The sequence below is a fragment of the Streptomyces sp. NPDC045998 genome, assembly GCF_056430285.1.
In genome coordinates this window covers 1-52,061 of sequence record NZ_JBWKLJ010000014.1, presented here as the reverse complement: position 1 = coordinate 52,061, position 52,061 = coordinate 1, and the positions used below count along the sequence as shown (strand labels likewise).

74 protein-coding genes and 1 pseudogene (1 of these 75 running past the window's edge) are annotated in these 52,061 nt (G+C 71.8%); 65 read left to right on the top strand and 10 right to left on the bottom strand.

What is annotated here, in order from left to right:
* The 33 genes from AC07FJ_RS31440 to AC07FJ_RS31280 all read left to right on the top strand — a co-directional run.
* On the top strand, positions 1 to 257 hold the 3' portion of the coding sequence (locus AC07FJ_RS31440) for a hypothetical protein (RefSeq protein ID WP_479052597.1). 28 nt of this gene lie to the left of the window's left edge; the window shows 257 of its 285 coding nt (coding positions 29–285); its start codon lies beyond the left edge, outside the window; its stop codon occupies positions 255 to 257.
* Positions 254 to 1,042, top strand: a complete 789-nt coding sequence (locus AC07FJ_RS31435; protein ID WP_479052596.1) for a DciA family protein — start codon at positions 254 to 256, stop codon at positions 1,040 to 1,042. The genes AC07FJ_RS31440 and AC07FJ_RS31435 overlap by 4 nt, the downstream gene beginning before the upstream one ends.
* A gap of 657 nt (positions 1,043 to 1,699) precedes the next feature.
* Positions 1,700 to 2,917 carry a ParB/RepB/Spo0J family partition protein gene (locus tag AC07FJ_RS31430; protein WP_479052595.1) on the top strand — a complete coding sequence of 406 codons (1,218 nt, stop codon included), beginning with the start codon at positions 1,700 to 1,702 and terminating at the stop codon, positions 2,915 to 2,917.
* Positions 2,918 to 3,256: 339 nt separating this feature from the next.
* On the top strand, positions 3,257 to 4,138 hold the full coding sequence (locus AC07FJ_RS31425; protein ID WP_479052594.1) for a ParA family protein: 882 nt from the start codon (positions 3,257 to 3,259) through the stop codon (positions 4,136 to 4,138).
* A 1,044-nt stretch (positions 4,139 to 5,182) separates the two neighbouring features.
* A complete protein-coding gene (locus AC07FJ_RS31420; RefSeq protein WP_479052593.1) occupies positions 5,183 to 5,752 on the top strand; it encodes a hypothetical protein in 570 nt (189 codons plus the stop codon).
* Between the two features lie 69 nt (positions 5,753 to 5,821).
* Positions 5,822 to 6,040 (top strand): hypothetical protein, encoded by a 219-nt coding sequence (locus tag AC07FJ_RS31415; RefSeq protein WP_479052592.1) that lies wholly within the window; start codon positions 5,822 to 5,824, stop codon positions 6,038 to 6,040.
* A 185-nt stretch (positions 6,041 to 6,225) separates the two neighbouring features.
* Positions 6,226 to 6,600, top strand: coding sequence for a hypothetical protein (locus tag AC07FJ_RS31410; RefSeq protein ID WP_479052591.1), 375 nt, complete (start codon positions 6,226 to 6,228; stop codon positions 6,598 to 6,600).
* A gap of 153 nt (positions 6,601 to 6,753) precedes the next feature.
* Positions 6,754 to 7,167 carry a DUF6197 family protein gene (locus tag AC07FJ_RS31405; protein ID WP_479052590.1) on the top strand — a complete coding sequence of 138 codons (414 nt, stop codon included), beginning with the start codon at positions 6,754 to 6,756 and terminating at the stop codon, positions 7,165 to 7,167.
* A 64-nt stretch (positions 7,168 to 7,231) separates the two neighbouring features.
* Positions 7,232 to 7,507: a hypothetical protein gene (locus AC07FJ_RS31400; protein ID WP_479052589.1), complete on the top strand. Its 276-nt coding sequence runs from the start codon at positions 7,232 to 7,234 to the stop codon at positions 7,505 to 7,507.
* Positions 7,508 to 7,527: 20 nt separating this feature from the next.
* Positions 7,528 to 7,761, top strand: coding sequence for a hypothetical protein (locus AC07FJ_RS31395; RefSeq protein ID WP_479052588.1), 234 nt, complete (start codon positions 7,528 to 7,530; stop codon positions 7,759 to 7,761).
* A 21-nt stretch (positions 7,762 to 7,782) separates the two neighbouring features.
* Positions 7,783 to 8,088, top strand: a complete 306-nt coding sequence (locus AC07FJ_RS31390; RefSeq protein WP_479052587.1) for a hypothetical protein — start codon at positions 7,783 to 7,785, stop codon at positions 8,086 to 8,088.
* Positions 8,085 to 8,648 (top strand): hypothetical protein, encoded by a 564-nt coding sequence (locus AC07FJ_RS31385; RefSeq protein ID WP_479052586.1) that lies wholly within the window; start codon positions 8,085 to 8,087, stop codon positions 8,646 to 8,648. Before AC07FJ_RS31390 ends, AC07FJ_RS31385 begins: the two co-directional genes overlap by 4 nt.
* Positions 8,645 to 9,307 (top strand): hypothetical protein, encoded by a 663-nt coding sequence (locus AC07FJ_RS31380; RefSeq protein WP_479052585.1) that lies wholly within the window; start codon positions 8,645 to 8,647, stop codon positions 9,305 to 9,307. Before AC07FJ_RS31385 ends, AC07FJ_RS31380 begins: the two co-directional genes overlap by 4 nt.
* Positions 9,304 to 9,996: an ASCH domain-containing protein gene (locus tag AC07FJ_RS31375; protein ID WP_479052584.1), complete on the top strand. Its 693-nt coding sequence runs from the start codon at positions 9,304 to 9,306 to the stop codon at positions 9,994 to 9,996. The genes AC07FJ_RS31380 and AC07FJ_RS31375 overlap by 4 nt, the downstream gene beginning before the upstream one ends.
* Positions 9,983 to 11,185, top strand: coding sequence for a DUF5131 family protein (locus tag AC07FJ_RS31370; RefSeq protein WP_479052583.1), 1,203 nt, complete (start codon positions 9,983 to 9,985; stop codon positions 11,183 to 11,185). Before AC07FJ_RS31375 ends, AC07FJ_RS31370 begins: the two co-directional genes overlap by 14 nt.
* Positions 11,185 to 11,631, top strand: coding sequence for a RusA family crossover junction endodeoxyribonuclease (locus AC07FJ_RS31365; protein WP_479052582.1), 447 nt, complete (start codon positions 11,185 to 11,187; stop codon positions 11,629 to 11,631). Before AC07FJ_RS31370 ends, AC07FJ_RS31365 begins: the two co-directional genes overlap by 1 nt.
* Positions 11,628 to 12,611 (top strand): hypothetical protein, encoded by a 984-nt coding sequence (locus tag AC07FJ_RS31360; RefSeq protein WP_479052581.1) that lies wholly within the window; start codon positions 11,628 to 11,630, stop codon positions 12,609 to 12,611. Before AC07FJ_RS31365 ends, AC07FJ_RS31360 begins: the two co-directional genes overlap by 4 nt.
* Before the next feature lie 161 nt (positions 12,612 to 12,772).
* Complete coding sequence (locus AC07FJ_RS31355) at positions 12,773 to 13,042, top strand: hypothetical protein (RefSeq protein ID WP_479052580.1); 270 nt, start codon at positions 12,773 to 12,775, stop codon at positions 13,040 to 13,042.
* An 88-nt stretch (positions 13,043 to 13,130) separates the two neighbouring features.
* A complete protein-coding gene (locus AC07FJ_RS31350) occupies positions 13,131 to 13,508 on the top strand; it encodes a hypothetical protein (RefSeq protein ID WP_479052579.1) in 378 nt (125 codons plus the stop codon).
* A 70-nt stretch (positions 13,509 to 13,578) separates the two neighbouring features.
* Positions 13,579 to 14,373, top strand: a complete 795-nt coding sequence (locus tag AC07FJ_RS31345) for a hypothetical protein (protein WP_479052578.1) — start codon at positions 13,579 to 13,581, stop codon at positions 14,371 to 14,373.
* A gap of 88 nt (positions 14,374 to 14,461) precedes the next feature.
* Positions 14,462 to 14,917: a hypothetical protein gene (locus AC07FJ_RS31340; RefSeq protein WP_479052577.1), complete on the top strand. Its 456-nt coding sequence runs from the start codon at positions 14,462 to 14,464 to the stop codon at positions 14,915 to 14,917.
* Positions 14,917 to 15,414 carry a hypothetical protein gene (locus AC07FJ_RS31335; RefSeq protein ID WP_479052576.1) on the top strand — a complete coding sequence of 166 codons (498 nt, stop codon included), beginning with the start codon at positions 14,917 to 14,919 and terminating at the stop codon, positions 15,412 to 15,414. Before AC07FJ_RS31340 ends, AC07FJ_RS31335 begins: the two co-directional genes overlap by 1 nt.
* A 74-nt stretch (positions 15,415 to 15,488) precedes the next feature.
* Positions 15,489 to 16,367, top strand: a complete 879-nt coding sequence (locus tag AC07FJ_RS31330; RefSeq protein ID WP_479052575.1) for a hypothetical protein — start codon at positions 15,489 to 15,491, stop codon at positions 16,365 to 16,367.
* Between the two features lie 217 nt (positions 16,368 to 16,584).
* Positions 16,585 to 16,929 (top strand): hypothetical protein, encoded by a 345-nt coding sequence (locus tag AC07FJ_RS31325; RefSeq protein WP_479052574.1) that lies wholly within the window; start codon positions 16,585 to 16,587, stop codon positions 16,927 to 16,929.
* A gap of 14 nt (positions 16,930 to 16,943) precedes the next feature.
* A complete protein-coding gene (locus tag AC07FJ_RS31320; protein ID WP_479052573.1) occupies positions 16,944 to 18,035 on the top strand; it encodes a hypothetical protein in 1,092 nt (363 codons plus the stop codon).
* The gene (locus AC07FJ_RS31315) at positions 18,032 to 18,409 is read left to right on the top strand and encodes a hypothetical protein (protein WP_479052572.1); all 378 of its coding nucleotides are present in this window, start codon (positions 18,032 to 18,034) and stop codon (positions 18,407 to 18,409) included. The genes AC07FJ_RS31320 and AC07FJ_RS31315 overlap by 4 nt, the downstream gene beginning before the upstream one ends.
* Before the next feature lie 33 nt (positions 18,410 to 18,442).
* Positions 18,443 to 19,177, top strand: a complete 735-nt coding sequence (locus AC07FJ_RS31310; RefSeq protein WP_479052571.1) for a hypothetical protein — start codon at positions 18,443 to 18,445, stop codon at positions 19,175 to 19,177.
* Positions 19,174 to 19,734: a DUF1643 domain-containing protein gene (locus AC07FJ_RS31305; protein WP_479052570.1), complete on the top strand. Its 561-nt coding sequence runs from the start codon at positions 19,174 to 19,176 to the stop codon at positions 19,732 to 19,734. The genes AC07FJ_RS31310 and AC07FJ_RS31305 overlap by 4 nt, the downstream gene beginning before the upstream one ends.
* A gap of 24 nt (positions 19,735 to 19,758) precedes the next feature.
* Entirely contained in the window at positions 19,759 to 20,562 is an 804-nt protein-coding gene (locus tag AC07FJ_RS31300) for a hypothetical protein (RefSeq protein ID WP_479052569.1), read from the top strand.
* Positions 20,559 to 21,227 carry a nuclease-related domain-containing protein gene (locus AC07FJ_RS31295; protein ID WP_479052568.1) on the top strand — a complete coding sequence of 223 codons (669 nt, stop codon included), beginning with the start codon at positions 20,559 to 20,561 and terminating at the stop codon, positions 21,225 to 21,227. Before AC07FJ_RS31300 ends, AC07FJ_RS31295 begins: the two co-directional genes overlap by 4 nt.
* A complete protein-coding gene (locus AC07FJ_RS31290; RefSeq protein ID WP_479052567.1) occupies positions 21,224 to 21,943 on the top strand; it encodes a hypothetical protein in 720 nt (239 codons plus the stop codon). The genes AC07FJ_RS31295 and AC07FJ_RS31290 overlap by 4 nt, the downstream gene beginning before the upstream one ends.
* Before the next feature lie 157 nt (positions 21,944 to 22,100).
* Positions 22,101 to 23,822, top strand: a complete 1,722-nt coding sequence (locus AC07FJ_RS31285) for a hypothetical protein (RefSeq protein WP_479052566.1) — start codon at positions 22,101 to 22,103, stop codon at positions 23,820 to 23,822.
* A 26-nt stretch (positions 23,823 to 23,848) separates the two neighbouring features.
* Positions 23,849 to 24,877: a DNA polymerase Y family protein gene (locus AC07FJ_RS31280; protein WP_479052565.1), complete on the top strand. Its 1,029-nt coding sequence runs from the start codon at positions 23,849 to 23,851 to the stop codon at positions 24,875 to 24,877.
* A gap of 70 nt (positions 24,878 to 24,947) precedes the next feature.
* Here the strand turns inward: AC07FJ_RS31280 and AC07FJ_RS31275 are convergent, their stop codons facing one another.
* Positions 24,948 to 25,199, bottom strand: coding sequence for a hypothetical protein (locus AC07FJ_RS31275; RefSeq protein WP_479052564.1), 252 nt, complete (start codon positions 25,197 to 25,199; stop codon positions 24,948 to 24,950).
* 205 nt (positions 25,200 to 25,404) lie between these two features.
* Here AC07FJ_RS31275 and AC07FJ_RS31270 point away from each other — a divergent pair, with 205 nt between their 5' ends.
* On the top strand, positions 25,405 to 25,905 hold the full coding sequence (locus tag AC07FJ_RS31270; protein ID WP_479052563.1) for an HAD domain-containing protein: 501 nt from the start codon (positions 25,405 to 25,407) through the stop codon (positions 25,903 to 25,905).
* Positions 25,906 to 26,136: 231 nt separating this feature from the next.
* Complete coding sequence (locus tag AC07FJ_RS31265) at positions 26,137 to 27,141, top strand: hypothetical protein (protein ID WP_479052562.1); 1,005 nt, start codon at positions 26,137 to 26,139, stop codon at positions 27,139 to 27,141.
* Between the two features lie 244 nt (positions 27,142 to 27,385).
* Here AC07FJ_RS31265 and AC07FJ_RS31260 read toward each other — a convergent pair whose 3' ends face one another.
* Positions 27,386 to 27,586, bottom strand: coding sequence for a hypothetical protein (locus AC07FJ_RS31260; RefSeq protein WP_479052561.1), 201 nt, complete (start codon positions 27,584 to 27,586; stop codon positions 27,386 to 27,388).
* 68 nt (positions 27,587 to 27,654) lie between these two features.
* Complete coding sequence (locus AC07FJ_RS31255) at positions 27,655 to 28,251, bottom strand: MarR family transcriptional regulator (protein WP_479052560.1); 597 nt, start codon at positions 28,249 to 28,251, stop codon at positions 27,655 to 27,657.
* A 230-nt stretch (positions 28,252 to 28,481) separates the two neighbouring features.
* Between AC07FJ_RS31255 and AC07FJ_RS31250 the strand changes: the two genes are divergently transcribed.
* The 6 genes from AC07FJ_RS31250 to AC07FJ_RS31225 are packed head-to-tail and all read left to right on the top strand — an operon-like array spanning position 28,482 to position 31,949.
* A complete protein-coding gene (locus tag AC07FJ_RS31250; protein ID WP_479052559.1) occupies positions 28,482 to 28,709 on the top strand; it encodes a hypothetical protein in 228 nt (75 codons plus the stop codon).
* Positions 28,700 to 29,077 carry a hypothetical protein gene (locus tag AC07FJ_RS31245; protein WP_479052558.1) on the top strand — a complete coding sequence of 126 codons (378 nt, stop codon included), beginning with the start codon at positions 28,700 to 28,702 and terminating at the stop codon, positions 29,075 to 29,077. The genes AC07FJ_RS31250 and AC07FJ_RS31245 overlap by 10 nt, the downstream gene beginning before the upstream one ends.
* Entirely contained in the window at positions 29,074 to 29,598 is a 525-nt protein-coding gene (locus AC07FJ_RS31240; protein ID WP_479052557.1) for a hypothetical protein, read from the top strand. Before AC07FJ_RS31245 ends, AC07FJ_RS31240 begins: the two co-directional genes overlap by 4 nt.
* 20 nt (positions 29,599 to 29,618) lie before the next feature.
* Positions 29,619 to 30,419, top strand: a complete 801-nt coding sequence (locus tag AC07FJ_RS31235) for a hypothetical protein (RefSeq protein WP_479052556.1) — start codon at positions 29,619 to 29,621, stop codon at positions 30,417 to 30,419.
* Positions 30,416 to 31,354, top strand: coding sequence for an adenine nucleotide alpha hydrolase family protein (locus AC07FJ_RS31230; protein WP_479052555.1), 939 nt, complete (start codon positions 30,416 to 30,418; stop codon positions 31,352 to 31,354). Before AC07FJ_RS31235 ends, AC07FJ_RS31230 begins: the two co-directional genes overlap by 4 nt.
* Entirely contained in the window at positions 31,338 to 31,949 is a 612-nt protein-coding gene (locus AC07FJ_RS31225) for a bifunctional DNA primase/polymerase (RefSeq protein ID WP_479052554.1), read from the top strand. The genes AC07FJ_RS31230 and AC07FJ_RS31225 overlap by 17 nt, the downstream gene beginning before the upstream one ends.
* A gap of 247 nt (positions 31,950 to 32,196) precedes the next feature.
* On the opposite strand, the gene AC07FJ_RS31220 is transcribed toward AC07FJ_RS31225, so the two are convergent.
* Positions 32,197 to 33,141 carry an ATP-dependent DNA ligase gene (locus AC07FJ_RS31220; protein WP_479052553.1) on the bottom strand — a complete coding sequence of 315 codons (945 nt, stop codon included), beginning with the start codon at positions 33,139 to 33,141 and terminating at the stop codon, positions 32,197 to 32,199.
* Positions 33,142 to 33,371: 230 nt separating this feature from the next.
* On the opposite strand from AC07FJ_RS31220, the gene AC07FJ_RS31215 reads away from it, so the two are divergent.
* The 8 genes from AC07FJ_RS31215 to AC07FJ_RS31180 all read left to right on the top strand — a co-directional run bounded on the left by AC07FJ_RS31215 (position 33,372) and on the right by AC07FJ_RS31180 (position 36,423).
* A complete protein-coding gene (locus AC07FJ_RS31215) occupies positions 33,372 to 33,668 on the top strand; it encodes a hypothetical protein (protein ID WP_479052552.1) in 297 nt (98 codons plus the stop codon).
* Between the two features lie 152 nt (positions 33,669 to 33,820).
* Positions 33,821 to 33,982, top strand: coding sequence for a hypothetical protein (locus AC07FJ_RS31210; protein ID WP_479052551.1), 162 nt, complete (start codon positions 33,821 to 33,823; stop codon positions 33,980 to 33,982).
* A 124-nt stretch (positions 33,983 to 34,106) separates the two neighbouring features.
* Positions 34,107 to 34,283, top strand: a complete 177-nt coding sequence (locus AC07FJ_RS31205; RefSeq protein WP_479052550.1) for a hypothetical protein — start codon at positions 34,107 to 34,109, stop codon at positions 34,281 to 34,283.
* Between the two features lie 39 nt (positions 34,284 to 34,322).
* A complete protein-coding gene (locus AC07FJ_RS31200; RefSeq protein WP_479052549.1) occupies positions 34,323 to 34,691 on the top strand; it encodes a hypothetical protein in 369 nt (122 codons plus the stop codon).
* A 46-nt stretch (positions 34,692 to 34,737) separates the two neighbouring features.
* Complete coding sequence (locus tag AC07FJ_RS31195; protein ID WP_479052548.1) at positions 34,738 to 35,325, top strand: hypothetical protein; 588 nt, start codon at positions 34,738 to 34,740, stop codon at positions 35,323 to 35,325.
* 2 nt (positions 35,326 to 35,327) lie between these two features.
* Complete coding sequence (locus tag AC07FJ_RS31190; protein ID WP_479052547.1) at positions 35,328 to 35,576, top strand: hypothetical protein; 249 nt, start codon at positions 35,328 to 35,330, stop codon at positions 35,574 to 35,576.
* Positions 35,576 to 35,845 carry a hypothetical protein gene (locus AC07FJ_RS31185; RefSeq protein WP_479052546.1) on the top strand — a complete coding sequence of 90 codons (270 nt, stop codon included), beginning with the start codon at positions 35,576 to 35,578 and terminating at the stop codon, positions 35,843 to 35,845. Before AC07FJ_RS31190 ends, AC07FJ_RS31185 begins: the two co-directional genes overlap by 1 nt.
* Before the next feature lie 182 nt (positions 35,846 to 36,027).
* Complete coding sequence (locus AC07FJ_RS31180) at positions 36,028 to 36,423, top strand: hypothetical protein (RefSeq protein WP_479052545.1); 396 nt, start codon at positions 36,028 to 36,030, stop codon at positions 36,421 to 36,423.
* 140 nt (positions 36,424 to 36,563) lie between these two features.
* Here the strand turns inward: AC07FJ_RS31180 and AC07FJ_RS31175 are convergent, their stop codons facing one another.
* Positions 36,564 to 37,226: a hypothetical protein gene (locus tag AC07FJ_RS31175; protein WP_479052544.1), complete on the bottom strand. Its 663-nt coding sequence runs from the start codon at positions 37,224 to 37,226 to the stop codon at positions 36,564 to 36,566.
* Between the two features lie 265 nt (positions 37,227 to 37,491).
* Here AC07FJ_RS31175 and AC07FJ_RS31170 point away from each other — a divergent pair, with 265 nt between their 5' ends.
* The 3 genes from AC07FJ_RS31170 to AC07FJ_RS31160 all read left to right on the top strand — a co-directional run bounded on the left by AC07FJ_RS31170 (position 37,492) and on the right by AC07FJ_RS31160 (position 39,275).
* Complete coding sequence (locus AC07FJ_RS31170; protein WP_479052543.1) at positions 37,492 to 38,013, top strand: hypothetical protein; 522 nt, start codon at positions 37,492 to 37,494, stop codon at positions 38,011 to 38,013.
* Between the two features lie 79 nt (positions 38,014 to 38,092).
* Positions 38,093 to 38,890, top strand: a complete 798-nt coding sequence (locus tag AC07FJ_RS31165; protein WP_479052542.1) for an endonuclease domain-containing protein — start codon at positions 38,093 to 38,095, stop codon at positions 38,888 to 38,890.
* A 73-nt stretch (positions 38,891 to 38,963) separates the two neighbouring features.
* The gene (locus AC07FJ_RS31160; protein WP_479052541.1) at positions 38,964 to 39,275 is read left to right on the top strand and encodes a hypothetical protein; all 312 of its coding nucleotides are present in this window, start codon (positions 38,964 to 38,966) and stop codon (positions 39,273 to 39,275) included.
* Between the two features lie 19 nt (positions 39,276 to 39,294).
* Here AC07FJ_RS31160 and AC07FJ_RS31155 read toward each other — a convergent pair whose 3' ends face one another.
* Both AC07FJ_RS31155 and AC07FJ_RS31150 read right to left on the bottom strand, forming a co-directional pair.
* Complete coding sequence (locus AC07FJ_RS31155; protein ID WP_479052540.1) at positions 39,295 to 39,666, bottom strand: fic family toxin-antitoxin system, toxin component; 372 nt, start codon at positions 39,664 to 39,666, stop codon at positions 39,295 to 39,297.
* 13 nt (positions 39,667 to 39,679) lie between these two features.
* Entirely contained in the window at positions 39,680 to 39,907 is a 228-nt protein-coding gene (locus AC07FJ_RS31150; RefSeq protein WP_479052539.1) for a hypothetical protein, read from the bottom strand.
* 162 nt (positions 39,908 to 40,069) lie between these two features.
* On the opposite strand from AC07FJ_RS31150, the gene AC07FJ_RS31145 reads away from it, so the two are divergent.
* On the top strand, positions 40,070 to 40,678 hold the full coding sequence (locus AC07FJ_RS31145) for an NUDIX hydrolase (RefSeq protein WP_479052538.1): 609 nt from the start codon (positions 40,070 to 40,072) through the stop codon (positions 40,676 to 40,678).
* Here AC07FJ_RS31145 and AC07FJ_RS31140 read toward each other — a convergent pair.
* From AC07FJ_RS31140 to AC07FJ_RS31130, 3 genes are all read right to left on the bottom strand, one after another.
* Positions 40,675 to 41,958 (bottom strand): XRE family transcriptional regulator, encoded by a 1,284-nt coding sequence (locus AC07FJ_RS31140; RefSeq protein ID WP_479052537.1) that lies wholly within the window; start codon positions 41,956 to 41,958, stop codon positions 40,675 to 40,677. The genes AC07FJ_RS31145 and AC07FJ_RS31140 overlap by 4 nt on opposite strands.
* Before the next feature lie 224 nt (positions 41,959 to 42,182).
* Entirely contained in the window at positions 42,183 to 43,289 is a 1,107-nt protein-coding gene (locus AC07FJ_RS31135; protein ID WP_479052536.1) for a hypothetical protein, read from the bottom strand.
* 216 nt (positions 43,290 to 43,505) lie between these two features.
* Positions 43,506 to 44,309, bottom strand: a complete 804-nt coding sequence (locus tag AC07FJ_RS31130) for a GntR family transcriptional regulator (RefSeq protein WP_479052535.1) — start codon at positions 44,307 to 44,309, stop codon at positions 43,506 to 43,508.
* A gap of 180 nt (positions 44,310 to 44,489) precedes the next feature.
* Between AC07FJ_RS31130 and AC07FJ_RS31125 the strand changes: the two genes are divergently transcribed.
* The 12 genes and pseudogenes from AC07FJ_RS31125 to AC07FJ_RS31070 all read left to right on the top strand — a co-directional run.
* On the top strand, positions 44,490 to 44,981 hold the full coding sequence (locus AC07FJ_RS31125; protein ID WP_479052534.1) for a hypothetical protein: 492 nt from the start codon (positions 44,490 to 44,492) through the stop codon (positions 44,979 to 44,981).
* Positions 44,981 to 45,280: a hypothetical protein gene (locus AC07FJ_RS31120; RefSeq protein WP_479052533.1), complete on the top strand. Its 300-nt coding sequence runs from the start codon at positions 44,981 to 44,983 to the stop codon at positions 45,278 to 45,280. Before AC07FJ_RS31125 ends, AC07FJ_RS31120 begins: the two co-directional genes overlap by 1 nt.
* A complete protein-coding gene (locus AC07FJ_RS31115) occupies positions 45,277 to 45,702 on the top strand; it encodes a hypothetical protein (protein WP_479052532.1) in 426 nt (141 codons plus the stop codon). The genes AC07FJ_RS31120 and AC07FJ_RS31115 overlap by 4 nt, the downstream gene beginning before the upstream one ends.
* A complete protein-coding gene (locus AC07FJ_RS31110) occupies positions 45,702 to 45,989 on the top strand; it encodes a hypothetical protein (RefSeq protein ID WP_479052531.1) in 288 nt (95 codons plus the stop codon). The genes AC07FJ_RS31115 and AC07FJ_RS31110 overlap by 1 nt, the downstream gene beginning before the upstream one ends.
* 143 nt (positions 45,990 to 46,132) lie before the next feature.
* Positions 46,133 to 46,540, top strand: a complete 408-nt coding sequence (locus AC07FJ_RS31105) for a hypothetical protein (RefSeq protein ID WP_479052530.1) — start codon at positions 46,133 to 46,135, stop codon at positions 46,538 to 46,540.
* Between the two features lie 40 nt (positions 46,541 to 46,580).
* Positions 46,581 to 47,279, top strand: a complete 699-nt coding sequence (locus AC07FJ_RS31100; protein WP_479052529.1) for a Pycsar system effector family protein — start codon at positions 46,581 to 46,583, stop codon at positions 47,277 to 47,279.
* Between the two features lie 43 nt (positions 47,280 to 47,322).
* Positions 47,323 to 47,661: a hypothetical protein gene (locus tag AC07FJ_RS31095; RefSeq protein WP_479052528.1), complete on the top strand. Its 339-nt coding sequence runs from the start codon at positions 47,323 to 47,325 to the stop codon at positions 47,659 to 47,661.
* A 95-nt stretch (positions 47,662 to 47,756) separates the two neighbouring features.
* The gene (locus tag AC07FJ_RS31090; protein ID WP_479052527.1) at positions 47,757 to 50,306 is read left to right on the top strand and encodes a DUF2637 domain-containing protein; all 2,550 of its coding nucleotides are present in this window, start codon (positions 47,757 to 47,759) and stop codon (positions 50,304 to 50,306) included.
* A 30-nt stretch (positions 50,307 to 50,336) separates the two neighbouring features.
* Positions 50,337 to 50,612, top strand: coding sequence for a hypothetical protein (locus AC07FJ_RS31085; RefSeq protein ID WP_479052526.1), 276 nt, complete (start codon positions 50,337 to 50,339; stop codon positions 50,610 to 50,612).
* A gap of 47 nt (positions 50,613 to 50,659) precedes the next feature.
* Complete coding sequence (locus AC07FJ_RS31080) at positions 50,660 to 50,935, top strand: hypothetical protein (RefSeq protein WP_479052525.1); 276 nt, start codon at positions 50,660 to 50,662, stop codon at positions 50,933 to 50,935.
* A 21-nt stretch (positions 50,936 to 50,956) separates the two neighbouring features.
* Complete coding sequence (locus AC07FJ_RS31075) at positions 50,957 to 51,430, top strand: hypothetical protein (protein WP_479052524.1); 474 nt, start codon at positions 50,957 to 50,959, stop codon at positions 51,428 to 51,430.
* 221 nt (positions 51,431 to 51,651) lie between these two features.
* Positions 51,652 to 52,061 (top strand): annotated as a pseudogene (locus AC07FJ_RS31070) (hypothetical protein); the annotation flags it as partial.

The following is a 52,061-nucleotide window of genomic DNA, read 5'->3' as shown; positions in this document are numbered from 1 at the left end:
CGATAACGGATCCGCAGCTGGACGACCTCCTCGCCGAACTGGGCCGCCTGCGCGCGGCCGTGGACTTGCACGCCCCCGCGCGTTCCGAGACCGACGGTCGCGTGCTGTGCCGAGCGTGCCGCGGCGAGACGTGGCCCTGCCCTACAGCCCGCGCCGCCGGCGGACCGGGCAGCGTGATTGCCCGGCAATCAGGGGCCGCCTCGGCGTCGCTGCCGACCGACGTGATTGCCCCGCAATCAGACTCGGAGGTGCCGTGACCACCGAAGTCTCCGCCGCCAGCGGGGCGGACCTGGCCCGGATTGCGCTGCGCCAGGCCAAGGAGGCCGCCCGGCGGAACGGCACGAAGGTGGCCAAGCCGAAGCGGACGGTTCGCCGCAGCCGCAGCGACGGCCGGGATCCCCTGCCGTTGAGTGGCGTCATGCAGCAGTGGCTCGTCGACAACGGCTGGCAGGAGGCCGCGAACGGCGGCAGCCTGATCAACCGCTGGCCGGAGATCGTGGGTGAGGAACGCGCCGCCCACTGGAAGGCGGTGAAGTTCGACGAGGCCACGAAGACGCTGACGGTGGTGTGCGAGTCGGACTCCTGGGCGCGGATGCTCTCGCTCGTGACCCGGCAGATCGTTGCGGACGTCAACCGTGCCCTGCAGTCCGGCACCCTGACCGCCATCAAGATCCGCAAGGGCGTGCACCGCGGCGCGTCCGATCCGGAGCCGGTGGCCGCGGCTTCTCCGGCCGCGCCGACCCGGACCCGTCCGCCGGGCGCCGCGCCGCCGGCCGCGTACACCGAGGTGCGGGACCGCCTGCGTGCGACGAAGGCTGACCGGGACGCCGCCGCCAAGCCGTACGAACGGCTCACCCCCCTCCGGATCCAGGCCGACCCCGAGGACCACGCCGAAGCCCGGTACCTGATGCAGGATCTCGCGGAGAAGGCGGCCCGGGAGGCCGACACTCATGCACGTGCCCTGCGGCGCGCTCGGCAGGAGCGCGCGGCCGGCCGCACAGCCACCCTCACGACCCCGCGCCGTACGACCGGCGCGGCCTGAGAGACAGGAGCAGCCCATGCAGAACCCGCCCTCCCCGCGGCCTCGTCGTGCATCGGTGATTGCCCGGCAATCACCGCCGGCCCGGATCGTGTACCCACGTCCGCCGATACCGCAGCAGGTCTTCCTCGAACCGGCTTACCTCGAGGTGCCGGACTTGACCCCGTCAGACCACGCAGATGCATATAACGAGGAAGAGACAGAAGAACTGCGCGAACCGGTCGCCGGGTGATTGCCACGCAATCACGAGTACTCCCCTGCCGACTCCGACGTGCGTGGCCTGTCGTGCACTACGGCTGCCCGGACTCGCGGCATACTGATCACCGACGAACCCGGCGCGGACCTTTGATTGCCCCGCAATCACACCGTCGGCTCCTCGTCCTTCTCCCCCCGCCGCACCCCTGCGGCCGGCTGCTGCGTACGCCCCCAGCACTCTGATTGCCCGCAATCAGTGCCACCCGTCTCTGCTGCCCCTGCAGCCCGATAGGCTCAGCGGCCGAGACCCACCATTTGCACCACCTACCGGAGACGCCCATGTCCGCTACTCCAGGTCTCGGGAACCGAGACCTCGAGGCCGAGCGCGCGGCTGCCCGTGCCCGCCTGCGAGGCCAGACACTCATCCCGCAGGGCGGCCCGCCGACGGCTCGACTCGAAGAGTTGATGCCCAGCCCTGAGAACAAGCGGGGCAAACTTCACAAGGTCGACGAGTTGGCGAACACGCTGAAGTCGGACGGGATGAACACGGCGATGACCGTGATCCCGCCCGACGTGTTCATCGCCAAGTACCCGCAGCACGCCGCCAAGGTTCAAGAAGCGGTCGCCAAGGGCGTCCGGTACGTCGTACACCACGGTCACCGCCGACTCGCGGCAGCCGCGAAGGCCGGGCTCAAGGACGTGCCGATCCTTGTCCGCCACGAGATCACCAGCCTCCGGATCGCCGCGATCCAGGAGAACCTCCAGCGGATGGGCCTGAACCCGATCGAGGAAGGCGACGAGTTCCGCGACGCGCTCGACAACGACCGCGACGAGAACGGCAAGCCCTTCACCCAGCGGTCCCTCGCGGCCCGCGTCGGCGCCTCCCAGACGTACATCGCGCACCGCGTCGCGCTCCTGCGGCTGATCCCGCCACTACGGGAAGCCGTCGTACGGCACTGGCTGAAGAAGCAGGGCGTCGAGCCGGAGACCGACGGGCTGCTGCTTCCCGTCAAGCCCGCGGCGACGATCTACGCCCCCCTGCGAGAGGAACTCCAGCAGGCTTTCGCCGAGGGCCGCCTCGCGGCCGAGGATGCCGCGGTCGTGTGCAAACTCCGCGAAGACCTCCAGACCGCGTTCCTCGAGGGCCGGCTCACCGTTGAGGAGGCGGAGGAGCTGGCGCAGCTGCCGCACAGCCAGCAGACGATGCCCGACCGTTCCAACGCCGAGAGCGAGCCGGAAACGTCTTCCGAAGGGCCCACCCGCAGTAGCGGAGATGGTGCCGGTGAGCAGAAGCCCGCGGTCCCGACACCGCGGGGGGAGAAGGCCACGGGCACCGACGGCCCGGGCAACGAGGACAACAGCGGGCCCAGCTCCAGTGACGCGGACAACGACGCGTCGTCTGGTAGCGACGCCAACGCCGGGACCGGCACAGGCGACACCGGCGAAGCGGAGCAGCAGCCGGCGGCCCAGACCGGATCGACGGGCGAGGGCAGTAACTCCTCGGCGAACGCAAGGTCGAACGAGAACGAGCATCAGGGCGAGGAGCAGCCGGGCACCGTGGCGACGACCACCCCGCGCGTGATCGAGATCCGCGGCAGCGAGGACCTCGACCAACTCGTCCTCACGCTGATCGAAACCCTCACCGACGAGGAGCGCGAGTACCTGCGCGAGCACCTCGTATAGCCCCCGCCGGAATCGCCTACGCCCCACCGTGTGAAAGCACGGTGGGGCGGCTGGTTTTTCACCCCACCCGCGCGGTACGGTGCGCGCAGCATCCCATGTGCCCACCGTGCCCGCCGCTCCACTCCCCCAGGCCGGCCTCGCGCACCAGCGTGATTGCGGTGCAATCACGTCGTGCTCCTTCACCGCCTCGCCGACCTGTAGGCGAACTCTCGCAGCGGTCACGGCCGGGAGCCTCCCTGCCGCTCACGCGCCCGCGCGCCGACGAGGGTGCCCCGTACCCCGTCGGACGACCCAGGCGCGTGATTGCCCGGCAATCACATCCCCGTGGAGAGACCCACCATGACCGTCAACCCTGACACCGTGCCGCACAGCCATGCCCTTGCAGAGCGCGCAGGCCACGAACCGGCCCGCGTGTACGCCGTCGTCAATCAGTCCGGCGGGGCTGGGAAGACCACCTCGGTCGTCAACATCGGTGCCTGCGCGGCCGAGTACGGATGGAAGACGCTGATCGTCGGCCTGGACGCGCAGTGCGACGCCTCCGTGCTCTGCGGGTACGAGCCGGACCTGATGCCCGGCCAGGCCACCCTGTACGACGTGCTACTCGGGGTCGCTGAGTTCGAGGACACGATCGTCCCGGCGCTTGCCGGCAAGTACGGCGAGAAGAAGACCAAGCCGATCGAGAATCTGTACGTGGCCCTTGAGTCTGCGAACCTGGAGGACGCCGAGCAGATCCTCGGCCCCAAGACCGGGCGCGAGTTCTGGCTCCGCGGCCTCCTCGAGCGCGTCCGCGACCAGTTCGACCTGATCCTGCTCGACTGCCCCGGCAACCTCGGCCTCCTGGTCGTCAACGCCATCTGCGCCTCCGACGAGGTCATCGGGGCGGTGAAGCCCGGATGGAAGGAACTCCGCGCCCTCACCCGCATCGAGCTGAAGATCGAGGAAATCCAGGGCGCCTTCCCCGGCGTGAAGGCGTTCCTGGGCAAGGTCTTGGTCGTCGACGCGCCGACCCACCGCGGGCAGGGAGCGGTGTACGACGACTCCAAGAAGTCGGTGGCGAGCGCCTACAGGGAGCAGATGCTGCCGATGGTGCGCCGCTCGCCTCGGATCCCAGAGGCGTACGCCGCCCAGAAGGCCCTGCGGTTCTTCGACCGAGCCGGCGAAGCCACCGAGGACTACTACAAGGTCACCAAGGCTCTCGGCTTCTCGCGACGCAAGCGCTGATTGCCCTGGAATCACACGAAGCCGTCCTGGGCAGCGACCGGCGGCTGATTGCCGGGCAATCACAGTCGGCCCGTTTTCTCGGCCGAAGCCCGTAGTTGATTGCCCGGCAATCACGGCCCGGGTGGTAGCCCGCTGGCCGCGGGGCGGACGGCTCTTGATCGATCAACCCTTGAGATCAGTGTTGGTTGGAACCAACGCGCGCTACACTCGCGGTGTCACCGGGGGGTGTGCGCACCTCCCTGGTGGGTCTCTGGCGCCCCTTCGCACGGTGCGGTGCGTGTTCTTTGTCGGCAACATCGGACGCGGCAGCTCACGTGCGGGGGGCGCCCCCACATGTGCCGGAAGTGTGAGAGTTCCCGAGGTTCGACATCACTTTGTCATCAAGTTGACCGGTTCCTCTGGCACATCCAGAAGGATCTTTGACACCCTGGCTCGGCACGGAGGCCACCGGCGGCCGACCGTGTGAACCCAAGTTGCCAGCCGGAAGAAGGTGGATGATGGGCCCCAGCCTGGCCGCGAGAGACGAACCCGGGGGAGAGCGCCCCATACGCTCCGTCTCCACGGAGGCCACCGTGATTCCCCTACGGCCGACTTCGGCCGCAGACGGGAACGGCAGCCTCACCGACCAGCAGGTGGCAGCCTGGTGGGAAAAGATGTACCGGCAGATGGGGCGTACGCTCACCGACGGCCCGACAGCAGACGCGCACCGTATCGCGTCGGCGGGCTTCGGCCTCCTGATTGACGGGGCCCGAGCCGCCGGGGTACTGACAGAGACGCAGGCGTCATACCTGTCCGGAATGGCGGTCGAGGCCGTGAGGGCCCCCGACTTCGTGCCAGGGACCGAGTGAGGTATGCAGCGGTCTGAGGTCTGGATTCCGTAACAGTGCAGGCCAGGACCGGTACCGGTACCGGTAATTCCTGTCCGAACGCATGTGCCCATGACATGATGGACGCTTAGATCGCTCTGAGATCAGCGTAGCCCTGCCCTGCCGCGCGTCCCTCTGCACGCCCCGGGGTCGGGGCGCTCCATGGGGGTGGGGAAACATGATCAGGTCATCGGCGGCGCAGGCAAACACGGGCGTGCAGGAGCCGGCGGACCTTCTCGACGAACTCGACAGCCCGGACTGGAAGCAAGCAGGATCGACTGCGGGGCCGCGTCTTGGGCGGTCGGCCACCCGGGTTCACAGTGCCGCGCCTGCCAACACCACTGTGCTGGACCACCTCGCCAACTGCGACGGTGAGATCGCGAACTTCATCGCCGCTGCTCGCAGTGCACCCGTTCCTGTGGCCGAGCCCGAGCAGCCCGGCCGCGCCGCCGCCTACGAGCGGGCCCGGGTGCAGGCCGAACACCTCGGGATGGACTGGCAGGCGTACCTGGCGGCGATGGAGTGGAGACACGCGGCCTCCTCTGCGCTGCTGATGGGTGACACCGACGTGATCCGCCGCGAGCCGTGCCCGGCTTGCCGCACGTGGGGGTTGATCTGGGTGACCACCCACAAGGCCGCCATGTGCGTCAACCGGTACTGCGCCGAACGAGGCCGGCCGCGGATGTGGACCCTGGCCCAGCTCGCCGCCGAGCGCGCCGGCCGGCGCCTTCAGCGAATCGCCAACTAGCACCCACCACCGATGCCTGCGCGGTGCGCCAACTCGGGGCACACCGCGGACCTGAAGATGGGTGATGCCATGTCCTCCCAGCCAGCAAACACGCCGCCCGACGACCTCGTCGACTTTTTCACTGCAGCCAAGTTCTTCCAGCCGACCGGCCATCCCATCTCGCATTCCACGCTGCGGCGTGAGGCGCAGACTGCCGGCGTGAAGATCTGGGTGCGGGGTCGACAGCACCTGGTCTCCCTCTCCGACATGCTCGTCCTGCACGGTGAACGCCAGGACGCCGACGGCTAGCACGTCGGCCAACGCCCTCTGCCCCGCCTGACGGGCTCGTTCGCTGCCTGGCTCCTTCGCCCCCTTCGGTTCCGGAGGGGGCTTCTTCATGCCCACCACCTCAAAACCCCTTGCTTACGTATTGGGTTTCGCGTAGTGTCTGGAGCGCCGACAGAGAACACCACCCGCTACGGATCGAGGATTCGATGGCCGCGATAGCCCCCGAGCGCACGCTCGCGAAGCTGCCCGCCCAGCGCCCCCTGGCCGACCTGAGCGACACGCAGAAGGACCTGCACTGGGCCTTGATGGAACTCCTCGGCTACGAGGGCGGCGCGGCCACCACCGACGGCGGCCTCACCGACCAGGCCGAGCGCCTGAAGATCGCCCGCCAGGCCGCCGAGAACGCCGGGATCACCCTCCCCGCCGGTGCCGAGATCGCCGAGTGCAACGTGTGCAACCTGATCTTCAACGCCGACCACGCGCACGAGATCGAGGGCTTCACCCTCTGCGGCGAGCACGCGCACGAGTGGGCGCTCGCCAACGACGAGAACTACGGCCGCCCCGACACCACCTGGGACTAGCCCCCGAACTCCGGCTCGGCCCTGCCCGGTCGAGCACCCCCCGGCTCCCGGGGGCCGAGCCGGACCCAGGCCGGGCGCGCGGAGGCACCACTCCCGCGCGCCCGGCCGACCCACCCCGCTCACCGTTCCGCCCACGATCGGCTGGAGAGCCCCGTGAACCACACCCCCAAGGTGCTGCGCGCCGCGGCCGACCTCATCAACAAGCACGGCCTGCACACCGGCGACCAGTTCGTCGGCCCCGACGGCGCCTTCGACGTGGTCGCCGCGATCTACCACGCCGCCGCGCTGATCCTGCCCGACGCCTTCCGGACGGACGAGGACACCGCGATCGCGCACATCAAGAACTGCCGCCGGGCGATGGACGCGATCCGCGCCGTCTACGACACGCTCGAGGCCGCCTACCCCGAGGTCCACGACGAGGACGACGTCATCGACACCGTCAGCGTCTGGGCCGCCGAGGGCGACAGGAGGCCGGACCAGCAGCCGCCCTCCACCAGCGAGGTCATCGGCCGCCTGCTGCGCGTCGCCGACAGCCTCGAGACGCAGGACACCACGCTCGCCGCCTGACCGGACGCCCGGGTCGGCGGCCGAGCGGCGGCCGACTCGGGCCCGGCGGACAGGAGACCCCGCCATGCTCACCGCCGCTCGCACCGCCCCCGCACCCGGCACCTGCCGGACCGTCATGTCGCTGTACCTGGCGCAGCTGGACCACACCCAGCCCGTCGACACGAAGACCGCGCTCCAGGCCGCGCGCCACACGGAGCTGCAGTGCGGCGCCCTGAACCGGCCGGTCGCCGCCGTGTACCTCGCCGACGCCACCGCGACCCTCCGCACCGACCCGGCCGCGCACCACGCCCGCCTCGCCTGGGCCCGCGCGCTGGCCGCCCAACTCACCGCCCGCACCTGAAGCCGACACAGGAGCCACGCATGAGCACCCCCATCTTCACCACCGCGTCCACCAACTCCGAGCCGCCCGCGTACTTCACGGGCCTGGAGGCCGGGCGCGCCGACGCCGCCACCGCCACGCCCGACATCACCGCCGTCCGCCTCGGCTGGATCGCCGAGCACGCGGACCCCCAGTACGCCGAGGGCTACCGCGACGGGCTCACCTTCGACCGCGACCTGGAGAAGCCCTTCCGTACGCGCACCGGCCGGGCCTGACACCCCGAGGAGAACCACGACATGTACCTGCGCATGCGCGCCCGCCTGCAGCGCCTCGCCGAGCTGCTGCTCCTGCCGAAGCCGAGCCAGCTCGGCCCGGTCCACGTCCTGCTGACCGAGGACACCGACTTCGACGCCGACACCCGCCTGGAGTGGGGCGGCTACGTCGGCCGGCTCCGCTTCGACGGCATCGTCCTCGAGGGCAGCGCCGACAACCTCGCCCGGCTCGCTCGCGAAGCGGCGATCGCCGCCGAGCTGGCCGCCGCCGCCGAGGTCCTGGACGCCGGCCGCCCCGGAACCCTCAGCACGAGCGGGGGAGAGGCATGAGCAGCACCATCTGCGTGCCCGCCCTCGACCCCGACAGCGACGAGCGCTACGAGGTCGACACCCGGCCCGGTGCGTACGGCATGTACGAGGGCGTCGTCACCGGCCCGCTCGGCACCATCACTGGCGACCCGTACGCGCTGCAGCAGCTCGCCCACGCGCTGCTGACCGCGGCGGCCAGCGCCGACTTCGCCACCGTCCTGCGCGTCGACAAGGAGGGGCCGCTGAACGCCCTCGAGGCCCCCACGCCCGACCTGTCCGAGCAGAGCACCGCCCAAGCTGCGGCCTATGAGGGATGGACCAACACCACCCTGGTGTGGGCGACCGCCGGGGACGCGATGGTCCCCGTCGAGCCCGGCGACTGGGTCGGCGACGACGACGGCACCGCCACGGCCGTGGTCGACGACTCCACCGACCTGCGCTTCGCCGACGGCCGGCTGCACGCCCGCAGCCGCTGCCGCCACGACCACATCCACCACCAGCCCGTTGAGCACCCCGACGACCTGACGGCCGTACGTCGCGCGGCCGAGATGTGCCCCGGAGACGAGGACCGCACCGTATGAGCGCCCAGCCCATCCCGACCTTCCCCGCCGAGCACGCGGAGTACCTCGCCGGGGTCCACGCCCGGCAGGCCGCCGCCACTGAGGGCGACTGGGGCGTCTACGACCAGGGCACCCTCGTCGAAGTCGTCGCCGGCCTGGAGGAGAACAGCACCGGGTACAACTGCCGTCGGCAGATCGCCCGCCTCGATGTGGACCCGATCGACACCATCCGTGAGCACGCCGACTGGGACGCGGAGCAGGACTACGAGCAGCTCCTCGCCGACGCCGAGTTCATGGCCAAGGCCCGCACCGACGTGCAGCGCCTGCTCGGCATCATCGCCACGTTGGCCGGCCGCCTGGAGCTGGTACGTGAGTTCCGGATCCCGGTGAAGAACCAGTTCGGCGGGTACGCCGAGCTGACCGTCGAGCGCGGCCCCGGCCCGTACGACGACCGGTGGGCCGTCACCGACGGCGCTACCACGGGCAAGCGGGTCTGGCGCGACGGGACCTGGTACTACATCGGCGACATCGGTCCCCGCTTCGCCTATCAGCACACCATGGAGGCCGCGCTCGAAATCGGTGAGAAGGCTGCGGCCCTCGAGGGCGCGCGCGTGGACGCCGAGATCAAGCAGCTGCAGGGCCAGCAGAAGCTCCACCGGACCGCAGGCGGTGCTCGGTGACCGCCGCGGCCAGCGACCACTGGGTGCGCTTCGACCCGGCTGGCTGCGCGCAGAGCAGCTCCTACGTGGACGAGGCCGGCCCGCTGGCCGAGGACGCGTACAGGCGCTTCGTCCCGAGGGTCGCCGACCGGCGCCGGGAAGCGGCCGAGGGCTGGACGCTGCAGCGGCTGACCAAACAGGAATGGCGCGAGCGCGCGCTGCCCTGCTTCGCCGGCACCTGCGGCCACCAGGCCGCCGACCGGACGGTGGGGGAGGTCCGCGGGCTGACGGTCAAGCAGCCGTACGCCTGGGCCCTGCTGAATGGCAAGCCCGTGGAGAATCGCACCTGGCCGGCCCCGCCCGCGCTGATCGGCACCACGGTGCTGCTCCACGCGGGCAAGGAACTGCACCGCGAGGGCCTGCGCGATGAACGGGTGCTGTCCCTGCCCGGCCTGCCCGCCCGCAACGACCTCGTCACCGGCGCGGTTGTCGCCGTCGGACGGCTGACCGGATGCCACTTCGAGACGGACGGCTGCTGCGCCCCGTGGGGCGACCGGGAGGTCTTCCACTGGGAGCTCACCGACTGGCGAGCCCTCGACGAGCCGGTGCCGTGCAACGGTGCGCTCGGCCTGTGGCGGCCTCCAGCGGAGCTGGACGTCGCCTCCCTGATCCGTACGACGCCCAAGGAGGCCGCGAGTGTCCGCGCGTAGCGACATCGAGTGGACGGACCGGACCTGGTCGCCCGTCATCGGCTGCACGCGCGTGTCGCCGGGCTGCGACGGCTGCTACGCGATCCGCACCGCCAACATCCGGGCCAAGAACCCCAACGCGAAGGTGGCCGCGGCGTTCGCCGGCACCACCCACACGACCGGGGACCGGCTGGACTGGACCGGCCAGGTCAACCTCCTGGAGCAGCGCCTCACCGACCCGCTGCGCTGGCGCAGCCCGCTCAAGGTGTTTGTGAACTCCCAGAGCGACCTGTTCCACGAGCAGGTGCCCGACGAGTTCATCGCCCGCGTCTTCGCGGTGATGGCGTTGACGCCCCGGCACACCTACCAGGTGCTCACCAAGCGCCACGGCCGGATGCGGTCGCTCCTGAACAGTCCCGCCTTCCGCACCCTGTGCGAAAAGGCCGAGGCCGCCCTCGTCGCCGACGAGACGACACCCGGCCTGGCCCGGTACGAGCGGGAGCAGTACCAGACGCGGTGGTGGAGCAGCTTCGCCGAGCCGCTGGCGAACCTCTGGCTCGGCGTCTCGGTGGAGGACCAGAAGACCGCGGACATGCGCATCCCCGCTCTGCTGGAGACCCGCGCCGCGGTGCGATGGATCAGCGCCGAGCCGCTCCTCGGCCCGATCGACCTCGCCGGGCCGCTCCATCCGCTCGGCGGGCGCAGGCGGCTGACGTACTGGCTGACCGGCCGCCCCGGCCTCGGGGCCTCGCAGAAGACCGGCCCCGGGCCCGAGATGCACCCGCTCGTCACCGGGCCCCGGCTCGACTGGGTCGTTGCCGGCGGCGAGTCCGGACCGGGCGCCCGCCCGGCCCACCCCGACTGGTTCCGCACCCTGCGCGACCAGTGCGCAGCCAGCGGCGTGCCCTTCCTGTTCAAGCAGTGGGGGCAATGGGGCCTGGACGCCCCGCGCGACCGCGACGGCCGCATCGTGCGCGGCCCCCGCGGCCTGGGCGTGAGCCTGGCCATCGACGGCACGGTCTACCAGCCCGGCGACCTCGCCTACCCGGACGGGCCTCGCTACGGCGACGCCGTCCGCGCCGGGCACGACAAGGCCCGCCTGACGCAGGTCTACAGGGTCGGCAAGAAGGCCGCCGGCCGCCTGCTCGACGGCCGTACCCACGACGAGTACCCCGCGCCCCGACCGGCGCGCAGCTGGACGGAGACCTGATGACGCTCACCCTCGTGGAGAACCCGGCCGTGCCCACCTGGCGCATCGAACTGCCCATCGGCCTGGAGCTCATGAACTCCAACCACCGGCCGACCATCCCGCAGCGGGCTCGTCTTACCAAGGCCCTGCGCACGGCCGGCCGTGCCGCCGCCCTCAAGGCCAAGGTGCCTCGCCTGGAGCGCGCGTACGTCACCTGCTACCTGCGGCCGACCACCCGCGGTCGACGCGATCCCGGCAACTGGTACCCGAGCGCGAAGGCCGTCCTCGACGGCGTCGTCGACGCCGGGGTGCTCGCCGACGACGACTCCACCCGCGTACTCGGCCCCGACATGCGGTTGGGCGAAGTCATCAAGCCCGGCCCGCAACTCGTCCTGGTGCTCACGGACCTTACCCAGATGGCCGCCGACCACCTCACCCTTCTCGACCCCCTGGGAGCAGCAGCATGACCACCGCCGTCCTCACCCGCCCCCCATCCGCGGCCGAGGGCAGCCCGAACACGGGGACCTTCAGCCGGTCCCCAGCCGTGCGCGCTGCCCGCGCTCGCTGGGCAGCGCGGCGCCGCCGCCTGATTGCCTACGGCCAGTGGGACCCGTTCATGCCGGCCGAGCCGGTTCGCGCCCACCTGCGCGTCCTGGCCGAACTCGGGATGCCCCGCAGTGGGGTCGAGAAGGCGCTCGGTCTGCGGCAGGAGGCACTGCGGCACGCCACCAGCGGTACGTGGGGCTGGGGGGTGGGCGAGAAGATAACGAGGGAGATCGGCGAGGCTGTGCTGGCCTTCTGGCCCACGCTGGAAGACTTCCCCGACACCGCCAGCATCGACGCCACCGGCACGAGGCGCCGGGTGGAGGCGTTGGCGACGGTCGGATGGACCCGCGCCGAGCTTGCCCGCCGAGCAGGACGGTCCGTTGATGCGTTCCGCAACAAGCTGGCCCACGCACGCATCTCCGCGGGGATGGCGAAAGACGTGGCCCGCCTGTACGACGAACTGTGGGACCAGCGCCCCGAGGACCACGGAGTCGAACCCTGGGAAGCCCAGCGGTGCCGGACGAAGGCGCAAGCCGCCGGATTTCGGGGGCCGTTGGCATGGGACGACGACCTCTTGGACAACCCGCAGGCAGTCGCGCAGACGGACGCGCAGGTGTCCCTCCTGGACCAAGGGGAGAACCTCGCGGCGCGCTTCCTGATGGGCGAGTCGGTCATCCTCGACTCGGCCTCCCGCACGGAGGTGCTGGTGCACCTCATGGAGTGGACGGACCTGACCGTCGAACAGGTCGCCGAGCGCCTCGAGATGACGCCTGCCGCGGTGTCCCGGAAGTGGGAGCGCGTCAAGGCCGAGGCCCGCGCGGACGGGCGGAAGGCTCCGTGGCGCCGGGTGTACGTCGCGCAGCGGGAACTCCTGAAGGACGCGGCTGGCGCTGCCGCCTGACGGGCAGTGCCCGGAACACCTTCTGACCAGGGCGGTCTCCATGCGGAGGCCGCCCTCTCGCATGCCTGAAACCCTCTCGGATCTGTTGCTTACGTATTGGGTTTCGCGTAGTGTCTGGGGTGCCGACAAAGACACGCGAAACACCCAAGGAGCTGGCAAAGATGACCACCACCCACGAGCTGCGCCTGATCGAGACCAACGGCTACACGGTGCCGGGCGCGGTGCGGTACGCGGTCCCCGCCAACCAGGTCGCCACCGTAGAGGCCGAGCTGAAGGCCCTGGCCACCGCCGACGCGGACAGCCAGAAGGCCCTCCACCTCGAGCACGCGGCGAACCTTCCCGACCCGGTCAGCGCCGCGAACCAGCGCGCGGCGGCGCGGCAGATCCACGCCACCGGCTACCGGGTGCAGGTCACCCCGCCGGTCGCCTGACCGGCTGCGGCCGGGGCCCACGGGCCCCGGCCGCGAACCGCCAGCCACGTCGGCACCCGCTACACCTTCACCGAGAACGGAGACCCCCATGACGGCTCTGCGCACCGCCCGCCACGTGTACCCCAAGGGCACCCCCGGCCCGGTCTGCATCGCCCACAACCGCCTGGTCAAGTCGATCGAGATGGCGATGGCCCTCCTCGTCGAGTTCGGAGACCAGGCCACCCCCGCCATGATCGAGCGGCTCACCGAGGCCGACTTCGAGCGCGCCGCCCGCACCGCCGGGGTGAACCCGCCCAACAGCGACGAGACCCGCGATCAGGTACGCCTCCTGCTGAAGGTCTTCGTCGCCCTCACCACCACCGACGGCCCGATGGAGGCCGAGGTCCTCAAGGCCCTCCTCACCGGCCCCGGCCGCCGCATCACCGAGCCGAGCGCCCTGGTCGCCCTCCTGGTGCCCGTCGCCTGACGGGACGCCGCCCTTTCCTGGGGCCGGGCCGCCCGCCCGGCCCCAGGCCGACCGAAGGACCCTTCTCCCGATGTCGACCAACCGGCTTCAGCTCACGACGGCCGACCTCGAGCCCGGTGCCCGCGCCGTCTACACCACCCGCGCCGGGATCCCGCTCCGGGTCCGGGTCGCCGAACTTCGCGCCGCCGAGGGCATCTTGGTCACCCGCGCCACGCGCTCCGTCCCCACCCTGGCGATCCCGCTCCAGGACGTACGGGCCGGACGCCTCACCCGGCGCCCCACCCGCCGCCACGCCCTCCGCGTCGCCCGCGTCGACCCGGACGACCCCGCCAGGCCCGGCGACTGGTTCGTCGCCTGGTGCGCACGGTGCGGGTGGCAGACCGTCGCCCTCGCCGTCGAGGCCGCCGCCCGCTACCAGTTCCGCCGCTACCACCAGCTCCGTGCCCGAAAGGCTCCGACCATGCCCCTGCAGTCCACCGCCAGCCTGCTCACCGCCCTCGCCGCCACCGCCCTCGAGGACTTCGACGGCATCGACGCCAGCTCGATAGACGTCTTCGCAGCGCACGGCCTGGCCACCATCACCTTCGCCTCGAGCGGCGACCCGGCTGTCGACCGGGGTGCGGTCGAGCAGATCAACGGCGAGATCTGCATCAGCCAGCACGTGCACGACCTCGGCCTAACCCTGCCGGTGATCGTCCGCCCCAAGGACGACGACGCCGCCATGGCCGCCGCCGCCGACTCCCTGCGCCACCTCGCCGTCCTCCTGGACCGCGTTCGCACCGGATCCGACCAGGACCGGCCCGTGCAGATGGACCGGGCAACGGCGGTGAAGTTCGCCGAGAACGTCCTCAGCAGCGTCGGCTGAACCAGCAACCTCCCGCTGCGGCCCCGGCTTGCCCCCAGGGCCGCAGCGGGACTCGTCCTCGTCCCCCGCGCATGAAAGGACCCATGCCGTGCCCGACATCACCACCGTGACCGTGACCGAACTGCGCTGGAACAAGGACGTCTACCCGCCGACCGAGACGGACGGCACCAGCTGGATCCCTTGCACCACCAGCGACGGGCAGCCTGCCGCCCTCGCCCTCGACGCGCAGGAGCGGGAAGCCCTCGGGGCCCAGCTCCTCTACCTCGGCCGGGACGACGTCGTCCACGACCAGTTCTTCGAGCCCGGGCGCCTGTACGTTCGCGCCGGCGTCACCTTCCGGTGCGAGGGCCTGGCCCCCTACCCGGGCACCACCGAGCTGCGCGCGTTCGGCTTCCAGCGACACGGGCGTCCCACCGCCGGGTGGGCGCCGGCCATGCTGAGCGAGCGCGCCTGGCGCAAGGGCTGGGAGGACATCACCTGTCCCGAGCACGGATACGAGTGCTCCGGACACGCTCCGACCGCCGACCGCAAGGTGCACCGCTGATGGCGACCGCCGTCCTCGAGCGCACCTCCGAGCAGGCCGTCCCCGGGCCGGTGCCGCTCGCCAAGGTGCCCGAGCCGTCGTCCGGTGCGCAGACGTCCGGTCACGACCAGGCCCTGGACGCGATGCTCTTCGCCGTTCGGCGTATGGGAATCAAGGCCACCGACCGGCAGGTCGCCTTGCTCCTCACCGTCGCCGAGCGGCATCTGCTGCCCCCCGAGACCGACGACGAGACCTTCCCGCACGGCACGCTGCGCGGCTACAAGCGCCACCGCCGCCGCGACGAGCCGGCCTGCGCCGCGTGCCGAGAGGCATGCCGCCTCGCGTCCGCCGAACGCCGCCGCCGCAAGCGCCGCCGTGCAGTGAAGCCGTGCGGCACCGAGGCCGCCTACCACCGTCACGTGCGCCGCTTCGAGGAACCCTGCGAGCCCTGCCGGGAGGCGCACCGCACGTACGTCCGTGAGTACCGCAAGCGCCGCCAACGGGCGGCAGCCGCCTGACGACAACCGCCGGAGGACACGATGACCAGGCCACACCCGGCCGCCTTACCGCACACCGCCCTGGGACGTGCCCGGTGAGCGCGGCCAACGAGCAGACCGCCCTGCAGGTCCCCGCGCAGCCCGGCCGGGCCAGCCGCGGCATCCCGGCCGTCACCACCGAGGTGCTGACCCGGATGCTGCGCGACCACTTCATCAAGCCGGGGGAGGAGCTGCCCGGCGCGGTGTTTCTCACCGAGGTCACCGCCCCCGGGCAGACCGGACGCCGGGCAGATGCGGTCCATATCGCCACCTGGGCCTCCCGGGGTGGCGGCGAGATCGACGTGTGCGAGGTCAAGACCCAGCGCTCCGACTGGCTGCGCGAACTGCGCGACCCCGGCAAGGCGGAGGCGTGGTGGCCGTACAGCTCGCGGTTCTGGCTGGTCGTGCCCAACACCGACGTCGCCCGGGTCGAGGAGCTGCCGGAGGGGTGGGGACTGATGGTGCCCAAGGCCCGCGGCCGACGCTTTCAGGTCCTGGTCGAGCCGGCGCAGCGCACACCCCAGCTGACGACGGGGCTGCTGGTGACCCTCCTGACGAACACCGAGACCGTGCGGGTGAACGCGCTGCGCCGCCAGCGCGACGAACTCGACTCCCACTACCACGCGCAGGTGCAGCGGCTGCGGCAGCAAGGCGTGGCCGGACAGAGCCCGGACGTGGAGGAGAAGCTGGCACTCCTCGAGCGGCTGGAGAAGGCGCTCGGCGGGCGGCTGGGCCGGGGCGGATGGGGGAGCCTCGTCGGCACCGACGAGGCTGCAGAGGCGCTCGCTGCGTTCGCGCAGCCGTACATCGAGCAGCAGCGCGCCCGGCAGCGGGTCTCCCGGCTCGTACGGACTCTGGGGCATCACCGTGACGAACTGAGCCGCCTGCTGAGCGAGTTGGAGAAGGTGGCGGGCGAGGGGACGCCCACCGAGTAGGCGGCAGGGCGACCTCGACCAGAACAGGCCGGGCCTCGGTGCAGAGGCCCGGCCTGATCGCATCCCCACCCATGAAACCCGTTGCTTACGTATTGGGTTTCAGCTAGTGTCTGTTCTGCACGGCCCCCCACCCCCTTCCGGGGGCCACGCACCGGCCGCGCCCGCTACTCCCCCCCCGGCGGGCGCGGCCACCCCTTCCCGCTCTACGGAGGCTCCGATGACCCAGGTCCGCCGCATCACCGACCACCTTGTGCCGCTGCTGATGGCCCTCGGTGGCCTGATCGTCGGCCGCCTGGTCTTCGACTTCGCGGCCCAGCGCGGCGTGAACCTGCCCTGGCAGGCCGGCGCCGCGCTGCTGGCCTACACCTTCACCGTGGCCCTGCTCGGCCGCATCGGCGGAGAAGAACCCCACGAGGCCGTCGCCGACGCCACCCGCGTACTCGCCTACGTCGTGCACACCGCACTCGTCGGCGCCCTCCAGCTCCTGTGCACCACCGTCCAGCTCTTGGCGCTCCTCGGCGGCGGCCTCGCCGCCCTCGCCTCGGCTCCCGCAACGACCTGAAAGGCCACGCACCCGTGACCCTGCCCCGCTACGCCCTGCACCTCCCCGACGGCCGCTGGGCCTACTACCTGCCCGAGCCCGACCCCCGTCCCGGACTGCGCAGCGGCCTCTTCGCCGACGGCGAGCCGATGACCCGCCTGGTCCCGCTCGCCGACCCCAAGGGCGACTGGTACGTCGCCGACCGGCACGCCCAGCGGATCACCGCCGTCTACCAGCCCAGCCCGCGGACGATCGGCTACAAGCTGACCGACCCCGCGGCGCTGTCGGAGCGGTACCCGGCGGAGCTCACCGTCGAGGAGTGGAACGAGCGCGCGAAGGACCACGACGAGTACTGGGAGCTGTACGACAGCGTCACCGAGGACCTGGAGCCGGTGGAGCACGTCTACGAGGGGCCGTTCATGCCGCTCGAGGGCCGCCAGCCTCCGGCGCCGGACGAGCCGCAGTGGCGCGCCGAGCTTCCGTCCGAGCTGACGCAGCGCGCGGAGTACCGCCACCTCTTCCCCGGACACATCCCCGGCCTCAAGCAGCACCTCGAGGCGCGCATCAAGCAGATGCCCCGGGTTCAGCACTGCTTCGTCGACTACAAGGACAAGCCCGGCATCCACGTCACCCTCCGCGTCCCCTTCGACCAGCCCCGCACCGCGTACGTCCCCAACACCGGGCGTAGGGGCCAGCCGCTGAAGTCCGGGCGCACCGTGCAGGTCCTGGTCAGCCGAGACCTGGACCTGCCGGTCCCGGCCGCCGTGTACGGGGACAACTACGAGGCCGCGCTCGCCGACTGGCACCAGCAGGTCGAGTTCTGGCTCGCCCAGGTGGAGGAGGCCGGCGTCGCCGCCTGCTCCGCCTGCGACGGCAAGGGCTACGTGACGGCGGACGATGCCACGCCCACGGTCTCGAACGCACGCGGACGCCTGTCCGCGTGCGTGACACACAAGTCCGAGGCCGACGCGGCCGAGTTCGAGAAGCGCGTCGACGCGGTCGTGGCCGCCGCGACCGCCGACCTGCGCGCCCAGGTCGCCCGGGTCCGGTCCTTCGCCACCAGCCACGAGTACAAGTGGCTCCACGAGCTGCTCGACGGCTACGGAACCCACGGAGGCCACCTGTGATCGAGGACCTCACCCTCCGAGAGGTCCGCCAGGAACTGGAGCACCTCGTGGCGCTCGCCCAGACCGGCGAGCGTCCGCGCCCCACCCTGATCAACCCGCCCGGGCACCCGATGCCCGGGTGGGAGTGGGTCATCCAGCAGCGCACCGTGCGGCCACGGCAGAACCCGCCCACCTGGTGGGTGCGCACGGTCGACAACCCCGAGACGAGCGCCGCGGTCTATGTGTCCTCGCCCGACTGCATGGCGCCGGGAGAGGACTTCGGCGCCATGTTCCCCACCGACGCCCGCCGCCTGGGCCTGGCGCTGCTCGCCGCGGCCGACCGCGCCGAGCACCTCCACGCCGGCGTACCCCGCCTCGAAGACCACAGGACCTGACCACCACCGACCCGACCCAGGAGTCCCTTTCCTATGACCAGCGCACACCGTCTCGTCTACCTCGACACCGAGTTCGACCCGCGCGACCCGACCCTGACCGGCCTGCTCTCCATCGGCCTGACCGACAACGGCTCCCCGACCCGCGAGTACTACGCGGTCAACGCCGACGCGAACCTCAACGCCCTGGTGGACCACCCCTTCATCCCCGACCACGTCCTGCCCTACTTGCCGGTGAAGATCGCCCGATGGTCCGACGGAACGCCGGCCCAGATCGCCTGGGACGAGAACCACCCCGACTACCAGCACGTCCGCCCCACCGCGCAGATCGCCGAGGAGGTCGCCGCCTACTTCCCCGGCGAGCAGGAGCCGGAGCTGCTGGCCAACTGGGGCAAGGACGACATCGGCTACCTCCACCGCCTGTTCGGCAACGACTGGGGTGCCATGCCGCCCGGCATACCCCGCATCTTCACCGACCTCGAGGTCCTGCGCCGTCAGCTCGACGCCCCCGAACCACCGGTCCAGCTCACCGACGAGCACCACGCCCTGGCCGACGCCCGGTTCAACCGCGACTTCCACCACCACCTCCTGAACTTCCAGAAACAGCGGAGAGTGGACACCGAGCACCTGGCCGAGCAGCTCCACGCTGCACTGGGCTGGAACCTGCCCTGGGCGGAGCTGTCCGAGCCGGAGCGGGGGCAGAGCCGCAACGCGGCCCGGGCACTCCTGGACAGGTTCGAGGTCCGTCACCGCCCCCAGGCCAGCCAGTGACGGCCACCGTGGCGGCCCTGCCGCTGACGGACCTGGTTGCCGAAGAGGACCACGGCTTCGCCGACCGTCCCCTGGGCACCGCCGTCTTCAACACCGACCGCACCCACCGCTATCTGCTGACCCGGCTGTGGGACCCGAGCCGGCCGCTCGTCGTCTTCGTGATGCTCAACCCCTCGACGGCGGGGGCGAGGGACAACGACCCGACCGTCTCCCGCTGCCTGTCCTTCGCGCGGCGCGAACAGGCCGGCGGACTGGCGATCGTGAACCTCTTCACCCGCTGCGCGACCGACCCGGCCGCGCTGAAGACGGACCCGGACCCGGTCGGCGCGTACGCCGACTCCTTCATCGACCACACCGTCGCCGAGTCGCCCCTGGTGATCGCCGCCTGGGGCGCCCACGGCACCCTGCACGGCCGCGCCGAACAGGTCACCGCCCGGCTGTGGCGACGCGGCATCGGCCTGCGCTGCTTCGGCACCACGGACGGCGGGCAGCCCCTGCACCCCCTCTACCTGCGCGGCGACACCCCGCTGGTGCCGTACGCGCCGCCCGGAACCTGACCGACGACCGAGAGGACAACTCCCGTGAGCGAGACGACCGACCGTACGACGGATGAGATTGACGAGCAGGTCCCCTCGGCGACGGAGACGCTCGAGGACCTGGCCCGCATGTACCTGCGCACCACAGCCTCCCCGTTGCCCCTGAACCCGGCCACCTTCGGCTGGCAGGCCACAGCAGGCCAGCTCGCTGCGCTGTCTCTTCGAATGTTGCACTTCCTCAACGGCATCGACCCGAAGTACGGCAGCGCCTTCGCCGAGTTCTACTACGGGCCCCACGGGGACGGCCCCCACCAGCTGGGCGTCGGTCTGTGGATCGAGCGGAACATCGCCGAGCCCGCCGGAGCCACCGTCACGGAATGGGCGGAGAAGGCCAAGAAGGAGGCCGAGGCAGCCTTCGCCGACACGAGCAAGCCCACCGGGGTGAAGGACCTCGGCGAGCTGCTCGGCGAGGACGTGCTGTCCGTCCTGATCAACGGCCTCGGCGCCAGCTGGAGGGAATGGGAGGAGCACGGCAGCACCAAGCGTCTGTGCTTCCTGCCCGGCTGCCTCCGCGAGATGGACCTCGCCGAGGCGTGGCAGGGCAAGGGCGGTGCACGCGGGGAGGGCTGGATGTCCGCGCCGGCCGTGGGCTTCGCCTGCCCGGAGCACGCCGGCCAGTTCTGGGCAGGCGGTCACCAACACCTGCCCTCCTGGAGCCGCCCCACCAGTACGGACGCCACCCAGCTCGAGTGCACCTGTGGCTGGGCATCCGGCAAGGCGGCGTTCCGCGGGCACGGCATCACCCTCTACCAGGTGCACGCACTCGAGGTGCTCGGAGCCGGTGCATGACCGCCCAGAACTCCGCGCAGGCCCGCGCCGACGCCCTACGCGCCGCGCAGCAGCCCACCGGCTGGTGGCCGCGCCTGAAAGCCCTGCTCGGCTTCGCCACCCCGGTCAGCGCCGAGGCCGAGGCCGAGATCCGCAACTGGGACGCCGGCGCCGAGGGGGAGCGCCGTACGGCCGAGCTGGTACGCGTCCTAGCCGATGAGGGCTGGTACGGCTTCTTCGACCGGAAGGTGCCCGACGCGGACGTCGCGAACTGCGACTTCTTCCTCGTCGCGCCGAGCGGGCGAGCCTTCACGGTCGACGCCAAGCTGTTGAGCCGCGACGGCGTTGTGCGCGCCGACAACGGCCGGTTCTTCCACGGCGAGTTGCACTACGCCCGGGTCATCGGCTCGGTGCTGTTCGAGACGCGGCAGATCGAGAAGGCCCTGACGGATGAACTGAGCGCCCGTGGGCGGGGTCGCATCCCGGTAACCCCCCTTATCGCCGTGCACAACGCGTCGGTCGCCGGCGGCGGCTTCACCCTCGACGGCATCCGCGTCGTCCCGGCCGACCGGCTGCTGACGGTGCTCCGCGAACTGGCCGGCTCCGCGGACCCGACCCGGGCGGCCACCGTCGCCCGGGCGGCGGGCCGGGTACTGCCCCGGTACGTCGAGGAAGACTGCCGATGACCGCCGCGCGGATCCGCGCCGAACGCGCCGCCAACACGGTTGGCTACGGACTGGCCACCGGGCTGGCCGGCGCTGCCATCGGCGCCGTCACCGGCGGCCTGGGCTGGGCGCTCCTCACCGGTGGCGCCGCCGCGGTCGCCGGGGGCCAGGTCGGCCGGACGCGGCCGGACAGCACCACCCGTCGCAACGCCACGCTCACTGCCGCCACCGCCGGCTGTCTCACCCCGCTGCACCGTGAGGGGTGGCACCTGATCCACGCCCGTCCCATCGGGCAGGACGAGGACCGCGTCTACCACCTGTGCGTACCGCCGTCGGCCAATCTGGTGGTGGTCGTCATGGACTGGGCCGGCTGGCCCGCGGGCGCCCAGATCTTCCTCGACGGCAGCGGGGACCTCCATGCCGGCGAGGCGGACGGCAACATCGCGGTCGACTGGGTCCTGCAGGCCGCCGACACCGTGGGCAACGCGCTCGAGAACAACCGCAAGGCGCTGGGGCGCATCGGCATCGCCCAGGTTCTGCCCGTGCACGAGGCCACGGTCGGCGACAACGGCCACGTTCAGTTCCACCGCGAACACAACGACCACAGCCGCGAGATCAACCTGGTGCACGCCGACGCGCTCGCCGACAAGATGCGCACCGTCACCAAGGACGTCACCCGCGGCACGCGCCGGGCCGCCCGCCGCTTCGCCGAGTTCTTGGACAACACCTTCCCCTGACCGCAACTGCCGACGACGTGGGCCGCCCTCCCCGGGCGGCCCACAGCCGTTTCCGGGCCCGACAGGAAGATCAAAACCAGGGGGAAAGATATTGCTTACGTATTGGGTTTTACCTAAGTTGTGCACCACGCAGAATGCCGACCCTGGAGGCGCCCCGATGACTCACCCCGTCACCACGCTCGTCTACCGATCGGTCCTTCCCGTATCGCACCGCGCCGCCGGTGCCGCAGACGGCGACCTGCTGGACATCGTCCGCGGCGTCTTCGGTACGTGGCTGAAGGAGAAGTACCGTCGGCCGGTGCCGCTCGGGTCCGGCCACCATCCCCTCGACGACGGTTCCCTGCTCACGTCGCACGCCGCGTACGCCACGGACGGCTCCGAGTACGCGACGCGCCTCGAGCTGCGGCAGGACACGAAAGAGGCCACCTGGCGCACCACGGTCACCGCCGTCCGGCCGCAGGAGTATCCCGGCGCGGTGCGGGTCGACCTGGAGTGCTTCCCCCACGGCACGGGCCAGCCGCGGTCCGGCAAGCCCCGGCTCGTGCAGGCGCTCGTACGCGAACTGGAGCTCAACGACGGCCTTTCACGACTGACCGTGAACGGGCTGCGAGTCACGACGGAGAACGTCACCCGGCTCGTCGACGTGCTGTGCGACCCGGACCGCACGCTCCCGACCATCGTCGCCGCGCGGCCCCTGCAGCAGGACCCGCTGTGGTCCGAGCGGGTCGCCCAGACGATGCGGAGCGCCGCCGGGGACGCCTCCTTGTACGTGCTGTGGGACGCCGAGGCGGTCGACGCCTTCCGGGACGCCATCGGCGAGCACCATCGCGTCGCCCCCGGCGCCGTGCGTACCTTCCTCACCGACGTCGATCCGGCCTGGGAACCGGACGCCGCGCGCCACCGGTGGCTGGCCCTGGCCCGCTGGGCCGACCACGGCGATCGCACCTGGCACGGTGTGGCCCGCACGGTGCAGCGGATGGCCCTCGCCATGCCCCAGCCGGCCGTCCTGCGCGCCGTGTCCTTCCCGGACCTGGGGGAGCGGGAACGCCAGGAACGGCGGGAGTCCATGGCGAAGGCCAAGGCGGCGGTCCCGGCCCAGCGGTCCAGCGAGGCGGACAGCGCGCTGCGAGAGGAGGTCACCGTGCTGACCGAGCTCCTGGAGCTGGCCAGTGACCAGCTCGAGGAGGAGGGACGGTCCCGGCGGCTCGCGGAGCAGGCGAACGCCTCCCTGGCCGAGCAACTGCAGGCCGCCGTCGCCGAGCGGGAGGCCGAGATGGAGGACCACCTGCTGACCCTGGCAGCTCTGGAGCGGGCCCAGGCCGAGAACGACAGGTTCCGCAGGCTCTTCATGCGCCAGGGTCGCTGGGACGAACTGGCCGAGGCCACCGAGGCGCTGCCCGCCATCCCGGCCTCGTTCGAGGAGCTGTGGGCCCGCCTGGGCACCTTCGAGCACCTGCGCGTCACCGCCGACCGGCGGATCGCGCTCGGCCTGGACGAGCACGCCGAGGCCCGAACGTGGGTGGCGAAGGCGTGGAGCGGACTGTCTGCCCTCAACTCGTACGCGGACCACCGCCTGCAGGGGTTCGCCGGGGGCTTCCGCCAGTTCTGCCAGGACCCGCCCGCCGGTGCCCGGGTCTATCCGGTGAACCAGGTAGCGATGGCCGAGTCGACGAGGACCATGCGCGAACACGGCCACGAGCGGATCTTCCCCACGGTCGGCGGGGAGAGGGCGGAGATGCAGGCCCACCTCAAGCTCGCCGGGCGGGGGAACCTCTGCCCGCGCATCCACTTCCTGGACGATCTGGCCGGGAAGGATGCCTCCGGGCTGGTGATCGTGGGCTACGTCGGCCCCCACCTCACCAACACCCGAACCAACTAGAACACACTTTCGATAAGCTGGGGAGGGTGAGCACGTCAGCACCGCACCCCAGCGACGAAGCCGACCGGCGGGCCACCGTGCTGCACCTGCGCGTGCCGCCCGGCACCCCTGAGGCGCAGTACCGCGCCGTCCTCCACGTCCTCGAGCCCATTTCGCCCGTCGTGCAGGTCATCCCGCCCGGCGCCGCGCTCGTCGACGTCGCCGGCGTCCTGCGCCTGCACCGGCGCAGCCCGGCCGAACTTGCCCAGATCATCCGCACCCGCGCGATCGCCCTGACCGGCGTGGAGGTCCACATCGGCGTGGCCGCGAACTGGGCTCTGGCCGCCACCGCCTCCGCCCGCCCGGGCCCGGGCGGCATCCGGGTCATCCCCGACGACCCGGCCGCGGTCGCCGCCTTCCTGCACCCGCTGCCCATCGACGCCCTGTACGGCGTCGGCCGGCGCCAGGCCCACACGCTGCGCGACTACGGCATCCGCACCATCGGACTCCTGGCCGGCGTGCCCGCCGCCACCGCCCAGCGCCTCCTGGGAGGCCGCGACGGCCGCTTGCTGCAGGAGCGGGCCCGCGGCGAGGACCACCGGCGCGTCACCCCCACCGTGCTGCCCCGCTCCACCGGCGAGAGCCGCACCTTCGACTGGGACGTCCTGGACAGCGACGTCATCCGCGCCGCGATCCTCGACGCGGTGGTCACCATCGGCGCCCGGCTGCGCGAGCGCGACCAGGCCGCCACGGCCGTGCAGCTGCAGCTGCGCTTCGCCGACCGGTCCCTGCTCACCCGCTCCCGCAAGCTGCCGGCCGCCACCGCGCACGACGTCGACCTGCGCGAGTGCGCCTACCGCATCTTCAACGGCCTGCACCTCGAGCGGGCCCGCGTGCGCGCCGTCACGGTGCGCGCCGAGCAGCTCCTGGACGCCGACCAGGTCACCGAACAGATCTCCCTGGACCGCACCGAGGAGAACGTCCGCCGCGTCGAGACGGCCATCGACCGGGCCAACCACCGGTTCGGCCCCGGCACCGTCCGGCCGGCCACGCTCGCCGGGCACCGCACCGCCTGACAACGCGCCCCACAACGACGATGCCCCCGGCGCCTTGGGCGGGCACCGGGGGCGCTGTGACGCCGTGCCGTCAGGCCGTGGCGGCGGCGACCAGGGCGTCGAGCAGCTCGGTGAGGTGCTCGTAGTCCTCGCCGTACATGGCGTCGTAGTGCAGGTGAAACTCCGACCTGGCGGAGTCCAGCTCCTTCTGGCTGCCTCTCTGGGCGGCGGTGACCACCGCGTCGGTGAGGGCGGTGGCCGTGGTGTAAGCCTCGCCGTAGAGGGCGTCGTAGTGGTGCAGGATCTCGCTCCTGGCCAGGTCGAGCGCGCTTGCCGTCTTCATGGTCCCCTCCTCGGTGGGCGTCGTTCTCTACGCCCCCAACAATACAACGTAGCGTTGTAAAGTCAAGATCGATTCGAGGAGGAAAGGAGAGGACCGCCAGCCCGCTCGGACGCTATGGTCCAGGACCTGACCAGCGAGAACGTGGGAGGAGAGAGCCGTGAAGCCGTTGTGCTTCTTAGATGTTGACGGCCCGCTCAACCCCTGGATGGCCAAGCCGGAGAAGCGGCCCGCCGGGTACACCACCCACCGCATGAAGCCGCCGAGTCTGTATGCCCAGTACCCCGGCAAGCCCCGGGCGTACGTCAAGCCGCTGCGGGTCTGGCTCAACCCCGACCACGGGCCCTCCCTCCTCGGCCTCGGCCTGGACCTGGTCTGGGCCACGACCTGGATGGGGGAGGCCCGCGACTTCATCGCCCCCGTGCTCGGCCTACCGGACCTGCCGTACATCGACTTCGGCGACGCGCTGGGCGTCGCCGACGGCGGTGACGGCCTGCACTGGAAGACGAAGCCGCTCCTGGCGTACGCGGGCGACCGCGCGTTCTGCTGGGTCGACGACGAGATCTCCGACCGCGACCGTGCGTACGTCGCCGCCCACCACCAGGCCCCGGCACTGCTGCACCGCGTCGATCCCCGGCACGGGCTGCACGACGACGACTTCGCCACGCTCGCCGCCTTCGCCGCCCACTGCACGGCTACGGCGGCCTGACCCCACCCGGCCGGCCGGACGCATGAGGCCCGGCCGGCATCGGCTGCAACGAGGGGCCGGCCGGGCCGTACGAGTCCCGCCGGCCAGGGCCAGCCTTTCGCCCGGTAGGAGGCATGCGCCCAGTTCTCCCACGGCAGACGGCCACATCGCGCACACCGCTGGATGTCGTTCGGCGACCCACGCCAATGTCACGGCACCCCGATGTTGCCGATCTTGAAAAGGGGGACGGCCATGGCCGTCACGACTCCTACCGCCCGCGAAATACCCGAGGTCCGCGCCGACCTTGCCGCCTGGGCCGCCGACCGCGGCCGGGACGGCATGGCCAACTGGCTGCACTGCATGCTTGGCCCCCAGGCGCGCACCTCCTACGACGACCTCCTGCCGCCCGGCGTCACCACGCCCCAGGCCCTGGCCGCCCGGACGGCCGCCGGACTGCGCACCGCCGAACTCTTCTACGTCACCAGCGACATGACGGCGCTCGCCCACCACGCCGCGCAGAGCCTCACCGACTACGAGATGCGCCCCGAGGACCTGCCCGCCCCGGTCGGCATGCTCGCCTTCGAGGACCCGCCGATCCGCTACGAGGCAGCGGGCAACCAGCCCATCCGGCTCGTCACCTGGGGGCCCTGGCTCGGCCACCTGGCCATCGACTACTGGAGCGGCACCCGCGAGTACCTCGACGAAGTCGACGCCGCCCTGCCCCAGTTCATGGCGGGCATAGACCCAGCGGAGAACGAGGCGTGGCTGCGCGCGAAGTTCGCGCACGTCGCTCCGGGCCAGATGGCCGCGATCCACCCCATCCACGGCTTCACCTACCAGCGCACCACGCTGATCGAGCCCGGCCTGCCCGACCTGAGCGACACCCCGGAGGGCGACGTCGCCCTCCTGCGGCTGATCCAGGCCACCTGGCTCCTGATGGGCCAGACACTGGCCACGAGCGAACGTGTGGCCGCCGACCGGGCCTCCCGGCGGCGCATCCAGCGCCTCGACCGCGCGTACGGCACCGAGGTCCGCATGATCCGGCTGCGCCGGGCCCGCACCGAGCGCGGAGCCGACCCGGCCGAGCGCCCCGGCACCCGCGAGTACCAGCATCGCTGGGTCGTACGGGGCCACTGGAAGAACCAGTGGTACCCCTCGCGGAACGCGCACAAGCCGATCTGGATCAGCCCGTACATCGCCGGGCCCGAGGACGCCCCGCTGATCGGCGGGGAGAAGGTCTTCGTCCTCGCTCGGTGACGCGCCCGGCCGGGGCCTGCACGCCGAAGGTGCGCGGGCCCCGGCCCGTTGCTGCCACGGTGCTGGCCGGCCGCACCAGTGGGAACGCTGCCGGCCCATGTCCGCCCGGCGCTGCCGGAGACTCGCCGCAGGCCCGTGCGGGGGCCTGTGCGGGCACGGTCTGGCCCCTGGCCGCAGCCGCGCCCGGACGCGACGGCGGGCCGGACAGCGCCCGGCGTGGGCGGCGCCCGGCCCGTCGGCGGCTTCAGTGGGAGGGGACGGTACGGCGCCAGGCCCGCTTCTCGGCTGCCCGGGCCCTCCGCCGCTCGAGCGTCCGGTACCGGGAGCGCAGGCGGGAGCTGGTCAGGGCGCCGGGGACGAAGTAGTAGCAGGTGCAGCCGCGGCCGGCGTAACGGCAGGCGGGGCCGGCGTGGCGGGGGGTGGACTTGGCGAGCATGCGTGCCATCGGGTGCTCCCTTCGGATCGGGGAAGGGGCGCCCGCCGTGCGGCGGGCGCCCCGGGTGGTTCGGGCCGTTACGCCTGTCCGGCCAGCCGGTAGCGGCGCGGGCTCTCGGAGACCAGCTCGGCCTGCCCCTGGGTAGTGAGCTTGGCCAGGGCGTTGGCGATCGCTCCGGCGCTGCGACCCAGCGTCTTGGCGAGGCCCGAGGGGCCGACCTCGTCGGCCGGGTGGGCCTCCAGGTGCTCGTAGACCATCTGGCGAAGGTCGCCGCGTCCCAGGCGCTTGCGGGCGGGCGCCTCGGCCGGAGCCTCGGTCGCAGCCGCCGGGACCTCCGGCTCCGGGGCGGCCTCGGGCGCGGTGTCGATCGGGGCGGTGGCGTTCGCCGGAGTCTCGGTGGCGGCGTCCTGGGCCTCCGGCTCGGCCTCGGACTCGGCGTCGGCCGGGCGGTGGTACCAGCGGTCCGCCGTCTTGCGCGCCCCGTTGCGCTCGCCCAGCTCGCGGTAGGCGAGGTTGTGGCTCTCCAGGGCGGTCAGGGCCTTGCCCGCCGTCGAGCCGCCGATCCCGGCGTACGTCGCGATCTCGGAGGCGGTGGCGCCGGGGTGCTCGGTGAGGGCGGCGAGGGCCTTCGTCTGGGAGGGCGTCAGCTCGGCCGGGGCCTGGGTGGTGGTCATCTCGTCCTCGTTTCCTCGGAGTTGGGCATTCGGGAGCTCCCCGGCCGGGGGCAGCTGGTGCTGCGGGTGCCCGTGGCGCGTGCGCTTCGCGGTGTTCCCCGGGCACCTCCATGAACGCTCTGGTAGGCCCCACGAGTCAAGATCAAACCCGGTTTCACAGCTATTGCTTACGTATTGGGTTTCGCCTAACGTGTGGACGACGCAGACACCCCGCCCGAAAGGGGGCCGGAATGACGACGAACACCGCCACCGAGAACATGACCGGAGCCGAACGGGTCGCGCACGAACAGACGGAGGCCGGGATTGCCTACGCGGTCGACCAGCTCAAGCAGGGCAAGTACCTGACCATCACCAACGGGTCCGACGGCCGCGTCATCGGCACCTGCGGCCACAGCCCGCATGAGGACCGCGAGTACATGACCCGCCTGCTGGAGAGCGGGGTCCGCAAGTGGGACTGACCGCCGCCCAGGAGGCCGAGGTCCTGGTGACCGACCGGCTGCGGGACCTGATCGCCGCCGGGCTTCCCGGCGGCACCCGCCCGGTCCACACCGCCCTGCTCCTCCTCAACGTCGCCACCGGGCAGGAGGAGGTCCGCCTCTACTGCCAGGTCACCGACGGCCGCCCCGGCCACGAGAGCCCCGTGTTCCGCTCGGAAGCCCCGCACGGCGCCTTCGCCCTGGACCTGATTGCTGCCCTGCACGCCCACCGGTTGCACAACTGGAGGCCCTGCCGGGACGGCTACATGCCGGGCGTCATCAACCTCGCGACCCGGCGCCAGGTCGGCTGGGCCATCGACCTGCGCCACCTGACGGAGGGCGACAGGTGAACGGCATCCCGTACCGGGTGTGGATCCCGCCCCGGCCCACGGGCGGCGACTACGCCGCCGTCCAGGCCGCCGACCTCGACCGCGCCCGGGTCGTCCGGGCCGGCGAGGTCCGCCTCGGCGACACGGTCCTCGCTGACTTCCCTGGCTTCGTCGTGCCCGGCACCGACGGCCTGGTGACCGCCGAGCACCTCACCGACCCCTACTGGGCCACGCCCCAGCCGGTCGACGGCACCTGCGGCTGCCAGCCCTGCCAGGCGTCGGCCTGGACGGCCGCCGACGGCCCCCTCGTCAAGCTCGCCGACGGCTTCCCGTGGGACGGCTGCGACGTCCGCCGTGCCGACGACCTCCTCCTGGTCGCCCCCTACCACTGCGACTGCGGCTGCGACACCACCCTGGCCGACGACTGGTCCGCCTACGACTGGGTCTCACCCGCCTCGGTGAATCACCTGCTGGAGACCGGCCGCCCGCTGCGCCCCGGCGAGGACCTGCGCCTCGCGCCCTCCCTCACCTTCGACCGCTGAACCTCGAACGGAGCCCTGCCATGCCCGCCGGCGACAAGCCGACCTCGACCGCCCCGCCCGCCCCGCCGAGCGTCCGGGCGGACCAAATCACCCACCACGTCGTCCAGTTCAGCGGGGGAGTCGGCTCTGCGCTGTCCGCCGTACGAGTCGCCGAGCGGGTGGGACCCGACTCGATGACCCTGCTGATCGCCGATACCCAGGTCGAGGACGAGGACCTGTGGCGCTTCAGCCAGGACCTCTCGGACCTGATCGGAGTGCCCCTCACCAAGGTGGCCGACGGCCGGACCCCCTGGGAGCTGTTCCACGACGTGCGCTACCTGGGCAACGACCGCCTCGCGGTGTGCACCCGGCACCTGAAGCAGATCCCCTGCCGCACCTGGATGGAGAAGCACGCGCCGCCCGAGACGTCCGTTGCGTACGTCGGCATCGAGCCCACGAAGAAGGACCGGCCCCGCACCGAGGCCATCGTGCGGAACTGGGCACCGTGGCGGGTGGAGTTCCCGCTCCTGGAGGGCCCGGACCGTACGAAGGCCGAGCTGCTGGACGAACTGCGTTCTCTGGGCCTGGAGCCGCCACGGCTGTACGGCATGGGCTTCGAGCACAACAACTGCGGGGGCGCCTGCGTGAGGGCGGGCCAGAAGCAGTGGAAGCACCTGCTGACCACCTTCCCCGAGCGGTACGCCCGCGCCGAGCAGCAGGAGGAAGAGATCCGCGCCTTCCTCGGCAAGGACGTGTCGATCCTCAAACGCGTCCGCAAGGGCGAGACACACCGGCTCACCCTCGCCCAGCTGCGCTGTGAGCAGGAGGAAGCCGCGGCATGACGACCGCCAGCACGTACACCGCGCCGAGGATCCTCTCCCTCGGCGCGGGGGTGCAGTCGACCACGCTGCTCCTGCTGTCCGCCGAGGGCCGCCTCCCCAAGCTGGACGCGGCCGTCTTCGCGGACACCGGGTGGGAGCCCGAGGACGTCTACGACCACCTGGACCGGCTGGAGAAGGAGGTGGCCGCCCCGGCCGGCATCCCGATCCTGCGCGTCCGCGCCGGCAGCATCCGCGGCGACGCCCTCGACCCGCAGGCCCGCTATGCCCAGATGCCGCTGTACATCCGCGGAGCCGAGGGCGGCGAGGGCATGCTGCGACGTGCCTGCACGGACGAGTACAAGCTGAAGCCGATCAAACAGGCCGTCCGGGACCTGCTCGGGTACCCCCACCCGCAGCGCGTCCCGCCCGGCGTCTACGTCGAGCAGTGGGTCGGCTACAGCGCCGACGAGTCCTGGCGGGCGGCCCGGGCCGACGTCGACGTGCAGTACATGAAGATCGAATACCCCCTGCTCTTCCTCCCCGGAGGGGCCAGTCCCCGCTACGCGGTGGGATGGACGCGCGCGGACTGCGTCCGCTACCTCTCGGCCCGGGGCTTCGCCTCGACCCCGAAGAGCGCCTGCATCGGCTGCCCGTACACCAGCAACGCCCGCTGGAGGAGGATGCGCGACGAGCGGCCGGGGGAGTGGGCCCAGGCCGTCGACTTCGACGCGCGCATCCGGCGCGGTTACGCCCGAGCCATCTCGAGCGGGAAGCCGCTGCGAGGGGAAGCCTTCCTGCACCGCTCCCGCGTGCCGCTCGACCAGGCCCCGATCGACCGCGTGACGAAGGCCGAGTGGGCCTCCCGCCAGACAGACCTCTTCGAACAGCTCGCCGACGAGGAGACCGAAGAACTCGGCTGCTCGCCCTGGGGGTGCCGCGGTGACGACGACGGATGAGGCGGCCCCGGCACGCCGCCACCAGGGCCGGGCCGACGCCGGCGACCGCAGGAGCGCGTTGAAGGCGGCGGCCCTGGCCGCCGCCGCCCGCGGATGGCGGGTTTTCCCGCTGCGCCCCGGGACCACGGAACCGGCCGTCCAGGACTGGCAGACCCGGGCCACCACCAACACCTGGCGGATCGTGCGCTGCTGGGACACGGGCCCGTACAACGTCGGCGTCGTCCCCTGCGCCTCTGGGCTGCTCGTCCTGGACCTCGCGCCTGCCCGGCCGGGTGAGCAGCCGCCGGACCCCTTCAGACTGGCCGGCGTCACCGACGGGGCCGACGTCCTGGCCGTGCTCCTCGACGGGCAGCGGGAGCGGCTGCCGGTGGAGACCTACAGCGTGTGCGGACCCGGCGGGCGGCTGCAGTACTACTTCACGCACCCCAAGCCGTGCCCGCCGGCCGCGCCCGGCCCGCTCGCCTGGCACGTCGAGATCCGGTGCGACGGCTCGTACGTTCCGGCGGCCGGCTGCGTCACCGTGGACGGCGCCTACGACGTCCTCCACGACGGCGAGTTGGCGCCCCCGCCGCCCTGGCTGACGACGACGTCGTGATGGTGAACTCCGTGGACTCCCTACAACGATGCATTGTATTGTTGTGGTGTCGCCCCGGGGCCCACGGGGCGGTGAAGCGGACTCGCGCGAGCCGGACCCCCTGGCCTTCCCGGTGGAGGGTTTCGGGGCTGGGGACCGGGTTGGAGTCCCGGACCGCTTCATGAAGGGCTCACCGCTCGCGAGGTGAGCCCTTCCGTGTTTCACCGACCGATGCGTCGAGCTGGCCGGGTGCACCGCCTCCAGGTCCCTATGTGCCCTCGACCATGTCGGGCGTCAGGTCGCCGCGCACCCGGCGGACGCGGGGGCGGTGCCGGTAGCGACCGAACTCGAGCCGCTCCTGGTCGACCTCGATCTCCACCACCACCTCGGGCACCACCGGCAGGTAGTGCACCGGGTCCGCCCCGGGCAGACCGCCCACCGTGCCGGGCAGCTCCCGCATCCCGGAGCCGGTCGCGTGCAGCAGCGGCGCCATGGTGCGGCGCAGATGGTCCCCCACAGGCAGGCTCACCCCGACCGCCCGCATCCGCCCTCCGCTGGGCCGGCCCAGAACGAGGGCCTGCGCGGCCGGGGACGCGCCGGTCACCCCGATCACCACCGCCTCGCTGGTGTGCCGCTGACGCCACTTCACCCAGTCCGCCCGGTGACCGCCGTCGTAGCGTCCCTGCGTCCTCTTCCCCACGAGGCCCTCCACGCCGGCCAGCGCACCGACCCACGCCAGCGCCTGGTCGGCGTCCTCGGTGGCCGGGACGGCCCGCAGCACGGACGGCCCGCCGGCCAGGAGCCGCTGCAGCTCCACGCGCCGCTCGGCGTAGGGCCGGGGGCGCCAGTCGGTGTCGCCGACGGCCAGGACGTCGAAGAGAGCGACGTGGACGGTGAAGTCGGCGCCGCGCCGCGGGCCGCGGCCTCCCGCTCGGGACTGCAGGCGGTCGAAGGCCACGCCGGTGCCGTCCTCAAGGACTGCGACCAGTTCGCCGTCGAGGACTGCGTCCTCCAGGAGCGCCGCGGCCTCCCCGACGTCGGAGAAGGCGCGGGACAGGTCGGTGCCGTGGCGGCTCCACACCCGGCGGGTGCTGGTGTGGATCTGGCATCTCCAGCCGTCCCATTTCGGTTCCCACGACCAGCCCGGGCCCTTGGGCACCGCGTCGACCGCACGGGCCAGGGCGAGCGGGGCGGGCAGGGTGAACGGCGGCACACGAACCTCCAGCTGGGTCTCAGCGTAAGCCCGCGCCCCGCGCCGGCCTGACCTCGCCGCACACGTACGCGTTGATTGCCGGGCAATCAGCTTCTGCCGACCCCCGAAGACAAGCGGCAGGCGTTCCCAGCAACCCAGCCAAACCATTGCTTACGTATTGGGTTATGGGTAGCGTCGAACTACGAAGAACCCTGGCGACATGCCGACAGCTCACCGTCGAGGAGGCACCGATGCGGGACATTCGCACCGCCGACGGCCAGACCATCCCCCTCAACGACTGCATCTGGTTGCAGCGCCGCCCCTGCGGCTGCGTCGTTGCCCACGTGGCTGCCGTGGCCGACCGCTGGGTGCTGGCCACGCCCGCACAGGCGCACCAGCACCTCAACCCGACGCCGATCGACCTCGCGCGCGCCGCTCAGGCTCAGCTGTCCATCGTCGCGGTCTCCCGCGACCACTACCACTCGCGCTACAGCGCTCGCTGGCGCTGCCACACCCATGGCCAGAGCGCCGGGTCCGGCCCCGCGTAATTCCCTGGCCGCAACCACCCCACCGTGGCAGAACCACCGGCCGGGCCAGCCGGCCCGGCCGCCCGACACCTTTCGGAGAGATCGTGACCCAGCCCTCGGAGAACCAGCCAGGCGAGCCCGTGGCACCGGAGGCATCTGGCAGTCAGCCCGCGATGGTTCACGTCGAGCAACTGGCGCGGGCGCTCGCCGGCGCCGCCTTCCTCAACCCTCAGCGGCAGGCCCTGCCCTTCGATGAGCTCCCTGGCGACCGGCGAGAGGACTACCGGATGCAGGCCCGGAAGATCCACAGCCCTGGCGGGGCGGACAAGTCCTAGGTGGGGCCGCCGCCGCTGACGGCCGCGATCACTCGCCTCCGTACCCCCTCTAAGCCCGTTGCTTACGTATTGGGTTTGGAGCTACTGTCAAACCGTACCCACCCCGTACAGCAGGGAGAACCGCATGTCCCGTCGCAAGCCCCGTAGCCGCGGCGTCAGCCTCCGCGGACGCGCCGCCGGACTTCACCGCTTCCGCAACGAGGCCCGCGTCGACGGCGGCAAGCGCTACCTCCGCCGCCGCGTCCGCGCCCTCGACAAGGCCGCCCTGCGCTGCCTGGCCCTTGAGGCCGACCGCACCTGACCACCCGACGCTCCCCGTACAGAAGGCAGTACGCCCGCCATGACCACCGTCATCACCGTCGGATTCACCCGGCCCGTCCATGCCCACGAACTGCGCCCCGGGGACGTGTTCGCCTTCCCCTACGCGCCGGACGTCCCGCTCACCGTCGTCGACGCGAGCGACCAGATGCTCGTCCCCGGGTTCCCGCTCGCCGTCCTGACCCTCGCGGGCTTCCCCCAGCCGCTGACCCTGCCGGGCACGACGGACGTCCGGGCTCTGCGCATGGTGCGCACCGTGGCCCTGACCTGCCTGCTGTGCGGCAAGCGGCAGGAAAGCGAGCTGGACCTGCCCAAGGACGGCGAACCGCTGTCCCTGGTCTGCAGCGACCACGGCTCCTCGGCGGCGGGCGCAGCCGCAGCAGCGGCGTGAACCGCCCCGCCAGTCCCCGGACGCCACGGCCCCTGGAGCGACCGAAGTGACCGAAGCCCCGACCCAGACCAGCGACCTCACGCCCACGTCGACTGCGCTGATCCTGCCGCCCGCGGCCGGCAACCAGCGGAGCTACCGGATGCGCCTGGCCGACCACGCCCTCGACCAGGCCCCCGGGCACCCGGCGTACGGCTTCGGCCGGGACCCGAAGAACATCGTGGTCTTCCTCGACCACCGAGGACCATGCGACCAGTCCGCCAAGCGTGTCGCGGAGCACACGGCGCTGAACGCCGAGTGGACCCGCCGCCTCGAGGCGGTCGGCTTCACCGTCCGCCCCGCCGCCCGCTGCGGGCTCATCGCCACCGTCGACCTGCCGCCCACGAAGGCGATCGTCGAACCGCACGGCCCGGCTGAGGAGTTCACCGACAAGGTCACCTTCCCCGACTACGGCGTCGGCGGCCTGGTCCGCCTCGTGCCCACCTACGCCAGCGCCGACTACGCCGTGCTCTCGCTGAACGAGGAGTTCCTCACCGCGGCGAAGAAGCTGCCCTGGGCGGTGGAGGCGCTCGCCGTGCACTGGGGCCTGCCCGACGACGACATCCGCCCCACCTACACCACGACCCCGAGGACCTGAACATGGCTCGTACGAACACGCCCGTGACCGAGGAGCAGCTCGCCGCCAACCCGGCCGCCAAGCTGGTCTACGACGCTGCCCAGCAACGGCGGATCACGCACGGCAGGCACGCCGCCGACCTCCTCGCCGAGCACGGGCACACTGAAGCGGCCGAACGCCTCCGCAGCGAGGTCCGCGCGCAGAACGGCCACCTCTCCGCCAAGCAGGCCGTCGCCTTCCTCCTGCGCGCGACCGAGCAGCAGGAGGCGTAGTGGCCCGCGGTATCGGCATGGCGCCGGACGCCAGGCTCTACCGGGCCGTCATCGTGAAGTCCTACGCGGACGGAGAGACCGTCACCGCGTACGAGGGCCCGTACGACAAGCCCGGCACCGCCCGCGGCCGGGTGTCCTTCTGGAAGCGCCACTTCGCCGAACGCGGCGACGGCAGCAAGGCCGACGGGCACATCGAGGTGTGCCAGCCGGTCTGGGCGCCGGTCCCTGACCCGGCCCCGCGCGCCAGGAAGCCGCGTACGGCTCACTGACCGCTGCCTTCCCGACGCCGCCGCGCCTCCTGGCTCGGCGGCGTCGGCGCGTTCGGGGGGCCAGCCGCCCGTGCGCCGGCGGGGGCGCCCGAAGAAGATCACCAAACCCACTTCACACCTTACAACGAGGCGTTGTATAGTTCTGGGGTAGGGACAAGCCCGAACACCCCAAGGGGGAGACCATGCACACCTTGGCCGCCTTCGACAACGGCACCACCGCCCGGATCGGCTTCTTCAAGGACGTCGGCCACGCCCTGTACACCTTCGACGACGACCAGATCCTGGTGAAGCCTGCCTACTACGGCCTGCCCGACCGGCACGCGGTCACGATCAGCCTCGGTCGGCCGGGCGACACCAGCGGCTACGGGCTCACCGGCCTCCACATCGGCGACTGGTTCCTGACCGGCACGGTGATGTGCACCGGCCTGGACTTCACGCCGGGCCCGCACCCGCACACCCCAACCAAGAACCCCCTGGCCGACATCACCGACCAGGTCGCCCGGCAGGCCGCCGCCTACCACCTGGCCCAGATCGCCGACCACTTCCACAGCACCCTCGCCCCCGCCATCAAGTGGTGAGCAGAGGCGAGCCCCCCGGCCCCGCGGCCCTCACCGCGGGGCCGACGGGGGTGCCAAAACCGCGCCCGCCGCTTGAAGCGGCGCCGCCCACGGGCCCCGGAGGCACCCGCCCTCCGGGGCCCGCTCCTTGTTGGCCCGCGCTACGACACCGGCCGCCACGACCCGCACGACCGAGTCGTGAACTGCCCGTCCCCGGCTTGTACCGTCACCCGCACCTCGCGCGCCGACGTCGCGAACTGGTTGTCCAGGACCTCACCCGACTTCGAGGTCCGCTCCCAGTAGCACTCCCGCAGCGCCCCGGTCGTCCGGTACGTGCCCGCCGGCATCTGCTCCGGCCCTGGGCCGACCTCGTACGTGCCATCGGTGAACCACCGCTTGTACGTGCCGTCCACGGCGGCCTTCAGCGTCTTGGCGTGCTTGGGGCAGAACCGGGTGACGCCGTCCTGCAGCACAGCCTCGGCGTCCTCCTTGGTCAGCTCCTTCTCCGCCAGCCACTGCGCCGGCGACACCCCCTCGATCTCCGGCTCGTCCAGCAGCTCGCAGTACCGCTGCATGGCGTCCGCCGCCGAGCCGGTGCCCTGCCCGTCGAAGTAGAAGCTGGTGCCCAGCACCATCGCGTTGAACTCCTCCTCCGGCGTCGACGGCGCCGCCGGCGGCTCGCTCGTCTCCGCCGCGGCCGTGCTCGCCGACGGCGACCCCGACTCCTTCGCGTCTGCCGTGCCGCCGCCGGCGCAGCCCGACAGCGCCACCACCGCGGCGACCGCCCAGGCCGCGACGATTCCCACCCGGTGTGCATCTCTCATCCGCGCAGAATCGCATCCGAAGATCATCAGGCGTGCGGAAATCGGCGGATTCGCGGGCCGGCCTGCACAACGCCACAGGCCACGGAGTCTGCCGTCCAGCGGCGCCCTGAGCCCACCTCCACCGCTTACCAGTGGCGGCTGCACGACGACCGCATGGCAGTAACTCCGGTGCCGCAACAGGGAGTTGAACCCCGAACCCGCTCGATCTTTATAACGAGACGTTGTATGGTCGGTGCGTAGGGAAATCAGGCGAAAGGAGCCCGAAATGGGTGCCCTGTACTTCACGACCCAGCAGGACGGCACCGACGTCGACCAAGCCTTCAAGGACGCCCGTGACGATGCCCTGCACCAGGACGGCTACGGTGGATACACCGGCACCATCGCCGAAAAGGACTCGTACGTGATCGTCACGCAGACCCCGATGACCGAGGGCGATGCCCAGGAGTACGCCGCCAAGCTCCTCGAGGACGGCACCCACCCGCTCAACGACCAGTGGAGCCCGGCCGGAGCCATACCCCTCCTCACCGACCGCCGCCGCGTCTGCGCCACCATCCCCGAGCGCGCCGACCACCCCTTCGGGTACCAGAACCTGCAGGAGGCCGCCCGCGCCGCCCTCACCGCCAGCGGAGAGCTGCAGGAAGGCGAGGAAATCGCATACGGCATCACGGGCAGCTACAACACCCACCCGCGCACCGGACGCCCCGTCTCCGGCGAGCTGGACATCCCCCTCAAGGGTGGACCGCTCAAGCACCGCGGCTGGTTCTTCTTCGGCTACGCCTCCTGGTGACCGCCGCCCTGGGGCGGGTCCCGCGCCGCCCGGCCCGGCCCCAGGGCCTGTTGTCAGCGGCATGCGCCACGATCACCCCATGCCCACCCTGGACGACCTGTCCCCCTACCGGCGAGCGAAGCTGCTGTGGCGCTGGTCCTTCCGCGGCCTGCCCTTCGTGGAGCAGCTCGTGGCCGACGCCGTGAACCACCCCTGCCACATGCCGAGCCCACCACCCGGCCCGCCCGGCACGACCCTCGCCGTCCCCGGCGACGACGGACGCCACCACCTTGTCCGCGGCGACCGCATGCTGTGCGCCGAGACGGCAACCGACGCCGGGTGGACCCACCGGGAGCACATCATGTGGCTGGAGACCGAGCACGGCGCCCAGGAATGGAAGGGCGGCTACTGCGACGGCACGCCCACCTGGGGATCCACCGACGCCGAGTGGGCCGTGCGACAGACCGGCCCGGGTATCGACCCCGGCACCCTGGCCCGCCGCAACCGCTGCACGGCCGGCAGATCCATGACGCTGCACCTCTGGCCACCCCCGCCCGCCCGCACCGCATCCATCCGCCGCCTGCGCACCGCCCTGGTCCGCGCGCTCGGCCCCGACTGTCATCTCTGCGGGCACTACCCCGGCGCGATGGTCGATCACGACCACGAAACGGGCCTGGTCAGAGGACTTCTGTGCGCCCTGTGCAACCGGACGCTCGAGGAATGCCCCCACGCCGGCGGCTGCCCCAAGGCCGACTACCAGCTCGCTCCACCGGCAGCCTCCCTCGCCCTGATCTACCCATCTGGCGCGGAGTGGCGACCCAAGGAAGCCACCCGCCAGCGCGTCATCCAGGAACTGGGCTTCGACCCCTTCGAGGGCCTCCCCACGAGGCGCACCTGACCGACCGCCCCACCTGCGACCAGCACGAACGCGTATGCCAGGGTGAGCTTTTCACCCTGATCACGGAGTTCGCGTGCTGAACAAGCTGATGGGCCGGTCCGAACCGCCGGCCGAGCCACCCGCCCCGCCCTTGCGCTGGTACACCGCCGTCACCGTGTACCGCGACCCGGCCAACCCCGCCGGCTCCCGGGTCCGCACCACAGACACCCTCAAGGCCCGCTCCGCCCGGGAGGCGACGCTCCTCTTCCTCGCCAAGACCGAGGCCGGTCCGCCGAAGCTGCCGAACGTGGATCTCTCCGCCTGGAGCATGGTCCGCCTCGACGTCTCCGAGACCGGCGAGGACGCCCTCGAAGAGCAGGAGCGTCGCCGGCGCGCCGGTCAGTAGCCGTGCTGTCGCTTGCTGGTCAGCGAGTCCAGTCCTTCAACGAGGACGCGATCTCCCGTACGTCGACCTGACCGCTGGCGACCCGCTCGACGAGGTCGGCGGCTTCCTTGGTGGTGACGTTGACCGGGAGCCCGGAGGCATGGAGGTAGGCGGCAGCGACCGAGGCGCCGTACAGCTCGTTGGAGTGCTCGAGCGCCGGGACACGGACGAGCTGCTGAAGCAACGCGGCAGCTCGGTGATGGGCCTGGTCGTAAACGGGCGTGTCCATCACCCGGAACCCGTGCCTGGCCCGGGCAGCCTCCAACGACCCCCAGTCGACGACCTCGGGATCCCCAGGAAGCTCCTGGTGGGCGATGTCGAGCAGCCAGGGCAGATCGATCTGCAGGAACATGGGCGGCCCGCGATCAGGCAGCGTCGACGCTGGGGTCGGCGGGACGGCCGAAGCGGTCCGCGAAGCCCTCGGCGTGCTGGCTGATGAAGGAGCGGGCGCCCTCACGGAAGCGAACCCGGGTCAGGTCGGCGTCCAGGACCTGGACGGCATACGCCTCGGCGGGCACGCGCTTCTCGGCCGCCGCCCGCTGGAGCTGTTCGTACGCCTCATCGCTGATCTGAATGCGGATTTCCCGAGCCATGCGACAACCGTAGCGGTACGCCGCGGCGCACGGCAGGGGAACGGCGTCTCCGGCCGTGGCCGAGCGCGCCCCCACGGGGGTTACCCACCGTGGGTAAACACCGCCGGAGCCGGTCAGTGCCTGCTTCTCTAGGGTGAGACCACGACGATGGAGGGGACGAACGTGTCAGTGCAGGAGCAGGCGACCGGGCAGAACGGCACCGGGGCCGACGACCGCAGCGCGGCGGAGAAGGCCAGCGAGTGGCAGGTCTTCGGCGAGCGCACCATCTACGAGAACAAGTGGGTCACCCTCGCCAAGGCCGACATCCAGGAGCCCGACGGCAAGCGGTACGAGCACCACAAGGTGTACCTCCCGCAGGCCGCGATGGTCGCCATGGTCGACGAGCAGGACCGCGTGCTCATGCTGTGGCGCCACCGCTTCGTTCCTGACCTGTGGAACTACGAGCTGCCCGGCGGCCTGCTCGACGAAGGTGAGGACCCGGCCGCCGCTGCAGTCCGCGAAGTCATCGAGGAGACCGGCTACCGCACGACCCGTCCGCTCGAGCGCGTCGTCGACTTCGAGCCGATGATCGGCACGGTGACCTCGGCGCACCACGTCTACATCGCCCGCGGCGTCGAGAAGGCCGGCGAGCCCACGGAGAAGAACGAGGCGGCTCACATGGAGTGGGTGCCGCTGGACGACATCCTCGGCCTGATCGCCGCCGGGAAGATCCGCAACAGCGGCACCCTGGTCGCCGTGCTGTACCTGCTCGCCACTCGCCAGAGCGCTTAGGCGGCGGTTGTGGCCAGCACCTGAGCGATACGCCGGCGCTGCCGCACTGAGCTGGTCATCGACGCCAGGTCCTGCGCCCGCAGGGCCTGGCGTCGCGCTTCCTCCCGCTCCCCGCGCCGCGCCAGCACCACCGCCAGGTCACAGCGCACCCCGGCCTCCGCCCGCGTGAAGCCGTTGAGGTCCATCGACGCCAGGGACGCGGTCAGGTCCTCGAGCGCCTCATCGGCCCCGAGCGTCGCCAGCGCGTTCCCGCGCCACCGGTCCAGGTGAGAACCGCCCAGGAACAGGAAGGGCAGCGAAGGGTCCGACGGGTCGGCCGGCCGCACTGCCTCCGCCCGGTCCATCCCGTCCCGGCACTGCGCATCGTGCCCAGCCACGGCGTGCGCCTCCGCCTCCGCCGCGAACAGCCAGGTCTCCATCAACGGCGGCAGCGCCCGGCCGGCGCTCTCCCGCGCGAACCGCACCTGGTCCACGGCCTTCTCCGACTCGCCCAAGTCCAGCAGTACGTACGCCTGCTGCCCCACCGCGTGCGCCATCAAGGCCGCCGACCCCGACTCCCGCGCCGCCGCCTTCGCCGTCTCGTGCAGCTCCCACGCCTTCCGGTACCGCCCCAGGTCCAGCGCCTGCCAGCCCGCCAGCGTCGCGGCCTCCGTCAGCGCGGCGGCCAGCGCCTCCCGCCCGCCAGGCGCCGTCCCGTACCGGAGCAGGTTCTCCATCTGCCGGATCTGCACCTCCAGCTGAGGGAGCACGGTCGCGGCACCCATCTGCCGGTCCATCTGCCGCATGGTGTCCACCTGCAGGGAGAACAGCCGCGCCACCGAGGCGTCCGCGGCTGCCGCGCTCGCCAGCTCCCGCTTCAGCGCCAGAGCCTCGTCATCGGCCGGGTCGGGCAGTGCAATCGCGGCTGGCGGTGATTGCGGGGCAATCACCCGCGCCCGGACCTCTCCGGCCGGCGCGGGCGTGACCGGCTGCGCGGCCTGGGCCGCGGGCTCCTCCGACTCCCACGGTCGGGCGGCCAGGCCCAGCATCGCCCCAGGGATACCGATCCCGTCGGCGACCCGCTCGATCACGTCGAGCTGCGTGAGCTTCCTCCTGCCCGAGATGACCTCGGAGACCCGGCTCGGCGTCATGTCGCACAGCCGCGCGATCCGCGACGGGTACAGGCCGGCCCGCTGGGCGAGTTTGAAGATCGCCCCGAAGTCCCGGGCCCGGCAGGCGTCCACCATCTCCGGGAGCTCCAGCACGCGCGGCGGCAGCGGACTCCACTCAACCTCGCGCATCGGCATCGCTCCCCAGGGGGATCACACGGACTTACGCGGAGTTTACCCACGGTGAGAACCCAGGTGGGCCTCCACCTCAATTCCCCGGCTGCAGAGGCTGAATTCAGCACTCCGCCTACCTGTCCAACTGCCTGGGGAACGGTATGAACGCAGCTCCGCAGCGCCGACTTGGCCGTGAGGTCCCGTCAGCGGGTCGTCAACGGCCGGTCCTTGTGCACCTTCTGTCAGGCCCGGGCGAACTCGCGGCACTCGCGGCACAGCCCGTCGGGAGTCGGCAGCATCTTCACGCCGCAGCCGTCGCCCAGGCACACCACGTACGGGCTGGGCTCGGGATCCACCGGCCGTTGGAACGGCACGCTGTAGCCGTTCGTCGGGGTCGGCTCAGCGCGCCGCTCGGCCGCCTTGTCCTGCCTGGCCTCCTCGCACCGCGGACACGCGACGCCCGTGTCGATGTCGACGCCGTCCTCGCAGCGGGAGTTGTTGCCCCAGCAGGCCGAGGGACCGAGCAGGGTCAGCAGGACACCGAGCGGCCGGCCCAGGCCCTTGCCGGAGGCCGCGACCGCGTCGTTCTGGTACGACCAGAGCAGCCAACGCCGCTCGAGGCGTTCGACGAGCTGCTCGACAGTCCGCTGTTCGCCCTCGAGCGCTTGGGCCACGGCCTCGTTCACCGAGGCGGGCAGGCCACGGGGGAACTCGCCATCGAGCTGAGAAGTCAGTGGCTCGGGGATTCCCTGGATCACGCGGCGCAGGTCGGCAGCAGAAACCTTCTTCCGAAGCTCGTGCTTGCTGGACGCGGCCACGCCGCGCCCGGTGCGTCCGCTACTACCGGTGGATGGCCGATGGCCGTCACCACCAGCAGTCCCAGGATCATCCATCACAGGATCGCCGGAAGAACTTTCCGCCCGTTCGCTGCAAAATTTTCCGGCCGCTTCCGTGGATGCCCGGCTCTTCGGCGACCGGAAATTCTTTCCGGTCGCTGCCGGGCGGGCAGGTCGTTTGACCTGCGCCTTTGTCGATACTGCATCGGTGGTCGGCTTCGCTGGCAAGTCCTTGTTCAGGTCCCACACGTCAGGGCGCTTGTCGGCGGGGAGATGCGAGACCAGGGCTGGGTCGCCGGGGACGATCACCTTGAGGTCGGCAAGCGTCCGCAGGTGTGTGCGCACCGTGCGATCGGTGGTGCGTGCCTTCTCCGCGAGCGTGGACTGACTGGCCCAGCATCCGGTGAGGTCTTCCTTCACGAAGTTGGCCACGGCCATCAGGGCCGCGAGCTCACCGGCGTTCTTGCACCACTCGCTGTGCCGCATGGCCCAGACCAGGCCCTTCGCACTCACGAGGGACGCCTTGCGCTGCGTGGCCGGGCGGTTCTGCTCACGAAGGCAGCATTGGGTACGCTCAACGGAGCCTTCCTCCACCAGGGGGCTGTTTCAAGCAGCGAGTCCGACCTCGCTGTACTTCTGCAGCGGCCGGTCGGGGCACCACCCCCGCCGGCCGTTTGCGCGCTCAGGACACTAGCTCTGTCCTGGCTTCATGCAAACGGGTCCCCGTCGTCATTCAGCGCTCCCATCTGCGGTTTCTCCGGCACGGGGCCATGCCGCCGAGGCGTCGCGCCGCACTGCGTACGAGACAGCGAACTGGTCCGCCGGCATGGCTGTTTCGTTCACCTCAACGACGACGACGTCGTCGTTCCGTCGGATACGCGACTCGCGCGTCACGACGAGCACAGCGGCCGACGGGGCGCAGGCCAGACGATCCTGCTCGACAGAGTTCGCGAGTCGAGCAGAGACAGTCTCCTGCCACTCGATCGGCAGGTTGAAGTGCTCCTCGATCCGGTCGTAGATGCCGCCGGGGCCCGTGTTGTCTCCCCCCACCACCGGGATCTCCCCGGCGACCCAGAGGGGCAAGTAGCTCACGGCCACCTGCAGGGGCTTCTCCGCGCCCGCCGGCCCCATGGAGCGATCCCGGATGAGGACGTTCTCCCCGCGCGCGACTCCCAGAAGATCGGCGACGTGGTTCGGTGCTGGGGCGATGCGGCGAGCGGGTGTCCCGATGGCGCGCCAGTTCTGGGCGTTCCTGTCGAAGAAGTACCCGATCTCGTCCCGGTAGACGGTGCGGTCTCGTATCACGGCACGCTCCCGAGGTCGTTCGCGCACGAAGGCTCCCCGCCTCGGTACGACGCGCACCAGCCCCTCCGTCACGAGCGCCTGAACTGCGTTGTGCGCAGTCTGCTTCGAGACGCCATGGGCCGCGCCGATGTCCTGCACGGTCGGCAGACGAGCACCTGGCGGGTACTCACCCGCTTCGATCTTGGCCCGCAGCTCATCCGCCACGCGCCTGTAGGTGGCGTCCGCCATTCCTCCTCCTTCGTGTCCATCTTTTCGCGCTGTATCCTAGACCACGGGGCCGTGGTTGGTATAGCGTTGTCGTCGTACCAAGCACGACGGCCCCGAGTCGGCGGTGTGGCTGCACCAATGACTCGGGGCCTGCGAACCAAACCCTTTCCGTCTCGTCAAAGCCGAAGGGTCGTGGTCCTCGTGACCGATGCTATCGGTGCGCCTGGTAACGGGCGCACTCCTACCCCCAACGATTCCACGCTGGCTGCCGTCGGTTCCGGCGTACTCGCCAGCGACACCGTCGTCAACGAGGCTCGCCCCGGTCGCCTGGCGCGTCCCGGTCGGCTGATCGTCGAGTTCGTCGGCGACTTCGGGTCGGTGACCCGGTCCCTGGACATGGTGCCCGCCGCGACGCTGGTCGCCGCCGTGGGGACCGTGACCAAGCTGGGCCAGACCGGTTCGGATGAGGCGCCGCGGGCGCTGTTCACCTTGACCGGGCCCACCATGCAGTCCGCGCAGTGCACCGTCGACACCGAGCGCTTCCTGGACCTGTGGGACCTCCTCGTCGAGGGCACCCAGGTGCGGGTGGCGGGCAGGGTCCGCCGGCCGCTGGCGAACGAGCCCGGCTACATCGAGGTCCTCGTGATCGAGCACGCCCCGGCCTACGTGAAGCCGCAGGCGGTGAGCGCGTGATGCTCGGAACCCTCATGCCGACCGGCACCGCCCAGGAGCGGGCCGAGGCCGAACTGGGCCCCCGGGTCGTGGGCGCCTTCTACTTCAACAGCACCGGCACGTTCGAGGTCCTGGCCGTGCTCCGCGGCGACGACGCCCGCAAGGCGGTCGGCCGGAACACGGACTGGGCGATCGAGACCCGCCACCTGGCCACCGACCACGTCACCACCCACTGCATGGTGTGGACCGACTCCGATCACCTGATCAGCGTCCCGGCCACCCCGGCGGGCCTCAGCACCGAGGCGGTGACCGCGCGATGACCCCCTCCTCCCTCTCCCGTACCGGCGCCGAGCGCGTCGCCATGGCCTACGAGGCCGACGTCCACCCCGCCGCCCGGGCGCTGCTCGACGCGGTGGCCCAGCTCCGGAACTACCAGCCGCGGGACGCCGCCGACCTCGCCCAGCTCCTGCGGTCGATCGGCGGGGACACCTCCGGCGTCACCAACGCGGTCGCCGAGATCGGCGAGCTGGTCAAGGACTTCGCCCACCACCCGGTGACCGCCGAGCTGCCCGGCTCGGAGCGGGTGGCCCTGGCACGGTCCGCCGTCGAGTACGGCGAGGTCGTGCTGCAGGGCGAGGCCGAGGAGCACATGAACCAGATGGTCCACGTGCTCGAAGGCCACAAGGCCCCGGCGACCGGGATGCTCGCCCGCGCGGCCCGCGCGCTGGGAGGTGGCCGCTGATGTCCGCCACCACCGAGGCGCCCGTGCCCCGCACGAAGGACGACGAGCTGGACGAGACCCCGCCGCTGAGCAAGGGCGCGGCCATCTTCGTGATGGTCATGTCCCTCGCCGGTGCGATCCTCGCCCTGATCGACGTGTTCCACAACGGCTGGCTGGCCGCCGCCGCCCACGTCGGCTGGTTCCTCGGGATCTTCCTGCTCATCGCCCTGGTCCTGGGCCTGTTCCTCGCCCTGGTCCTCGGCAGCCGACAGGCCACCCGCGACGACGTCCCGGCCAGCACCCCGTAAGCCACACCCCCGCCGCGGGGCCCGGCTGAAGCCGACAACGGCCGGGCCCCGCCCCCCAACCACGCCACGCCCTGGGCCCCGTGCGCCCAGACACGAACACCACCAGTCACTCCCGCCTCACCGAACGGAAGGAACCCGCCCCGATGAAGACCAGCCGGGTCCGGATGAACCTGGGCCTCCGCCAGCCCCCCGAGGCGACCACCGGTCAGTTCCCGCACCGCGCTGTCGGCCTGCCCCCGGCCCCGCTGGCCGCGACCGGCCGTTACCCGGGGGAGCCCGAGCGCCCCGCCGACCTGGTGCTGCGGTTCCGCACCCGCGGCGGCTCGTACGTCGACGTCACCGGCCAGGAGCACGGCGACACCCGCTGGCGCTGCCGTGGCTGCCGGTACGTCCAGGACACCGGCAAGTCGATCGTCCACACCCGCGACGAGGCCAACACCCACGCCGGCGAGTGCTGGGCGCTCGACCTGACCGCGCCGCCCGCGCCGGCCACCGTCACCGCGGCCAAGCCCGGGTCCCGGGTCCGGTTCTCCGGCCGACGCCCCTCCTGACCTCCGCCCGCTCGTACTGCCTCGAGAGGAATTGCGCTCCATGACCACCACGCAGGAGCCGACCAACCACACGCAGGCCGCCGACCTCCGACGCCAGGCGCACAAGGCGCTCGACGGCAAGCACCCCAAGCACGACTGGCCGATCAGCGACGGCTCCGAGGTTGCCACCGGCCACGCGGTCCTGGCTGCCGCGACCCAGCTCGCCGACATCAGCGACCGCCTCGTCGCGGCCGGTGTCGACCTGAGCCGCATCGCGGAGGCTGCCGAGAAGCGGGCGGAGCACGCGACCGCGGAGCCGGACTACACCGAGGCCGAACTCCTCGTCGTCCGCGGGGAGATCAGCCGTACCGACACCAAGTCCTCGATCCTGCTGGCCAGCGTCGCGATCGTCGCCGGGCCGCTGGCCGAGAAGGCCGACACGCTGCTGCGCCAGCCGTGGCCGATCGCCGCCCTGGGCCTGGTCGCTGCGGTGCTCGCCGGGGTGTCGACCTGGCTTCTGCTGGACGTCGTCCTGCCGCGCCTGGCCGGCCGTACCAACGCCAACTTCCTCTTCTACTCCGGCGCCAGCCGGGAGGACCTGGCCCTGGCGCTCGGCGAGGCCGCCGACCGGCGCGGTGAACTCGCCGCCCTGTCCCAGATCGCCGAGGCGAAGTTCCGGTGCCTGGCCCGGGCCGGGCTCCTGCTGAAGCTCTCCGGCCTGCTCTTCGCCGCCACCGCCGCCCTCGCCATCGCCTTCTGACCCGCACTCACCTGACCCGCCCAGAGAAGAAGGAGCACGACTCATGAGCAGCCCCGCCCAGGAGACCACCACCCTGACCCCGCTGCCCGCCGCGCCGGCCGCCGCCCCGGCAGCGACGCCGGGCTGGGAGGTCGGCGAGCACCTCTCGCCGTTCGCCGTGTTCCAACCGGGACGCGTTGTCATCTGCGCCGCCTACCAGATGGCCGCGGTCGACGCCACGGCCACCACCGCGCACCTGCAGGCCGCGCTCCGGCACGTCCGGTCCGCCGCCGACGAGGTCGGCGCCAACCAGGACCCCGCGCGCACCCTCACCGAGCTGCGTTCCATCCAGGCCGAGCTGTACCGGACCGCCCGGGCCCTCGGGATCACCCAGTCCCTGTGACCGGCCAGGCGGGCCCGCCCCCCGGGCCCGCCTCCGACCCGCTCGTCCCCACCCCCGCCCCCGCGCCAGCAGAGCCGAAAGGACCCCCGCCAGTCATGGCCAACAGCACCAGCCGAACCCCGACGCGCGGCAAGAAGCCCGCCGCGAAGAAGGCGGCTGCGACCACGCCCCCGCCGCCGGACACGGCCGCGCTGGACGAGGCCCGCGCCAAGGCCGACGGCATCGTCGCCGACGCCGAGAAGCTGGCCGCCGCCACGATCGCCGAGGCCACCGAGGAGGCGGAGAAGACCGTTCAGAGCCTGCTCGACGAGGCCCAGCAGAAGGTGGACGCCCTGCGCGCCGACGCGGAGAGCACCGCCAACACCCTGCGCACCGAGGCCGAGCAGGCCGCCGAGCAGCTGCAGACCAGCGCGGAGGAGGCCGCGCAGCAGATGCTCGAGCAGGCCCGCACCGAGGCCGAGAAGCTGCGCACCGACGCGGCCGGCGCGGCCGAGGAGACCCGCGCGAGTGCCGAGACCGAGGCGGCCGAGCGGCTCAACCGTGCCGCCGAGGACGCCGACCGGATTCGCACCAAGGCGTCGGAGGACGCCGACCGGCTGCTGGCCGAAGCGAAGACCCAGGCCAAGGAGCTGATCGAGCAGGCCCGCGCCGACGCCGACGCCGTCCTCGCAAAGGCCCGCACCGAGGCCGAGCGGCTGCGCTCGGAGGCGGAGCAGATCCTGGCCCGCGGCCGGGAGGACGCCGAGCGGATCCGCAGCGACGCCGACGCCGAAGCCGAGCGCCTCCGTACGGCCGGCGCCGCCGAACGCGACCGCGCCCAGAGCGAGGCCGCCTCGGTACGCGCCGACGCCGACCGGCTGCGCCAGCACGCCCAGGCAACCGCCGACGCCCTGCGCACCCACGCCGAGGAGACCGCCGAACGGATCCGGGCCGCCGCGTCCACCGAGGCGGAGCAGATGCGCAAGGACGCCATCGAGGAGGCCGGGCGGATCCGCCGTACCACCGCTGACGAGCTCAACCGGCAGCGGAACCAGGCCCGTACAGCGGTCGAGGACGCGCAGCAGCAGGCCGAGGGCCTCGTGCACCAGGCCGAGGACGAGGCGCGCGCCATCATCGCCCGCGCCAAGACCGAGGCCAGCGCGATGACCTCCAAGGCCGCCGCCGAATTGAAGGCGGCCCAGGACGCCCGCGCCCAGGCCACCGCCGACGCTGACGAACTGCGTAAGCAGGCCAAGGACGACCGGGACCAGGCCGCCGCCGAACTCGAGCGCGCGCTCAACCCGACCGTGCAGAAGCTGGAGAAGCGGAGGCTCAGGGACGAGGCGGCCGACCGGCGCCGTGCCACAAAGCGGAATGAGAAGGAGAAGCTCGCCGAGGAGCGCCGGCAGCGTCGCGCGGCCCGTAAGGCCGGGCAGCCGACCCTCCTGGAGAAGCTGCGCACCGTCCTGCTCGCTGCCGCCGTTCGGGGTCTGGTCATCGGCCCGATCCTCGCCCCGATGGTCGTGGCCTGGACCGGACAGAGCGGGTTCGCCATCAAGGTCCTGGGCTGGTCCTTCGCCGCCTCCCTGGTCTACGCCGCGGCGTACGAGATGACGACCGCGTTCTGCGCGTGGCTGTACGACCAGGCCCGGCAGGACGGGGACAAGGGCTGGGGCTACCGGATCGCCACCTGGGTCTTCGGCGCCGGCGCCGCGATCCAGCAGTGGTGGCACTACTCCAACGACTGGACGGCCACCCCGCGGTCCGTGACCTTCTCGGCGATGTCGATGGTCGGCGTCATCCTCTGGGAGATGCTCGCCAGCCTCCGGCACCGCCGGAAGCTGCGGAAGTCCCGGAACCTCCCGCCGGCCCTGCCGAGCCTCGGCATCAACCGCTGGCTCCGCTACCCGGTCCGCTCCTGGACCGCCCGCTCCCTGATGATCGACAACCCGGACCGCTGGGGCGACGCGACCACCGCGTGGACCGAGGCCGGCCAGATCCTCGCGGACCGTGCGGCCCGCCGGTCCGGGAAGGCGTACGCGGACCTCTACCTCGTGACGGTCCGCCGGTCCGGACCGGACCACGGACCGGCCTCCATCCCGGCGGTCCACACACTCATGGACCGCGCGGACCGGACCGTCCTGGACCGCCTGGACCGCAAGGACCGGACCGCGCCGGACCGGACCATGGACCGGACCGCGCTCCCCGCCGGTGGACCGGACCGGTCCAAGGAACTGGACCGTGGACCGGGCCGGACCACGGCGGACCGGACCGCCCTTCCCCCGGCTGGACCGGACCGGACCGCGACCACGGCGGACCGGACCAGCGGGCCGGACCGCAAGGACAACAGCGCCTCCACCTCGGCGGACCGTGGACCGGACCGGACCGACCAGGCCACCGGACCGGCCCCCGCGGTCCGCGCGGACCGCACCTCGACGGACCGGTCCACGGTCCGCCGCCTGGCCGACGGACCGCCGTACACCGCCCCGGACGGCTTCGAGCTCAGCGAGACCGAGCAGCGAGCCATCGACGTCCTGCGGTCCACGAACCGGTCCATCACCAAGCGGAACATCGCCGACGTGATCCGGACCGAGGGCGGGTCCATCGCCTCGGACCGCGCTGCTGAGATCGCCCGCCACTTCCCCCGCAACCTCCGGTCCGCGTAAGCGGACCGGTCCGCCCCGAAGGAGAACGCCATGGCCACCGAGCCCCTCAAGCCCCCGCAGTACGAGTGGACCGCCGGCACCGCCCAGGAGGCCGAGACCTCCCTCGAGGCCGTCAGGAACCTCATCGACGCCCACCTCAAGACCCTCGTCCCGGGCGACCCCTTCATCAAGAACGACACCCGCCGGAACACCCCGCTCAAGCTCCAGATCTCCCTCGACCTCGGCCCGGTGATCGAGGCCATCAACGAGGCCAGGCGGCTCGACGAGCAGTTCCAGCTCGGCGACGCCGCCCCGACCGACTCCTGACCAGACGCCCCCCCGACCGACTCCTGACCTGCAGAAAGGCCGCCATCGTGACCAGCGTCTTCGAAGTGGACCCCCGCGAAGAGGGAGCCCTCGACCGGTTCCAGCCGCTCCCGGCGACCGGCCCCGCCACCGACCTGCTGCACGCCGCCACCGAGCTCGTACGCCAGCGCAGCGCCCACAGCCAGGCCCCCGACCTGGAGGAACAGCCGGTCATCCGGCTCATCTCGGACGAGGCCCCCCTGATCTTCGGGGAGGCCCGCTCCGGCAAGACCTCCCCCCACCCCTGCCTGTACGCCTTCCACTTCCCCACCAACCGCCCCTGACCAGCGGAAAGGCCCCTCCCGATGCCCCAGCGCAAGGAACAGAAGCTCGAAAGGGTCCCCCGGCCCCCGCTCAACGGCGATCAGATGGCCTGCGTCAACGCGAGGTTCGCCCGCGTGGAGACGCCGGCGATCGCCCACTTCGCCGCTGTCCACCACCACATCGACCAGATCCTCCGGACCGTCGGGGTGAACGACCGCACGGACTGGATCCTCAAGAACATCGACCGAGCCCGGGCCGACCTCGACCTCCTCGAGCAGGCCCTGGAGGCGGGACGACTTCCGCTCGACCTCACGGAACGTGACAGCCCCACCCGGCTTCGGAAGGCATTCGAGGGCATCCCGGCCGGGCTGCGTCAGCCCCTGGACGCCTCGAAGGGCGCGCGGGACTTCTCCGTCGCCTACCGGCCCGCCCGGCCCCAGAAGGACATCAGCAACGTGGTCGGTCTGCTCCTGGCGATCGTCATCGTCGCCCTCGTCCACTGGATCACCAGCTAACAGAGCGTGACGTGAAGCTGGACGCGTCAACGTCAACGTCAACTGCCCGGACGTGACAGAAGACCCCCGCCCCCGGCTCAGACCACGAAAACCACCGTCTGACCAGCCAAATTGACGTTGACGCGGCTCCCTGACGTTGACGTTGACGCTCCGGCTTGACGCCATGCCCGACACGCACAGTCACCGACTTAACGCCGCCCCTGGAGTGGAGGAAACCCCCCGTGAGCACCCCCGACTACGACATGGCGCCGCCGGCCGCCACGGCGACCGTGCCGCCGCCCGCTGCCGCACAGCCCCAGGCGTCGGGCTCGGCAGCGGCCACGGACCAGGGCACGCAGCGCACCCCGCGCCGTCGCTCTGCGTCACAGAAGGACGACAGCCTCGCCGGCGTCCTGATCCCCGGCGGCGTCATCACCGGGCTGATTTCGCTGTGCTGGCTCATCCACACGTTCGGCCTCCCGGTCGTGATCTTCGCGATCCTGGCCGCCGCCGCGACCGCCGCGACCGCCGCGGTCATCAAGGTGAGCCGCCGCGCCGCCAAGGCCGCCAGCCGCAGCCGCCTCGGCCGCGGCACCGGGGGCGCCGGGCCGGGCCCCGGACGCCGGGGTGGGCATGGAGCAGCGGGGGGCGG

Excerpts from the sequence above, each read along its gene's own strand:
- AC07FJ_RS31270 (WP_479052563.1), top strand. The coding sequence starts at position 25,405 with ATGGCCAAGCCGGAGAAGCGGCCCGCCGGGTACACCACCCACCGCATG.
- AC07FJ_RS31200 (WP_479052549.1), top strand. The coding sequence starts at position 34,323 with ATGACCACCGTCATCACCGTCGGATTCACCCGGCCCGTCCATGCCCAC.
- AC07FJ_RS31360 (WP_479052581.1), top strand. The coding sequence starts at position 11,628 with ATGACCACCGCCGTCCTCACCCGCCCCCCATCCGCGGCCGAGGGCAGC.
- AC07FJ_RS31255 (WP_479052560.1), bottom strand. The coding sequence starts at position 28,251 with ATGACCACCACCCAGGCCCCGGCCGAGCTGACGCCCTCCCAGACGAAG.
- AC07FJ_RS31425 (WP_479052594.1), top strand. The coding sequence starts at position 3,257 with ATGACCGTCAACCCTGACACCGTGCCGCACAGCCATGCCCTTGCAGAG.
- AC07FJ_RS31265 (WP_479052562.1), top strand. The coding sequence starts at position 26,137 with ATGGCCGTCACGACTCCTACCGCCCGCGAAATACCCGAGGTCCGCGCC.
- AC07FJ_RS31285 (WP_479052566.1), top strand. The coding sequence starts at position 22,101 with ATGACTCACCCCGTCACCACGCTCGTCTACCGATCGGTCCTTCCCGTA.
- AC07FJ_RS31190 (WP_479052547.1), top strand. The coding sequence starts at position 35,328 with ATGGCTCGTACGAACACGCCCGTGACCGAGGAGCAGCTCGCCGCCAAC.
- AC07FJ_RS31090 (WP_479052527.1), top strand. The coding sequence starts at position 47,757 with ATGGCCAACAGCACCAGCCGAACCCCGACGCGCGGCAAGAAGCCCGCC.
- AC07FJ_RS31250 (WP_479052559.1), top strand. The coding sequence starts at position 28,482 with ATGACGACGAACACCGCCACCGAGAACATGACCGGAGCCGAACGGGTC.
- AC07FJ_RS31385 (WP_479052586.1), top strand. The coding sequence starts at position 8,085 with ATGAGCAGCACCATCTGCGTGCCCGCCCTCGACCCCGACAGCGACGAG.
- AC07FJ_RS31165 (WP_479052542.1), top strand. The coding sequence starts at position 38,093 with ATGCCCACCCTGGACGACCTGTCCCCCTACCGGCGAGCGAAGCTGCTG.
- AC07FJ_RS31345 (WP_479052578.1), top strand. The coding sequence starts at position 13,579 with ATGTCGACCAACCGGCTTCAGCTCACGACGGCCGACCTCGAGCCCGGT.
- AC07FJ_RS31235 (WP_479052556.1), top strand. The coding sequence starts at position 29,619 with ATGCCCGCCGGCGACAAGCCGACCTCGACCGCCCCGCCCGCCCCGCCG.
- AC07FJ_RS31395 (WP_479052588.1), top strand. The coding sequence starts at position 7,528 with ATGAGCACCCCCATCTTCACCACCGCGTCCACCAACTCCGAGCCGCCC.
- AC07FJ_RS31355 (WP_479052580.1), top strand. The coding sequence starts at position 12,773 with ATGACCACCACCCACGAGCTGCGCCTGATCGAGACCAACGGCTACACG.
- AC07FJ_RS31325 (WP_479052574.1), top strand. The coding sequence starts at position 16,585 with ATGACCCAGGTCCGCCGCATCACCGACCACCTTGTGCCGCTGCTGATG.
- AC07FJ_RS31130 (WP_479052535.1), bottom strand. The coding sequence starts at position 44,309 with ATGGCGGACGCCACCTACAGGCGCGTGGCGGATGAGCTGCGGGCCAAG.
- AC07FJ_RS31175 (WP_479052544.1), bottom strand. The coding sequence starts at position 37,226 with ATGAGAGATGCACACCGGGTGGGAATCGTCGCGGCCTGGGCGGTCGCC.
- AC07FJ_RS31085 (WP_479052526.1), top strand. The coding sequence starts at position 50,337 with ATGGCCACCGAGCCCCTCAAGCCCCCGCAGTACGAGTGGACCGCCGGC.
- AC07FJ_RS31180 (WP_479052545.1), top strand. The coding sequence starts at position 36,028 with ATGCACACCTTGGCCGCCTTCGACAACGGCACCACCGCCCGGATCGGC.
- AC07FJ_RS31150 (WP_479052539.1), bottom strand. The coding sequence starts at position 39,907 with ATGGCTCGGGAAATCCGCATTCAGATCAGCGATGAGGCGTACGAACAG.
- AC07FJ_RS31170 (WP_479052543.1), top strand. The coding sequence starts at position 37,492 with ATGGGTGCCCTGTACTTCACGACCCAGCAGGACGGCACCGACGTCGAC.
- AC07FJ_RS31205 (WP_479052550.1), top strand. The coding sequence starts at position 34,107 with ATGTCCCGTCGCAAGCCCCGTAGCCGCGGCGTCAGCCTCCGCGGACGC.
- AC07FJ_RS31400 (WP_479052589.1), top strand. The coding sequence starts at position 7,232 with ATGCTCACCGCCGCTCGCACCGCCCCCGCACCCGGCACCTGCCGGACC.
- AC07FJ_RS31260 (WP_479052561.1), bottom strand. The coding sequence starts at position 27,586 with ATGGCACGCATGCTCGCCAAGTCCACCCCCCGCCACGCCGGCCCCGCC.
- AC07FJ_RS31075 (WP_479052524.1), top strand. The coding sequence starts at position 50,957 with ATGCCCCAGCGCAAGGAACAGAAGCTCGAAAGGGTCCCCCGGCCCCCG.
- AC07FJ_RS31105 (WP_479052530.1), top strand. The coding sequence starts at position 46,133 with ATGAAGACCAGCCGGGTCCGGATGAACCTGGGCCTCCGCCAGCCCCCC.
- AC07FJ_RS31290 (WP_479052567.1), top strand. The coding sequence starts at position 21,224 with ATGACCGCCGCGCGGATCCGCGCCGAACGCGCCGCCAACACGGTTGGC.
- AC07FJ_RS31430 (WP_479052595.1), top strand. The coding sequence starts at position 1,700 with ATGCCCAGCCCTGAGAACAAGCGGGGCAAACTTCACAAGGTCGACGAG.
- AC07FJ_RS31115 (WP_479052532.1), top strand. The coding sequence starts at position 45,277 with ATGACCCCCTCCTCCCTCTCCCGTACCGGCGCCGAGCGCGTCGCCATG.
- AC07FJ_RS31155 (WP_479052540.1), bottom strand. The coding sequence starts at position 39,666 with ATGTTCCTGCAGATCGATCTGCCCTGGCTGCTCGACATCGCCCACCAG.
- AC07FJ_RS31350 (WP_479052579.1), top strand. The coding sequence starts at position 13,131 with ATGACGGCTCTGCGCACCGCCCGCCACGTGTACCCCAAGGGCACCCCC.
- AC07FJ_RS31140 (WP_479052537.1), bottom strand. The coding sequence starts at position 41,958 with ATGCGCGAGGTTGAGTGGAGTCCGCTGCCGCCGCGCGTGCTGGAGCTC.
- AC07FJ_RS31275 (WP_479052564.1), bottom strand. The coding sequence starts at position 25,199 with ATGAAGACGGCAAGCGCGCTCGACCTGGCCAGGAGCGAGATCCTGCAC.
- AC07FJ_RS31410 (WP_479052591.1), top strand. The coding sequence starts at position 6,226 with ATGGCCGCGATAGCCCCCGAGCGCACGCTCGCGAAGCTGCCCGCCCAG.
- AC07FJ_RS31210 (WP_479052551.1), top strand. The coding sequence starts at position 33,821 with ATGGTTCACGTCGAGCAACTGGCGCGGGCGCTCGCCGGCGCCGCCTTC.
- AC07FJ_RS31365 (WP_479052582.1), top strand. The coding sequence starts at position 11,185 with ATGACGCTCACCCTCGTGGAGAACCCGGCCGTGCCCACCTGGCGCATC.
- AC07FJ_RS31095 (WP_479052528.1), top strand. The coding sequence starts at position 47,323 with ATGAGCAGCCCCGCCCAGGAGACCACCACCCTGACCCCGCTGCCCGCC.
- AC07FJ_RS31390 (WP_479052587.1), top strand. The coding sequence starts at position 7,783 with ATGTACCTGCGCATGCGCGCCCGCCTGCAGCGCCTCGCCGAGCTGCTG.
- AC07FJ_RS31415 (WP_479052592.1), top strand. The coding sequence starts at position 5,822 with ATGTCCTCCCAGCCAGCAAACACGCCGCCCGACGACCTCGTCGACTTT.
- AC07FJ_RS31380 (WP_479052585.1), top strand. The coding sequence starts at position 8,645 with ATGAGCGCCCAGCCCATCCCGACCTTCCCCGCCGAGCACGCGGAGTAC.
- AC07FJ_RS31335 (WP_479052576.1), top strand. The coding sequence starts at position 14,917 with ATGGCGACCGCCGTCCTCGAGCGCACCTCCGAGCAGGCCGTCCCCGGG.
- AC07FJ_RS31110 (WP_479052531.1), top strand. The coding sequence starts at position 45,702 with ATGTCCGCCACCACCGAGGCGCCCGTGCCCCGCACGAAGGACGACGAG.
- AC07FJ_RS31100 (WP_479052529.1), top strand. The coding sequence starts at position 46,581 with ATGACCACCACGCAGGAGCCGACCAACCACACGCAGGCCGCCGACCTC.
- AC07FJ_RS31215 (WP_479052552.1), top strand. The coding sequence starts at position 33,372 with ATGCGGGACATTCGCACCGCCGACGGCCAGACCATCCCCCTCAACGAC.
- AC07FJ_RS31310 (WP_479052571.1), top strand. The coding sequence starts at position 18,443 with ATGACCAGCGCACACCGTCTCGTCTACCTCGACACCGAGTTCGACCCG.
- AC07FJ_RS31420 (WP_479052593.1), top strand. The coding sequence starts at position 5,183 with ATGATCAGGTCATCGGCGGCGCAGGCAAACACGGGCGTGCAGGAGCCG.
- AC07FJ_RS31295 (WP_479052568.1), top strand. The coding sequence starts at position 20,559 with ATGACCGCCCAGAACTCCGCGCAGGCCCGCGCCGACGCCCTACGCGCC.
- AC07FJ_RS31120 (WP_479052533.1), top strand. The coding sequence starts at position 44,981 with ATGCTCGGAACCCTCATGCCGACCGGCACCGCCCAGGAGCGGGCCGAG.
- AC07FJ_RS31230 (WP_479052555.1), top strand. The coding sequence starts at position 30,416 with ATGACGACCGCCAGCACGTACACCGCGCCGAGGATCCTCTCCCTCGGC.